General features: G+C 67.0%; 51 protein-coding genes, 3 tRNA genes, 1 pseudogene and 2 riboswitches (2 of these 57 running past the window's edge). Of the genes and pseudogenes, 38 read left to right on the forward strand and 17 right to left on the reverse strand.

Annotated features, from left to right (window positions below; genetic code table 11):
* Nucleotides 1-1,253 carry the 3' portion of an Asp-tRNA(Asn)/Glu-tRNA(Gln) amidotransferase subunit GatB gene (gene gatB, locus AC1DR1_RS12005; protein WP_229993767.1) on the forward strand. 253 nt of this gene lie to the left of the window's left edge, so only the last 1,253 of its 1,506 coding nucleotides appear in the window; its start codon lies off the left edge, out of view; the stop codon is at nucleotides 1,251-1,253.
* A 3-nt stretch (nucleotides 1,254-1,256) separates the two neighbouring features.
* On the opposite strand, the gene AC1DR1_RS12010 is transcribed toward gatB, so the two are convergent.
* A complete protein-coding gene (locus AC1DR1_RS12010; RefSeq protein ID WP_476992642.1) occupies nucleotides 1,257-2,165 on the reverse strand; it encodes a LysR family transcriptional regulator in 909 nt (302 codons plus the stop codon).
* 122 nt (nucleotides 2,166-2,287) lie between these two features.
* On the opposite strand from AC1DR1_RS12010, the gene tdh reads away from it, so the two are divergent.
* The 4 genes from tdh to AC1DR1_RS12030 all read left to right on the forward strand — a co-directional run bounded on the left by tdh (nucleotide 2,288) and on the right by AC1DR1_RS12030 (nucleotide 7,406).
* Nucleotides 2,288-3,334 carry an L-threonine 3-dehydrogenase gene (gene tdh, locus AC1DR1_RS12015; protein WP_370119437.1) on the forward strand — a complete coding sequence of 349 codons (1,047 nt, stop codon included), beginning with the start codon at nucleotides 2,288-2,290 and terminating at the stop codon, nucleotides 3,332-3,334.
* An 87-nt stretch (nucleotides 3,335-3,421) separates the two neighbouring features.
* Nucleotides 3,422-4,633 (forward strand): glycine C-acetyltransferase, encoded by a 1,212-nt coding sequence (locus AC1DR1_RS12020; protein ID WP_476992643.1) that lies wholly within the window; start codon nucleotides 3,422-3,424, stop codon nucleotides 4,631-4,633.
* Nucleotides 4,634-5,022: 389 nt separating this feature from the next.
* Nucleotides 5,023-6,165, forward strand: coding sequence for an NAD(P)/FAD-dependent oxidoreductase (locus tag AC1DR1_RS12025; protein ID WP_476992644.1), 1,143 nt, complete (start codon nucleotides 5,023-5,025; stop codon nucleotides 6,163-6,165).
* An 11-nt stretch (nucleotides 6,166-6,176) separates the two neighbouring features.
* Complete coding sequence (locus tag AC1DR1_RS12030; protein ID WP_476992645.1) at nucleotides 6,177-7,406, forward strand: amidohydrolase family protein; 1,230 nt, start codon at nucleotides 6,177-6,179, stop codon at nucleotides 7,404-7,406.
* A gap of 47 nt (nucleotides 7,407-7,453) precedes the next feature.
* On the opposite strand, the gene AC1DR1_RS12035 is transcribed toward AC1DR1_RS12030, so the two are convergent.
* A complete protein-coding gene (locus AC1DR1_RS12035; protein ID WP_476992646.1) occupies nucleotides 7,454-8,134 on the reverse strand; it encodes a histidine phosphatase family protein in 681 nt (226 codons plus the stop codon).
* A gap of 99 nt (nucleotides 8,135-8,233) precedes the next feature.
* Between AC1DR1_RS12035 and AC1DR1_RS12040 the strand changes: the two genes are divergently transcribed.
* Complete coding sequence (locus AC1DR1_RS12040; protein WP_229993760.1) at nucleotides 8,234-9,001, forward strand: CPBP family intramembrane glutamic endopeptidase; 768 nt, start codon at nucleotides 8,234-8,236, stop codon at nucleotides 8,999-9,001.
* Between the two features lie 97 nt (nucleotides 9,002-9,098).
* Here the strand turns inward: AC1DR1_RS12040 and AC1DR1_RS12045 are convergent, their stop codons facing one another.
* On the reverse strand, nucleotides 9,099-9,737 hold the full coding sequence (locus tag AC1DR1_RS12045; RefSeq protein WP_229993759.1) for a VOC family protein: 639 nt from the start codon (nucleotides 9,735-9,737) through the stop codon (nucleotides 9,099-9,101).
* 169 nt (nucleotides 9,738-9,906) lie between these two features.
* Nucleotides 9,907-10,022: riboswitch (SAM riboswitch) on the forward strand.
* A gap of 62 nt (nucleotides 10,023-10,084) precedes the next feature.
* Between AC1DR1_RS12045 and AC1DR1_RS12050 the strand changes: the two genes are divergently transcribed.
* The 3 genes from AC1DR1_RS12050 (at nucleotide 10,085) to AC1DR1_RS12060 (ending at nucleotide 14,329) form a co-directional block, all read left to right on the forward strand.
* Nucleotides 10,085-11,401, forward strand: a complete 1,317-nt coding sequence (locus AC1DR1_RS12050; RefSeq protein WP_476992647.1) for a bifunctional o-acetylhomoserine/o-acetylserine sulfhydrylase — start codon at nucleotides 10,085-10,087, stop codon at nucleotides 11,399-11,401.
* A gap of 115 nt (nucleotides 11,402-11,516) precedes the next feature.
* Nucleotides 11,517-11,632: riboswitch (SAM riboswitch) on the forward strand.
* An 11-nt stretch (nucleotides 11,633-11,643) separates the two neighbouring features.
* On the forward strand, nucleotides 11,644-12,783 hold the full coding sequence (metX, locus tag AC1DR1_RS12055; protein WP_476992648.1) for a homoserine O-acetyltransferase MetX: 1,140 nt from the start codon (nucleotides 11,644-11,646) through the stop codon (nucleotides 12,781-12,783).
* A gap of 166 nt (nucleotides 12,784-12,949) precedes the next feature.
* Entirely contained in the window at nucleotides 12,950-14,329 is a 1,380-nt protein-coding gene (locus tag AC1DR1_RS12060) for an MFS transporter (RefSeq protein ID WP_229993756.1), read from the forward strand.
* A 91-nt stretch (nucleotides 14,330-14,420) separates the two neighbouring features.
* On the opposite strand, the gene AC1DR1_RS12065 is transcribed toward AC1DR1_RS12060, so the two are convergent.
* Nucleotides 14,421-15,320 carry a LysR family transcriptional regulator gene (locus AC1DR1_RS12065; protein ID WP_229993787.1) on the reverse strand — a complete coding sequence of 300 codons (900 nt, stop codon included), beginning with the start codon at nucleotides 15,318-15,320 and terminating at the stop codon, nucleotides 14,421-14,423.
* Between the two features lie 204 nt (nucleotides 15,321-15,524).
* Between AC1DR1_RS12065 and mmsB the strand changes: the two genes are divergently transcribed.
* The 3 genes from mmsB (at nucleotide 15,525) to AC1DR1_RS12080 (ending at nucleotide 18,694) form a co-directional block, all read left to right on the forward strand.
* Nucleotides 15,525-16,427: a 3-hydroxyisobutyrate dehydrogenase gene (mmsB, locus tag AC1DR1_RS12070; protein ID WP_229993755.1), complete on the forward strand. Its 903-nt coding sequence runs from the start codon at nucleotides 15,525-15,527 to the stop codon at nucleotides 16,425-16,427.
* 77 nt (nucleotides 16,428-16,504) lie between these two features.
* Complete coding sequence (locus AC1DR1_RS12075; protein WP_229993754.1) at nucleotides 16,505-17,989, forward strand: CoA-acylating methylmalonate-semialdehyde dehydrogenase; 1,485 nt, start codon at nucleotides 16,505-16,507, stop codon at nucleotides 17,987-17,989.
* Nucleotides 17,990-18,127: 138 nt separating this feature from the next.
* Nucleotides 18,128-18,694: an isochorismatase family protein gene (locus AC1DR1_RS12080; RefSeq protein ID WP_476992649.1), complete on the forward strand. Its 567-nt coding sequence runs from the start codon at nucleotides 18,128-18,130 to the stop codon at nucleotides 18,692-18,694.
* Here AC1DR1_RS12080 and AC1DR1_RS12085 read toward each other — a convergent pair.
* Nucleotides 18,691-19,239 carry a hypothetical protein gene (locus AC1DR1_RS12085; RefSeq protein ID WP_229993786.1) on the reverse strand — a complete coding sequence of 183 codons (549 nt, stop codon included), beginning with the start codon at nucleotides 19,237-19,239 and terminating at the stop codon, nucleotides 18,691-18,693. The two genes, AC1DR1_RS12080 and AC1DR1_RS12085, sit on opposite strands and share 4 nt — an antisense overlap.
* Nucleotides 19,240-19,338: 99 nt before the next feature.
* Nucleotides 19,339-20,202, reverse strand: coding sequence for an SGNH/GDSL hydrolase family protein (locus AC1DR1_RS12090; protein ID WP_229993785.1), 864 nt, complete (start codon nucleotides 20,200-20,202; stop codon nucleotides 19,339-19,341).
* A 94-nt stretch (nucleotides 20,203-20,296) separates the two neighbouring features.
* Here AC1DR1_RS12090 and AC1DR1_RS12095 point away from each other — a divergent pair, with 94 nt between their 5' ends.
* On the forward strand, nucleotides 20,297-20,953 hold the full coding sequence (locus AC1DR1_RS12095) for an alpha/beta hydrolase (RefSeq protein WP_364747326.1): 657 nt from the start codon (nucleotides 20,297-20,299) through the stop codon (nucleotides 20,951-20,953).
* Nucleotides 20,954-21,004: 51 nt separating this feature from the next.
* Here AC1DR1_RS12095 and AC1DR1_RS12100 read toward each other — a convergent pair whose 3' ends face one another.
* Nucleotides 21,005-21,241: an RNA-binding S4 domain-containing protein gene (locus AC1DR1_RS12100; protein ID WP_229993751.1), complete on the reverse strand. Its 237-nt coding sequence runs from the start codon at nucleotides 21,239-21,241 to the stop codon at nucleotides 21,005-21,007.
* Between the two features lie 33 nt (nucleotides 21,242-21,274).
* Between AC1DR1_RS12100 and AC1DR1_RS12105 the strand changes: the two genes are divergently transcribed.
* The 3 genes from AC1DR1_RS12105 (at nucleotide 21,275) to AC1DR1_RS12115 (ending at nucleotide 24,768) form a co-directional block, all read left to right on the forward strand.
* On the forward strand, nucleotides 21,275-22,240 hold the full coding sequence (locus AC1DR1_RS12105) for a DMT family transporter (protein ID WP_229993750.1): 966 nt from the start codon (nucleotides 21,275-21,277) through the stop codon (nucleotides 22,238-22,240).
* A gap of 135 nt (nucleotides 22,241-22,375) precedes the next feature.
* A complete protein-coding gene (locus AC1DR1_RS12110) occupies nucleotides 22,376-23,761 on the forward strand; it encodes a glycine--tRNA ligase (protein WP_229993749.1) in 1,386 nt (461 codons plus the stop codon).
* A gap of 2 nt (nucleotides 23,762-23,763) precedes the next feature.
* Nucleotides 23,764-24,768 (forward strand): GNAT family N-acetyltransferase, encoded by a 1,005-nt coding sequence (locus tag AC1DR1_RS12115; protein WP_476992650.1) that lies wholly within the window; start codon nucleotides 23,764-23,766, stop codon nucleotides 24,766-24,768.
* 87 nt (nucleotides 24,769-24,855) lie between these two features.
* Here the strand turns inward: AC1DR1_RS12115 and AC1DR1_RS12120 are convergent, their stop codons facing one another.
* The 4 genes from AC1DR1_RS12120 to AC1DR1_RS12135 all read right to left on the reverse strand — a co-directional run bounded on the left by AC1DR1_RS12120 (nucleotide 24,856) and on the right by AC1DR1_RS12135 (nucleotide 27,620).
* Nucleotides 24,856-25,077: a hypothetical protein gene (locus AC1DR1_RS12120; protein ID WP_229993747.1), complete on the reverse strand. Its 222-nt coding sequence runs from the start codon at nucleotides 25,075-25,077 to the stop codon at nucleotides 24,856-24,858.
* Between the two features lie 20 nt (nucleotides 25,078-25,097).
* Nucleotides 25,098-25,967 (reverse strand): lysophospholipid acyltransferase family protein, encoded by an 870-nt coding sequence (locus tag AC1DR1_RS12125; RefSeq protein ID WP_476992666.1) that lies wholly within the window; start codon nucleotides 25,965-25,967, stop codon nucleotides 25,098-25,100.
* A gap of 76 nt (nucleotides 25,968-26,043) precedes the next feature.
* On the reverse strand, nucleotides 26,044-26,856 hold the full coding sequence (locus AC1DR1_RS12130; protein WP_229993746.1) for a DUF1295 domain-containing protein: 813 nt from the start codon (nucleotides 26,854-26,856) through the stop codon (nucleotides 26,044-26,046).
* Nucleotides 26,856-27,620, reverse strand: a complete 765-nt coding sequence (locus tag AC1DR1_RS12135; RefSeq protein ID WP_476992667.1) for an alpha/beta hydrolase — start codon at nucleotides 27,618-27,620, stop codon at nucleotides 26,856-26,858. Before AC1DR1_RS12135 ends, AC1DR1_RS12130 begins: the two co-directional genes overlap by 1 nt.
* Before the next feature lie 267 nt (nucleotides 27,621-27,887).
* On the opposite strand from AC1DR1_RS12135, the gene AC1DR1_RS12140 reads away from it, so the two are divergent.
* From AC1DR1_RS12140 to AC1DR1_RS12170, 7 genes are all read left to right on the forward strand, one after another.
* Entirely contained in the window at nucleotides 27,888-29,261 is a 1,374-nt protein-coding gene (locus AC1DR1_RS12140) for an FAD-binding oxidoreductase (protein WP_476992651.1), read from the forward strand.
* 140 nt (nucleotides 29,262-29,401) lie between these two features.
* Nucleotides 29,402-30,868 carry a YibE/F family protein gene (locus tag AC1DR1_RS12145; protein WP_364747335.1) on the forward strand — a complete coding sequence of 489 codons (1,467 nt, stop codon included), beginning with the start codon at nucleotides 29,402-29,404 and terminating at the stop codon, nucleotides 30,866-30,868.
* A gap of 101 nt (nucleotides 30,869-30,969) precedes the next feature.
* Nucleotides 30,970-32,148 carry a tRNA dihydrouridine synthase DusB gene (gene dusB / locus AC1DR1_RS12150; protein ID WP_018774562.1) on the forward strand — a complete coding sequence of 393 codons (1,179 nt, stop codon included), beginning with the start codon at nucleotides 30,970-30,972 and terminating at the stop codon, nucleotides 32,146-32,148.
* Nucleotides 32,141-33,430 (forward strand): deoxyguanosinetriphosphate triphosphohydrolase, encoded by a 1,290-nt coding sequence (locus AC1DR1_RS12155; RefSeq protein ID WP_364747337.1) that lies wholly within the window; start codon nucleotides 32,141-32,143, stop codon nucleotides 33,428-33,430. The genes dusB and AC1DR1_RS12155 overlap by 8 nt, the downstream gene beginning before the upstream one ends.
* A gap of 52 nt (nucleotides 33,431-33,482) precedes the next feature.
* On the forward strand, nucleotides 33,483-35,420 hold the full coding sequence (gene dnaG / locus AC1DR1_RS12160; RefSeq protein WP_364747339.1) for a DNA primase: 1,938 nt from the start codon (nucleotides 33,483-33,485) through the stop codon (nucleotides 35,418-35,420).
* Between the two features lie 53 nt (nucleotides 35,421-35,473).
* Nucleotides 35,474-35,546: transfer RNA gene (locus AC1DR1_RS12165), tRNA-Asn, on the forward strand.
* A gap of 135 nt (nucleotides 35,547-35,681) precedes the next feature.
* Nucleotides 35,682-35,754, forward strand: a tRNA-Asn gene (locus AC1DR1_RS12170).
* 100 nt (nucleotides 35,755-35,854) lie between these two features.
* On the opposite strand, the gene AC1DR1_RS12175 is transcribed toward AC1DR1_RS12170, so the two are convergent.
* Both AC1DR1_RS12175 and AC1DR1_RS12180 read right to left on the reverse strand, forming a co-directional pair.
* Nucleotides 35,855-36,262: a hypothetical protein gene (locus AC1DR1_RS12175; RefSeq protein ID WP_229995753.1), complete on the reverse strand. Its 408-nt coding sequence runs from the start codon at nucleotides 36,260-36,262 to the stop codon at nucleotides 35,855-35,857.
* Nucleotides 36,263-36,727: 465 nt separating this feature from the next.
* The gene (locus AC1DR1_RS12180) at nucleotides 36,728-37,951 is read right to left on the reverse strand and encodes a multidrug effflux MFS transporter (RefSeq protein ID WP_229995752.1); all 1,224 of its coding nucleotides are present in this window, start codon (nucleotides 37,949-37,951) and stop codon (nucleotides 36,728-36,730) included.
* A 184-nt stretch (nucleotides 37,952-38,135) separates the two neighbouring features.
* Between AC1DR1_RS12180 and AC1DR1_RS12185 the strand changes: the two genes are divergently transcribed.
* From AC1DR1_RS12185 to AC1DR1_RS12210, 6 genes are all read left to right on the forward strand, one after another.
* Nucleotides 38,136-39,014, forward strand: a complete 879-nt coding sequence (locus tag AC1DR1_RS12185) for a phage holin family protein (protein WP_229995751.1) — start codon at nucleotides 38,136-38,138, stop codon at nucleotides 39,012-39,014.
* A gap of 55 nt (nucleotides 39,015-39,069) precedes the next feature.
* The gene (locus tag AC1DR1_RS12190) at nucleotides 39,070-39,693 is read left to right on the forward strand and encodes a CDP-alcohol phosphatidyltransferase family protein (protein WP_476992652.1); all 624 of its coding nucleotides are present in this window, start codon (nucleotides 39,070-39,072) and stop codon (nucleotides 39,691-39,693) included.
* Nucleotides 39,693-40,595: a DMT family transporter gene (locus AC1DR1_RS12195; RefSeq protein ID WP_229995749.1), complete on the forward strand. Its 903-nt coding sequence runs from the start codon at nucleotides 39,693-39,695 to the stop codon at nucleotides 40,593-40,595. The genes AC1DR1_RS12190 and AC1DR1_RS12195 overlap by 1 nt, the downstream gene beginning before the upstream one ends.
* Nucleotides 40,596-40,701: 106 nt before the next feature.
* A complete protein-coding gene (locus AC1DR1_RS12200) occupies nucleotides 40,702-41,898 on the forward strand; it encodes a glycosyltransferase (RefSeq protein WP_229995748.1) in 1,197 nt (398 codons plus the stop codon).
* A 143-nt stretch (nucleotides 41,899-42,041) separates the two neighbouring features.
* Nucleotides 42,042-42,115: transfer RNA gene (locus tag AC1DR1_RS12205), tRNA-Ile, on the forward strand.
* Nucleotides 42,116-42,479: 364 nt separating this feature from the next.
* A complete protein-coding gene (locus tag AC1DR1_RS12210; RefSeq protein ID WP_476966497.1) occupies nucleotides 42,480-42,818 on the forward strand; it encodes a helix-turn-helix domain-containing protein in 339 nt (112 codons plus the stop codon).
* Nucleotides 42,819-42,919: 101 nt separating this feature from the next.
* Here the strand turns inward: AC1DR1_RS12210 and AC1DR1_RS12215 are convergent, their stop codons facing one another.
* Nucleotides 42,920-43,483 (reverse strand): recombinase family protein, encoded by a 564-nt coding sequence (locus tag AC1DR1_RS12215; protein ID WP_229995746.1) that lies wholly within the window; start codon nucleotides 43,481-43,483, stop codon nucleotides 42,920-42,922.
* Between the two features lie 501 nt (nucleotides 43,484-43,984).
* Between AC1DR1_RS12215 and AC1DR1_RS12220 the strand changes: the two genes are divergently transcribed.
* On the forward strand, nucleotides 43,985-45,352 hold the full coding sequence (locus tag AC1DR1_RS12220) for a sialate O-acetylesterase (RefSeq protein WP_364747343.1): 1,368 nt from the start codon (nucleotides 43,985-43,987) through the stop codon (nucleotides 45,350-45,352).
* 758 nt (nucleotides 45,353-46,110) lie between these two features.
* Nucleotides 46,111-46,212: pseudogene (locus tag AC1DR1_RS12225) on the forward strand (IS3 family transposase); the annotation flags it as partial.
* A 147-nt stretch (nucleotides 46,213-46,359) separates the two neighbouring features.
* Here the strand turns inward: AC1DR1_RS12225 and AC1DR1_RS12230 are convergent.
* A complete protein-coding gene (locus AC1DR1_RS12230; RefSeq protein WP_476992653.1) occupies nucleotides 46,360-46,692 on the reverse strand; it encodes a hypothetical protein in 333 nt (110 codons plus the stop codon).
* 522 nt (nucleotides 46,693-47,214) lie between these two features.
* Here AC1DR1_RS12230 and AC1DR1_RS12235 point away from each other — a divergent pair.
* Complete coding sequence (locus AC1DR1_RS12235) at nucleotides 47,215-48,405, forward strand: acyl-CoA dehydrogenase family protein (protein WP_364747356.1); 1,191 nt, start codon at nucleotides 47,215-47,217, stop codon at nucleotides 48,403-48,405.
* Nucleotides 48,406-48,461: 56 nt separating this feature from the next.
* Here AC1DR1_RS12235 and AC1DR1_RS12240 read toward each other — a convergent pair whose 3' ends face one another.
* On the reverse strand, nucleotides 48,462-49,073 hold the full coding sequence (locus AC1DR1_RS12240) for a M23 family metallopeptidase (protein WP_229993442.1): 612 nt from the start codon (nucleotides 49,071-49,073) through the stop codon (nucleotides 48,462-48,464).
* An 821-nt stretch (nucleotides 49,074-49,894) separates the two neighbouring features.
* Here AC1DR1_RS12240 and rpsB point away from each other — a divergent pair.
* The 6 genes from rpsB to AC1DR1_RS12270 all read left to right on the forward strand — a co-directional run bounded on the left by rpsB (nucleotide 49,895) and on the right by AC1DR1_RS12270 (nucleotide 54,926).
* The gene (gene rpsB / locus AC1DR1_RS12245; RefSeq protein WP_229993441.1) at nucleotides 49,895-50,794 is read left to right on the forward strand and encodes a 30S ribosomal protein S2; all 900 of its coding nucleotides are present in this window, start codon (nucleotides 49,895-49,897) and stop codon (nucleotides 50,792-50,794) included.
* Between the two features lie 133 nt (nucleotides 50,795-50,927).
* Entirely contained in the window at nucleotides 50,928-51,764 is an 837-nt protein-coding gene (gene tsf / locus AC1DR1_RS12250) for a translation elongation factor Ts (RefSeq protein WP_229993440.1), read from the forward strand.
* A gap of 176 nt (nucleotides 51,765-51,940) precedes the next feature.
* Complete coding sequence (gene pyrH, locus AC1DR1_RS12255; protein WP_018774549.1) at nucleotides 51,941-52,678, forward strand: UMP kinase; 738 nt, start codon at nucleotides 51,941-51,943, stop codon at nucleotides 52,676-52,678.
* 112 nt (nucleotides 52,679-52,790) lie between these two features.
* Nucleotides 52,791-53,348, forward strand: coding sequence for a ribosome recycling factor (gene frr, locus AC1DR1_RS12260; protein ID WP_018774548.1), 558 nt, complete (start codon nucleotides 52,791-52,793; stop codon nucleotides 53,346-53,348).
* Nucleotides 53,348-54,268, forward strand: a complete 921-nt coding sequence (locus AC1DR1_RS12265) for a phosphatidate cytidylyltransferase (RefSeq protein ID WP_476992654.1) — start codon at nucleotides 53,348-53,350, stop codon at nucleotides 54,266-54,268. The genes frr and AC1DR1_RS12265 overlap by 1 nt, the downstream gene beginning before the upstream one ends.
* 31 nt (nucleotides 54,269-54,299) lie before the next feature.
* The gene (locus AC1DR1_RS12270; RefSeq protein ID WP_364747364.1) at nucleotides 54,300-54,926 is read left to right on the forward strand and encodes a DivIVA domain-containing protein; all 627 of its coding nucleotides are present in this window, start codon (nucleotides 54,300-54,302) and stop codon (nucleotides 54,924-54,926) included.
* Between the two features lie 145 nt (nucleotides 54,927-55,071).
* On the opposite strand, the gene AC1DR1_RS12275 is transcribed toward AC1DR1_RS12270, so the two are convergent.
* Nucleotides 55,072-55,631, reverse strand: the 3' end of a protein-coding gene (locus AC1DR1_RS12275) for a sodium/solute symporter (RefSeq protein WP_364747366.1). The gene runs 904 nt beyond the window's last position; the window shows 560 of its 1,464 coding nt (coding positions 905-1,464); its start codon lies beyond the right edge, outside the window; it ends in the stop codon at nucleotides 55,072-55,074.

Consider the following 55,631-nt stretch of genomic DNA (forward strand, 5'->3'; position numbering starts at 1 on the left):
AGTGCCGCTTCGCCCGGAAGAACTACTTCTACCCGGACACCCCGAAGAATTTCCAGACCTCCCAGTACGACGAGCCCATCGCGTACGACGGCTACCTGGACATTGAGCTCTCCGACGGCACCATGTTCCGCGTCGAGATCGAACGCGCGCACATGGAGGAGGACGCCGGCAAGCTGACCCACATGGGCGGCGCCACCGGCCGCATCCAGGGCGCGGACTACTCCCTCGTGGACTACAACCGCTCCGGCGTGCCGCTGGTCGAGATCGTCACCAAGCCGATCGAGGGCGCCGGCAGCCGCGCACCCGAACTCGCCAAGGCCTACGTCGCCGCGGTCCGCGAAATCGTCAAGAACCTCGGGGTCTCGGACGCCAAGATGGAACGCGGCAACGTCCGCTGCGACGCCAACGTCTCGCTGCGCCCGCACGGCCGCGAACGCTTCGGCATCCGCTCGGAAACCAAGAACGTCAACTCGCTGCGCGCCGTCGAACACGCCGTCCGCTACGAGATCCAGCGGCACGCCGCCGTCCTGGACTCCGGCGAGCCGGTCACGCAGGAAACCCGCCACTGGCACGAGGACACGCGGACCACGACGTCGGGCCGGGCCAAGTCGGACGCCGATGACTACCGCTACTTTCCGGAGCCTGACCTGGTCCCGATCACCGCGTCCCGCGAATGGGTCGAGGAACTCCGGGCCACCTTGCCCGAGCCGCCGGCCGCCCGCCGCAAGCGCCTCCAGGCCGACTGGGGCTACTCGGACCTGGAGTTCCGCGACGTCGTCAACGCCGGCGTCATGGACGAGATCGAGGAAACCATCGCGGCCGGCGCCACCGCCACCGTGGCCCGCAAATGGTGGATGGGCGAGATCGTTGGACGCGCCAAGAACGCCGACGTCGATCCCGGCCAGCTCGGCGTCGCACCGGCGACCATCGTGGAACTGAACCAGATGGTCGAGGACGGCAAGATCAACAACAAGATGGCCACCGAGGTCCTCGACGGCGTGCTCGCCGGCGAAGGCACCCCGGCGGAAATCGTCGAAAAGCGCGGCCTCGCCGTGGTCTCCGACGACGCACCGCTGCTCGAAGCCATCGACGCGGCCCTCGCCGCGCAGCCCGGCGTCGCGGACAAGATCCGCGGCGGCAAGATCCAGGCGATCGGCGCGATCGTCGGCGCCGTCATGAAGGCCACCCGCGGCCAGGCAGACGCCGGCCGCGTCAAGGAGCTGATCCTGGAACGCCTCGGCGTCGAAGGCTAGCCCCTAGCCGCCCACTAAATCGGTCATGATGGTCTGCAGAGCTTCGCAGACCATCATGACCGATGTGCGTTTAAGGTTCTCCGGCCTGGCCAGGAGGTCGATCCGGCGCCGGGTGCTGATGCCCTCCAGCGGCCGCAGCACAATGTCCGGGTTCAGCACCGGCCGTGCGGTGTGCCGCGGCAGCAGGCCGATCACGCCGCCGGCCGCCACGAGCGCCGCCACAGTCGAGTAGTCGTTGATGCGGTGCACGATGTTCAGCTCACGGCTGGAGACCGCCGCGACGGCGGACAGCACGTCTGCGGGGGAGTATCCGGTGCGGCTCGTCACCCACGGTTCGCCCACGACGTCGTCGGCGGTCACCGCCGGCTGGCCGGCCAGCCGGTGCCCGGCCGGCAGGGCCACGTCCAGCGGCTCGTGCGCGAGCGGGATCACCGCGACGCGTTCCTCGGGCCAGCGCGGGCTGTGATCCATCCGGTGCGCCAGGACCAGGTCGTAGCGGGCCGTCAGTGCCGGGAAATCCTGCTGGGCGACGTCCTCGTCGGAGAGCAGGATCCGTGGTTGCCCGGGGCCGTCCAGGAGCCGGGCCAGCGGCGCGAACAATGCCTGCCCGGCACTGTGGAAACCGCTGAGCGTCACCGGCGCCACCGGCGAGCCGTGGTAGGCGCCGATCGCCATCTTCGCATCCGCCATCGCGCTGACCACCGCGGCTCCGGCATCCGCCAGGACCTGGCCGGCCTCCGTGAGCACCAGGTTCCGGCCCTCCTTGCGCGTCAGCGGCACCTCAACGGTCTTCTGCAGCGCGGCCAGTTGCTGGGACACGGCCGACGGCGTCACGAGGAGGGTTTCGGCGACGGCCTTGACGCTGCCCAAGGCTCCGAGTTCGCGCAGCATCTCCAGCTGGTGGATTTCCATGCCAGCCATTCTATGCAACAGCATTTCCTAATTCGTCGATTGAGAAAAATTCGGTTGTGCTAATGCTTTCTGATGGGTCTAATGGGGTGAGTTGTCCCACAAAAGCACAGTTAGGAAGGCCCATGAAGGCTCTCTACAAGGCCGGCGCCCACGCAGGGTTCGAGCTCGTCGACCGTCCCGAGCCGAAGACCGGCCCCGGCGACGTCAAGATCCGCGTCATGACCACAGGCATCTGCGGCACCGACCTGCACATCCAGGCCTGGGACGCCTGGGCGCAGGGCATCATCAACGCCCCCCTGATCGCCGGCCACGAGTTCTACGGCGAGGTGGTGGAGACCGGCGAGGACGTCCTGGACGTCAAGGTGGGGGACCGGGTCTCCGGTGAAGGCCACATCGTCTGTGGCATCTGCCGCAACTGCCGTGCCGGCCGCCGGCAGATGTGCATCAACACCGTCAGCGTCGGCGTCCAGCGCGACGGCGCCTTCGCCGAGTACGTGGTGATCCCCGAGACCAACGTCTGGGTTCACCAGGACCCCTCCGTCACCCCGGAACTCGGCGCCATCTTCGACCCCTTCGGCAACGCCGTCCACACCGCCCTGAGCTTCCCGCTGGTCGGTGAGGACGTCTTGATCACCGGGGCCGGGCCCATCGGCCTGATGGCGATCGCCGTCGCCCGGCACGCCGGGGCGCGGAAGATCGCGATCACCGACGTCTCCGCGCCGCGGCTGGAACTGGCCCGCAGGCTCGGCGTCGACCTCGCGATCGACGTCTCGAAGATGCGGGTCAAGGACGCCCAGCGCGAACTCGGCATGCGCGAAGGCTTCGACATCGGCATGGAAATGTCGGGACACCCCACCGCGCTGCCTGAGATGATCGACAACATGAACCACGGCGGCCGGATCGCAATGCTGGGACTGCCCAGCCAGTCCATCGACATCAACTGGGGCAAGGTGGTCACGCACATGCTGACCATGAAGGGCATCTACGGCCGCGAAATGTTCGAGACCTGGTACGCGATGAGCGCCATGCTCTCCTCCAACCCGGTCCTGCACGCGAACATTTCGGCCGTAGTCACGGACACGCTGCCGGCCACCGACTGGGAAAAGGGTTTCGAGGTGGCCCGCGCCGGCGTCGGCGGCAAGGTGGTCCTCGACTGGACCGTTTTCTAGGCCCGCCGCTTTTCAGAACCCCCTGCCAGACACCGCCTTCCACGCACAGCATTTGCCCCCGCATCCAACCAGCCGAGGAGCCAACCCATGTATTCCGCCATCAAGGACCAGCTGCAGCACGAACTCGATGAGATCCGCAGCGCCGGACTGTTCAAGACCGAGCGGCACATCGACTCGCCGCAGGCCAACCGCATCAAGGCCGGGCAGATCGGCGAGTCCGGCGCCGACGTGCTGAACTTCTGCGCCAACAACTACCTGGGCCTCGCCGACCACCCGGACATCATTGCCGCGGCGAAGACCGCGATGGACACCCGCGGCTTCGGCATGGCCAGCGTGCGTTTCATCTGTGGCACCCAGGACCTGCACCTGGCCCTGGAGCAGCGCGTCTCGGCGTTCCTGGGCACCGAGGACACCATCCTGTTCTCCAGCTGCTTCGACGCCAACGGCGGCGTGTTCGAATCCCTCTTCGGCCCGGAAGACGCCGTCATCTCCGACGCCCTGAACCACGCCTCCATCATCGACGGCATCCGGCTCTGCAAGGCCCAGCGCTTCCGCTACGCCAACCAGGACATGGCGGACCTCGAATCGAAGCTGATCGAGGCCACCACCCAGGAGAACCCGGCCCGCCGCAAGATCATCGTCACGGACGGCGTCTTCTCGATGGACGGCTTCCTGGCCCCGCTCGAGGCGATCTGCGACCTCGCCGAGAAGTACGACGCCCTGGTCATGGTGGACGACTCCCACGCCGTGGGCTTCATGGGCGCCACCGGGGCCGGAACGCCGGAACACGCCGGCGTCTCGGACCGCGTGGACATCTACACCGGCACGTTCGGCAAGGCCCTCGGCGGCGCGTCCGGCGGCTACGTCTCCGGCCGCAGTGAAGTCATCGCCATGCTCCGCCAGAAGGCCCGCCCGTACCTGTTCTCCAACTCGCTGGCCCCGGCGATCGTCGCGGCCACGCTCAAAGCCTTGGACCTCGTGGAAAACTCCGGCGAGCTGCGCGGCAAGCTCTTCGCGAACGCGGAGCTCTTCCGGAACCGCATGAGCGAGGAAGGCTTCGACTTGCTCCCCGGCGAGCACGCGATTGTCCCGGTAATGTTCGGCGACGCCGTCATGGCGGCCAGGGTGGCCGACGCCATGCTCCACAACGGCGTCTTCGTCACGGCGTTCAGCTACCCGGTGGTGCCCAAGGGCGCCGCGCGGATCCGCGTCCAGCTCTCCGCCGCGCACAGCACCGACGACGTCGAAGCCTGCGTCCAGGCATTCGTGCGCAGCCGCGCGGCGGTGGCCGCAGCCTAGGGCGGCTGATCCCTGAGGCCGGGCCCCAGTTCAGCACGGGGTCCGGTCTCACTCCAGGGGTCCGGCCTGCCCCGGCCTTGCTCGTTCATCCAGGCTTCCTCCACTGGCTTATCCGCGGGACATGCCCAGCTCCGGCAGCGAGGACTGGACATAATGCCACTTTGTCCAACGGCCACGACCAACGAAGGGTATGTCCCGGGCCGGCACGCGGCAACGGGGGACATGTCCAGGGATGCGGACCGGGGAAGGGCATGTCCCGGGCCGGCAYGCGGCAACGGGGGACATGTCCAGGGATGCGGACCGGGGAAGGGCATGTCCCGGGCCGGCATGCGGCCGCGCTGGCGCAGGTGTTGGAGCCGCCTGACGCCACAATCTGCAAGGATGGGACCATGTCAGCTCATTACGATGTCGTAATTGTCGGCGGCGGTATCGCCGGCCTGTCCCTTGCCTCCACCCTGGCCGGGCAATGCAGCGTGGCCCTGATCGAAGCCGAGCAGACCCTGGCCTACCACACCTCGGCCCGCTCGGCCCGGCAACTGATTCCCAGCTACGGCCCGCCCGTGGTCCAGGAACTGACCGTCCGGACCCTGGACCTCATCGCGGCCCAGGACGCCGAACGTCCGGAACCGGTGCTCACGCCGCGCAGCTTCATGCTGATCGGGGACGACGCCACCGTCCGGGCGGAGGCCAGCGGCCACATGCGCCCCATCACCCACGCCGAGGCGCTGGAGCTGTGCCCCGCCCTTGTCCCGGAATCCTTCAGCGCCGCCGGCCTGGACACGGGATCCTTCGCCTGCAACGCCCCCGTCCTGCTCGAGGACCACCGGCGCCGTGCCGAGGCCGGCGGCGTGGACATCATCACCGGCGCCAGGGTCCATTCGGCCCAGCGGCTCGGCACCGGCTGGGAACTGGGTGCCGGGCAGGAAGGCTTCCAGTCCGCCGTCGTGGTCAACGCCGCCGGCGCCTGGGCAGACGAACTCGCTGTCCTCAGCGGCGTCGAGAAGCTGGGCCTGCAGCCGTACCGGCGCACCGCGGCGATCGTCGACGTCGGGAATCCCCTCCCGGAGGCCTGCCCGATGGTGGCGGCGGCCGATGACAGCTTCTATTTCCGGCCCGACGACGGCCAGGTCCTGATCTCGCCCGCCGAACACGTGCCCAGCGGGCCCGAGGACGCCCGGCCCTATCCCGGCGACATCGAACGGCTCGTCGCCCGGCTCAACACGATCACGACACTCGGGATCCGGGGCGTCCGCACGGCCTGGACGGGGCTGCGGACGGAGGCTGCCGACGGCGTCCCCGTGGTGGGGTTCGACGCCGAGGCCACCGGATTCTTCTGGCTCGCCGGCCAGGGCGGGTACGGATTCCAGACCTCATCCGGTATCGCGGAACTGGCCGCCGGGCTGATCCTGGCCGGCCAGGGATACGCAGCCGCGGCCGCAGCTGCCCCGGCTGTGCCCTCCGCGCGGGACACTAGTCCGGCATCCCGGACAGCGGAGGCGCTGGCCGCAACCCGCTGGTCCATCCGGCGCTGAAGAATGGATCCATGAGCACCCTCATCACCAATATCGCCGAACTGATGACCCAGGACGCGGAACACCGCGTCCTCCGCGACGCGGCGGTGGTGATCGAGGGGGAGCGGATTTCCTGGCTCGGCCCCGCGGCGGACGCTCCGGCGGCCGACGAAGCCGTGGACGCCGGGGGCCGGGCGCTCCTGCCGGGCTGGGTCGATTCGCACACGCACCTGATCTTCGCAGGGGACCGCACGGCCGAGTTCGAGGCCCGGATGGCGGGGGAGAGCTACAGCGCCGGCGGGATCGCCGTGACCACCGGTGCCACCCGGAGCACGAGCGACTTCGACCTCACCCGGCTGGCGATGGGCCGCGTCGCGGAGGCCGTGTCACAGGGCACCACCTACCTGGAGACCAAAACAGGCTACGGCCTGGACCTCGAGAACGAGGCCCGCAGCGCCCGCATCGCCTCTACCGTGGCGGACGAGGTGACCTACCTTGGGGCGCACCTCGTGCCCGCCGGGATGGACGCAGAGGACTACACCGAGCTGGTCTGCGGGCCGATGCTCACCGCGGTCCGGCCCTACGTCCGCTGGGCCGACGTCTTCTGCGAGCAGGGCGCCTTCAACGAGGACCAGTCCCGCCGGGTGCTCCTGGCCTGCAAGGCGGCCGGGCTGGGGCTGCGGGTCCACGGCAACCAGCTCGGGGAGGGTCCCGGCGTCCGGCTGGCCGTGGAAGTCGGTGCCGCGAGCGTGGACCACGTGAACTACCTTTCTGCTGCGGACGTCGACGCGCTCGCCGCCAGCTGGTCCGGCTGGGACGGCGGCGGCAACGGCACGCCTGGAGCCGGGCAGCGCGGCACGGTGGCCACCTGCCTTCCGGCCTGCGATCTTTCCACCCGGCAGCCGCTGGCCCCCGGCCGGGAGCTGCTCGACGCGGGCGTGCAGCTGGCGCTGGCGTCCAACTGCAACCCCGGCACGTCCTACACGAGCTCCATGGCCTTCTGCGTCACCACCGCCGTGCTGCAGATGCGCCTCAGCGTCCATGAGGCGGTGCGCGCCGCGACCTACGGCGGCGCCCTGGCCCTGGGCCGGGAGTCCGGGAAGGACGTCGACGGCGAACGCGCGGTGGGCTCGATCGCCGTCGGACACCGCGCGGACCTGCACCTGCTCAACGCGCCTTCCGCCACGCACCTGGCCTACCGGCCCGGCATCCCCCTGACGCACGCGGTGTGGCGGGCCGGCGCAGCGCAGCCGGTCCGTTAGCCAGGCCGTCCGTTAGCCAGGCGGCTCTCTGATCCGGCTCGAGCCGGTTAGAACACCATGGGCGGAGCGTCGAGGACGGTCTCGTCCACGCGCCTCTTCTCCCACTGCGTGAACGGCTTGTCGAGCTCGTACTTGCCGCGCGAGGTGCGCAGCAGGGTGCGGACCTCGGCGTTTTCCGGGTTGTTCAAGGACTCGAAATATTCCACCGACCAGTGGAACCAGCGCATGCAGAACAGCCGCATGGTCAGCCCGTGCGTCACGAACAGCGCGTTCGGGGCATAGCTGGGCTTCGACCAGTGCCGGTGAAGGGTTTCCATGAAGGAGGAAATCCTGTCGTATACATCCGAACCGGACTCGCCCTCGCGGAAGCGGTAGAAGAAGTGCCCGTAGGCGTTGCGGAGCTCCTTCTGGTCCTCGATGTCGCCGGCGATCTGAAAGTTGGCCCAGTCCTGTTCGCGCAGGCGCGGTTCCTCGATCACCCGCTCCACGAGGGGACCGAGGTTGAGCGCCTCGAGGGTCTGGTAGGCGCGCAGGTACGGGGAGACGTAGACGCACACCGGACGGCCGCCCAGCTGGCGCCGGACCTCCTCCCCGGCCGCGGTGGCCTGCTCCAGGCCCAGGGGTGTCAACGGGATCCGGTAGTCCGGAACACGGTTGTAGATCGAGGTATCGGCATTGGCGGCAGACTGGCCGTGCCGGATCATGATGATTTTCCGGGGCGCACTCATAATCCCCAAGCATAGGGCTCCCAAAAGCCGGTGGCACCGGCGCGGCCGGCACCACGCGGGCACCAGCAAACAATCGGCAACTGCAGGCAAGATAGGAACATGTTGGTTCCCTCCCGCCGTCGGCTGCGGTTCGAAATGTTGATTGTCCTGGGCCTGTCGCTGGGGCAGTCCGCGGTCTACTCCCTGGTGCAGTTGCTGGACAAGATGACCACGGCGCCACTGGCCCAAGGGACGTCCACGCTGAACCGTTCGCAGAGCCCGCGCGAATACTTCGACCTCACCTACCAGATGCTGGACATCTTCTTCGCGCTGGTCCCGGTGGCCCTGGTGATCTACTTCCTCACCGAACACTGGCCGGCCGGAGAGCGCGGAACCTCGGCGTTCCGAAAGATCGGCTTCGACTTCGCCCGGCCCGGCAAGGACCTCCTGCAGGGGCTGGGGCTCGCCGCGCTCATCGGCATTCCGTCCCTGGGACTCTACGCTGCCGGCCGGGCGCTGGGGATCACGACGTCGATCATCCCCAGCGCGCTGGATCCGTACTGGTGGACGGTGCCGGTACTGGTCCTGTCCGCGATCCGGCACGGGATCGTGGAGGAAGTGATTGTGGTGGGCTACCTGCTGGACCGGCTCGGGAAACTGGGCTGGGGCATGCCGGCGGCCATCGCCGCCAGCGCCCTGCTCCGCGGCAGCTACCACCTGTACCAGGGGTTCGGGCCGTTCATCGGCAACGCGATAATGGGCGTCGTCTTCGCGCTGGTCTACACGCGGACCAAACGGGTGATGCCGCTCGTGATCGCCCACGCCATCCTGGACACCGTGGCGTTCGTGGGATTCAGCCTGTTCGGCAAGGCCGTGGGCCTGGGCTGAGTACCTGGCCGGCCTTTAAATGATCTCGGCCGCCATCTCCTAGGTGACATCGTTGGCACCTAAGAGATGGCGGCCGAAGCGTGGGGCAGGTGGAGCGTTAGATCGTGACCGCTCCGGAGGCGGTCTCGAAGGTGACAGAGAGGATGCCCGGAGTACCGTGCGGCGCGATCCAGTTCACGGCAACGTCTTCCAGCGGCTTTTCAACCGGCTCGCCCAGCCATTCCGTCACGCGCGCTGCCGAACCGGCAATGGTCAGTGCGGACATCTTGACTTCGCTCGCGTAGGCGTTGGACGGGTGCAGCTCCGGGTCGCCCTCCCATTTGAGCATGTAGGGCACCTGGGGGTCGGCGATGAGCCCCAGGATGCCGATCTGCTTCCAGACCAGTTCGCGGCCGTCCGGAAACTTCCGGTTGCCGTTGACGGCCGCGCGGCCCAGCCGCTCCTCGAACGGGGCGAGATCGTCAACCTCGACGCACCAGCCCATCCAGCCGCCGCCCGCTTCCGAGCGTGCCCGGACTGCCTGGCCGAACGGGGCCTTGTCCGATGCCGGGTGGTTCAGGACCTCCACGACTTCCAGGTACTTGTGTCCCGCGAGCGGGATAATCATGTTGCGTGTCCCGAAACGGGGGTGCACTCCACCCTTCACGGCTTCAACGCCGAGGGCAGACGCAATACGTTCAGTGGTGGCTGCCAAGCCATCGTGTTCACAGGCGTAAGAGACGTGATCCATGCGCATGCCATCATCTTGGCACTTTGTGATGGACCTCTCAGCTTAGGTTCCCCTAACCGTCATGGGATGTCCGACGGCGGCAGGCTCGGTGTCCCGGGAGGCGCCGCCACGGCAACCGTCTTCATCTTCGTCACAAAGCTTCCAGGGCTCCGCCGCCATTCCTACACTGAAGCCAGGTCATGAGTGCCAGCGCACAGCCCCGGCTTGCTGGCCGGCAACCCTCGTATCGCGGTGGGGTGCCCCGGGTGAGGACCTGGCCGTCCGGCGCCCGCCGGAGGGCAAGCGCGGCGCCTGTGCCGGTCCGGGCCCAAAGCCCTGGCCGGTGCTGTGCCCGGTCCCTTTGAGGAGCATCAATGTCCAACGCCTGGTCCTTCGAAACCCGCCAGATCCACGCCGGCCAGGAGCCGGACAGCGCCACCGGTGCGCGGTCCCTGCCCATCTACCAGACGACGTCGTTCGTGTTCCCCAGCGCCGAAAGCGCCGCCAACCGCTTCGCACTCGCCGAACTCGCCCCCATCTACACCCGGATCGGCAACCCCACCCAGGACGCCGTCGAGCAGCGCGTGGCCAGCCTGGAAGGCGGCCTCGCGGCCCTGCTGCTCAGCTCCGGCCAGGCCGCGGAGACCTTCGCGATCCTCAACGTCGCCGAGGCCGGGGACCATGTGGTGGCCAGCCCCAGCCTCTACGGCGGAACCTACAACCTGCTCGCCCACACGCTGAAGAAATTCGGCATCTCCGTGACCTTCGTGGAGGACCCGGACAACCTGGACCAGTGGCGGGACGCCGTCCGGCCCAACACCAAGCTGTTCTTCGGCGAAGTGGTCTCCAACCCCCGCCAGGACGTCCTGGACATCGAGGGCATCTCCGATGTGGCGCACGAGGCCGGGGTGCCGCTGATCGTCGACAACACGCTCTCCACCCCGTACCTGATCCGGCCCATCGAGTGGGGCGCGGACATCGTGGTCCACTCCGCCACCAAGTACCTCGGCGGCCATGGCGCCGCGATCGCCGGCGTGATCGTGGACTCCGGCAACTTCGACTTCGGCAAGGACCCGGAGCGGTTCCCCGGTTTCAACACCCCGGACCCTACCTACAACGGCCTGGTCTACGCCCGCGATCTCGGTGCGGAGGGGGCGCTGGGCGCGAACCTTTCCTACATCCTCAAGGCCCGCGTCCAGCTCCTGCGCGACCTCGGCTCCGCCGTGTCCCCGTTCAACGCCTTCCTCATCGCCCAGGGCATCGAAACGCTGAGCCTGCGCGTCGAACGCCACGTAGCCAACGCCACCAAGGTGGCGCACTGGCTGGAGGCAAGGGACGACGTCGAATCGGTCGCCTACGCCGGGCTGCCGTCCAGCCCCTGGTACGAGCGAGGCCGCAAGTACGGGCCCAAGGGGACCGGCGCCGTCGTGGCGTTCAACATCGCCGGGGGAGCCGAGGCCGGCAAGCGGTTCGTCGATGCGCTCGAACTGCACTCGCACGTCGCGAACATCGGCGATGTCCGTTCCCTGGTGATCCACCCGGCGTCGACCACCCACAGCCAGCTCTCGCCCGAGCAGCAGGCGATCGCCGGCGTCAATCAGGGGCTGGTGCGGCTTTCGGTGGGCCTGGAACACATCGACGACATCCTCGCGGACCTCGACGCCGGATTCCGCGCGGCCAAGGGCGCCTAGGCACGCAGGGCGGCCGACGGCCGGTGTCCCCTCGACGGGACGGCCGGCCGCCGGGCTGTCACATGGAAGTCACAATCTTCGTGATTTCCGCCCCCTGTTTCGTAGACTCGTACCAGGTCATGAGTGCCAGTGACAGCCCCGGCTTGCTGGCCGGCAACCCTCCTTTTGCGGCGGGGTGCCCCGGGTGAAGACCTGGCCTGCCGGTCAGCTGACGGCAGGCAAGCGCGAAGATAGGTCCTCACATGACGATTGCCGTCACCCGCACGGGTGCTCCCGAAACCAAGCCATCCCGCAACCCGGACGGGACCGTCCAGTACGTCCGGATCGGCGACCTGCAGCTCGAATCAGGGATTCCGCTGCCGGATGTGGTCCTCGCCTACGAGACGTGGGGGACCCTGAACGCGGACGCCTCCAACGCCGTCCTCATAGAACACGCCCTGACCGGCGACACGCACGTGACCCGCGGCGACAGCGAGGAACCCGGCTGGTGGGAACAGCTCGCCGGACCCGGGGCTCCCGTGGACACGGACAAGTACTTCGTCGTTTCAATCAACATCCTGGGCGGCTGCCACGGTTCCACGGGACCCTCCACCCCGGCCCCCGACGGGCGCCCCTGGGGATCGCGGTTCCCGCTCGTCACCCTGCGGGACACCGCCGCCGCCGAGGCGCGGCTGGCCGACGCCCTGGGCATCGGCACCTGGTATGCCGTGCTGGGCGGCTCACTCGGCGGCGCGCGCGCACTCGAATGGGCCGTCACGTTCCCCGGCCGGGTCCGGCGCTGCGCCGTGATTTCCGTCGGCGCCAGCAGCACGGCCGAACAGATTGCCTTCGCGCAGGCCCAGACCCTGGCCATCCGCCAGGACCCCCATTTCAACGGCGGAAATTACTACGGCGGCCCGGAACCCGAAGCAGGTCTCGCCCTCGCCCGCCGCATCGCGCACATCACCTACCGCTCGGCGGCCGAACTGGACGGCCGGTTTGGCCGGAACGCCCAGGAGTCCGAGGCGACCCTGGAAGCCGGGTCGCTGGCCGGACGCGGGCGCTTCCAGGTGGAAAGCTACCTGGACCACCAGGGCAGCAAACTGGTCCGGCGCTTTGACGCGAACAGCTACATCGCCATCACCGAAGCCCTCATGAGCCACGATGTCTGCCGGGGGCGCGGAAGCCTCGGGGAGGCCCTTGCTCCGGCCACCGCAGAGTTCCTGGTGGCGGCCGTGGACTCGGACCGCCTGTATTTCCCGGCCCAGTCCCGTCAACTGGCCGAGGCCTTGCCGGGCGGCCCGGAACTGCACATCATTGAAGCGCCGATCGGCCACGACGGCTTCCTGACCGAAATCGGCCAGCTCAGCGCCCAGCTGCGGGAGGCCTTCTTCGGCCACTAGACCACATCGGTTGTGCATTTTTGCAGACGCGCTCTGCACTAATGGCCGTTGATGCTCAGGGCGGGAGCGTCCATACTCATGGGGAATGACGCCATGTGCCCTACATCACGGGCGTCCTCAGCCCAATGGTCCACAGGGTGTCGACGGAGACACCGAAGGAGTCACGATGAGTACGGAAAACGCCGCGAGGCGCGCTGAAGAAACGGACGTCAAATCGTCCGGCCTGAAGAAGGTAGTCACGGCCTCCATGGCCGGCACGGTGGTTGAGTGGTATGAATTCTTCCTCTATGCCTCCGCCGCCACCCTTGTCTTCGGCAAGCTGTTCTTTCCCAATACCGGTTCGGAATTGGACGGCATCATTGCCGCGTTCGTCACCTATGCGGTCGGCTTTGTTGCCCGCCCCATCGGTGGCATCGTCTTCGGCCACTTCGGCGACAAGTTCGGCCGCAAGAAACTGCTCCAGCTGAGCATCATCCTTGTCGGCGTTGCCACCTTCGCGATGGGCTGCCTGCCGACTTTCCAGCAGATCGGCTACTGGGCCCCGGCCCTGCTGGTCTTCCTGCGCTTCGTCCAGGGCTTCGCCGTCGGCGGTGAGTGGGGCGGCGCAGTCCTCCTCGTTGCCGAGCACAGCCCGAGCAAGTCCCGCGGATTCTGGTCAAGCTGGCCGCAGTCGGCGGTTCCGATGGGCAACCTGCTGGCCACCGGTGTGCTGTTCACCCTGTCCGCCACGCTGTCCTCCGCCGAGTTCCTCAGCTGGGGCTGGCGTGTGGCCTTCTGGCTCTCTGCTGTGATCGTGATCGTCGGCTACTACATCCGCACTAAGGTCCAGGACGCCCCGATCTTCCTGGAGGCCCGCAAAGAGGTCACCGTTGAGAACAAGGGCTACGGCGTCGCCGAAGTCTTCCGCCGCTACCCGCGCGGCGTCTTCACCGCCATGGGTCTGCGCTTCGCGGAGAACATCCTCTACTATCTTGTGGTCACCTTCTCCATTACCTACCTGAAGGTGATTGTCCAGACGGACACCTCGCGGATCCTGCTGCTGCTGCTCGTTGCGCACCTGGTCCACTTCGCCGTGATCCCGATGGTCGGCAAGCTCTCGGACAACGTCGGCCGCAAACCGGTCTACATGGCCGGCGCTGTCCTCGGCGGCACGTGGGGCTTCTTCGCCTTCCCGATGATGGACACCAAGAACGACCTCGTCATCTTGGCCGCGATCACCATCGGTCTGCTGTTCCACGCGCTCATGTACGCCGGCCAGCCGGCACTCATGGCCGAAATGTTCCCGACCCGGATGCGCTACTCCGGTGTCTCGCTGGGCTACCAAGTCACCTCGATTGTGGCCGGTTCGCTGGCTCCGATCATCGCCGTCGCCTTGCTGAGCCAGTACAAGTCCTCCACGCCGGTGGCGATTTACCTCCTCGGCGCCTGTGTGGTCACGATGGTGGCCGTGTTCTTCCTCAAGGAAACCCGCGGCATCTCCCTGCGCGACGTCGACGCCGCCGATGCCCGTGGCACGGCCGATCTCCTCGCCGCCTCCAAGAAGTAACAACGGACTAACACGGCAACAGCCCGGGTCCCGCACTGCGGGGCCCGGGCTGTTGCGGTGTGTGCCGGCAGGCTCAGCCCKCCAGGGCGGCTCAGCCTGCCAGGACCGCCTGGCGGTCGGCAATCTCGGTCCGGATCGCCTCCAGCACGGCACGGACGGGGGCGGAACGCAGCGACTCGGGCCTGGCCACTGCCCAGATGGGCAGCTGGCGCTGGAAGTCGTCCGGCAGGACGGGCAGGAAATCGGGGCTTCCGGCCACCAGGAAGTTGGGGAGCAGGCCTATCCCGGCGCCCCGCCGGACGGCTTCGAGCTGGGCGAAGACGCTTGTGGCCTGGAAGCTGGACCGCGGCACCGGCAGCTGCGTGGAGCGGTGCCCCAGCTCGGCCACCTGGAGCGCCGATTCCACGTAGGAGACAAAGCCGTGCTGCCGGACGTCGTCGAGCGTTGCCGGAAGCCCGTGCTCCTGGGCATATCCGGGACTGGCGTACAGCCTGAGGAAATAGTTGCTCAGGAAGATGGCCTGGGCGTTTGCGGTGTCCATGTTGCCCACCACCACTTCCAGGTCCACGCCGGAGCGGTTTTGGCTCACCTTGCGTGTGGCGCTGAGCAGCTCAACGTTGAGCAGCGGATTCGCCCGCTGCAGCCGCACGAGGGCCGGGGCCAGGAATTCGGCGCCGAAGCCGTCCGGGGTGCTGATCCGGACAAGGCCGGAGACCACGTCGCCGGAGCGGGCAATGCTGCTGGACAGGGCACCGAGAGTGCCCTCGATGGCCTCCGCGGCCGCGACGGCCTGGCTGCCGAGCTCGGTCAGCTCCCAGCCGTGCGGGCTGCGTTCCAGCGTCCGGCCGCCGAGCTGCTTGTCCAGGGCCAGGACGCGGCGGGAGATGGTGGTGTGCGTGGTGCCGAGCGTCTCCGCCACCGCGTTGAACCGGCCCAGCCGCGCCACGGTCAGCAGGATCAGCAGGTCATCGGGGCTCGGAAGCCGGCGCAGGTCCACTTTTGTCCCCTCTTCAGCGAGTGTCGTCAACGGATACCGGGAGGCAGCGCCGCCAGTGTGCATTTGTGCACATGGCATCTGTGATTTTTTCCCTTGATTGCACTCTATCAGGGGTGTGATGGTGGACACAGGGATGCCGGGGGTTTCGGCTTTCAGCCCGGAGCGCCCGGCAGCACATCAAGCAAAGGAGCTAAAGCCATGGCAGTCATCGCCTGGATCGGACTCGGAAACATGGGCGGGTCCATGTCCGTCAACCTCTCGAACGCCGGACATGAGGTCCGCGGCTTCGATCTCAACACCGCAGCCGTTGCTGCCGCCGAGGCCGGGGGAGTCAAGGCCGCAGGCAGCATCGCCGAGGCCGTCGACGGCGCCGACGTCGTCTTCACCATGCTCCCCAAGGGCGAGCACGCCCGCGCCGTGTATCTGGGCGAGGACGGCGTCCTGGCCCACGCGGACACCCGGACCCTGCTGGTGGATTCCTCCACGATCGATATTGCCTCCGCGCAGGCCCTGCACGACGCCGCCGCTGCCGCCGGCTTCCGCTTTGTCGACGCGCCCGTCTCGGGCGGCATGAGCGGCGCAAAGGCCGCCACCTTGACGTTCATGATCGGCGGCGAGGCCGGCGCCGTTGCCGAGGCCACCGAATACATCCGCCCCATGGCGGCGAACATCATCCCCACCGGCGGCGCCACCACCGGCCAGGCCGCGAAGATCTGCAACAACCTCATGCTCTTCATCAACCTCGCCTCCACCGCCGAGGGCGCAGTCCTCGCCGACCGCCTCGGCCTGGACAAGCAGGTCTTCTGGGACATCGCGTCGGTCTCCTCCGGCGACAGCTGGGCGCTGCGCACCTGGTACCCCGTGGCCGGTGTCGTGCCCACCGCGGCATCCAACAACGACTTCGCCCCGACCTTCACCACGGAGCTGGCCAACAAAGACATTGGCCTGGCCATCAGCGCCGCGCGCGACACCGGCACCCCGCTGGAAATCGGCGAGCACGTCCAGCAGCTCTTCCAGCGGCTCATCGACTCCGGCCAATCCGGCCAGGACTGCTCGATGATCGTCAAGCTCGTCGACGGCACGCTCGACCCCGCCAACTAGGCGCCCTGCCCAACAGCACGCAATCCTTCAGGGCCCACAACTTCACGGCCCTGCCCTTCACGAAAGAGACCCACCCCATGGAACGCATTCCGCACTACATCAACGGCGCCCTGATTTCCGACGCCGAGCGCTTCGGTCCCGTCTTCAACCCCGCCACCGGCGAGCAGGAGAAAGAGGTCGCCCTGGCCTCCGCCGCCCGCGTCGAGGAGGCCGTCGCGGCCGCCCGCGCCGCCCTGCCCGGCTGGCGCGCCACGAGCCTCGCCAAGCGCACCGGCATTTTCTTCAAGGTCCGTGAACTGCTCATGCAGCGCCGGCCCGAACTGGCGGCCCTGCTGACCAGCGAGCACGGCAAGGTCCTCTCGGATGCGGAAGGTGAAATCACCCGCGGCCTGGAGAACATCGAATTCGCCACCGGGCTGGCCCACATGCTTAAGGGCGAGCGCTCCGAGCAGGTCTCCGGCGGCGTCGATGTCCACTCGGTCCGCCAGCCGGTCGGCGTCGTCGCCTGCATCACGCCGTTCAACTTCCCCGCCATGGTGCCGTTGTGGATGATCGGCAGCGCCCTGGCCTGCGGCAACACCGTGTTGCTCAAGCCCAGCGAAAAGGACCCGTCCTCCGCCATCTTCATCGCCCAGATCTTCGCCGAGGCCGGACTGCCGGCGGGTGTGCTCAACGTGGTCCACGGCGACAAGGAGGCCGTGGACGTCCTGCTGGAACACCCGGACGTCAAGGCGATCAGCTTTGTCGGCTCGACGCCGATCGCGCAGTCCATCTACCAGCGCGCCGCCGATCACGGCAAGCGCGTCCAGGCCCTGGGAGGCGCGAAGAACCACATGGTGGTCCTGCCCGATGCGGACCTCAACATGGCCGCGGACGCCGCTGTCTCGGCCGCCTACGGTTCCGCCGGGGAGCGCTGCATGGCAGTCAGTGTCCTGGTCGCCGTCGGCAGCATCGCCGATGAACTGGTGGACGCGATCAGCACCCGCATGGCCACGCTAACCATCGGCCCGGGCACGGACCCGGCCTCCCAGATGGGCCCACTCATCACAGCCGAGCACCGTGACAAGGTGGCCTCCTACGTTGCCGGCGCGGCCAACGAAGGCGCCACCGTGGTGGTGGACGGCCGCGAGCACGAATTCGACTCCAACGGCTTCTTCATCGGCGTGAGCCTGATCGACCACGTCAAGCCCGGCATGAAGGTCTACGACGACGAGATCTTCGGCCCCGTCCTCTCAGTGGTCCGTGTCGAGACGTACGCCGACGCCGTGAAGCTGGTCAACGACAACGAGTTCGGCAACGGCGTGGCGATCTTCACCCGCGACGGCGGCGCCGCCCGGCAGTTCGAATTCGACGTCGAGGCCGGCATGGTGGGCGTCAACGTGCCCATCCCGGTGCCGGTGGGCACGTTCTCCTTCGGCGGCTGGAAGAATTCCCTCTTCGGCGACACCCACATGTACGGCCCGGAGAGCATCCGCTTCTACACCCGCGGCAAGGTTGTCACCACCCGCTGGCCGGACCCGTCCACCTCGGTGATCGACCTCGGCTTCCCCCAGGTCGACTGACACTTCACCGCTCCAAGCAACGCGGGGTCACTTCGCGCCCATCCGGCACCGGATCATGGGCCGCAAGTGGCCCCTCGTTGCTTTCCGGCTCCGGGATTAGAGTAGGCAGGCAGGGACCGCCACGATCCGGGAGGCACCATGACCACGCTCATCAACCGCCCCAACACGGCACTGCTCGTCGTCGACATGYAGGTCGGCGTCGTCGCGGAGGCTTACCGCCGTAACGACGTCGTCGCGACCATCGCCGCCCTCGTGGACAAGGCGCGCGGCGCCGGGGTTGACGTCGTCTGGGTGCAGCACAACGGCGAGGAACTCCCGCGCGGCAGCGACGGCTGGCAGTATGTGCCGGAGCTCGCGCGGCGCGATTCAGAGCCGCTCGTGGCGAAGGAGTACAGCGACGCGTTCGAGGCGACCGACCTGGAGGCCGTGCTGGCCGCCCGCGGCATCGGCCGCTTCTTCCTGGCCGGTGCGCAGACCGACGAGTGCATTCGCTCCACCCTCCACGGCGCGATCACCCGCGGCTACGATGTCACGCTGGTCGCCGACGCCCACACCACCGAGGACCTGACCGAATTTGGCGCACCGCCGCCGGAGCTGGTGGTGGCCCACACCAATTTGTACTGGCAGTACCACAAGGCTCCCGGGCGGACGGCCGGAACGGTCAACGCCGCCGACGTCGACTTCGCTAGCCCTGCAGGAGCCTAGCCCTTCATGATTTCAGCGCGCTGGGCCATGTAGTCCTCCATGGACAGCTTGCCGTCGCTGTACTGCTGGTCGAGTTCGGCCAGCTTGCGGGCACGGTAGCCCTGCGCTGGCGACGGCGCCTGGGGCACCTCGGGAGTCTGCGGCTGTCCGGCTGCCGGCGCCGGTTCGTGCCGCTGCGGAGGGTTGTTCAGGTACTCAGGGCTGTCCTCGTAGGGAACGGGGGACTGGTAGCCGGCCGGACCCGGGTACTGCTGACCGGGGTACGGCTGGTTCGGGAACGGCTGGTTGGGGAACCGGGGACTGGGGTACGGCTCGTTGCCCGGTCCCGGCTGCCTCGGGGCGCCCAGCTGGCCGAAGCCGCCAAAGTAGTCCTGCTGTGTGTAGCCGTCCCGCGGCTGGTTGCCCTGGTTGCCGGGGTTGTTCTGGTTTCCGGGGAACCCGCCGAATTGCCCCGGCGTGCCCTGGTTCCGGCCGCGGGCGGACCTGCGGTAGAGGCGCATGGCCACGGGAATCAGGAACGACAACACGATGATCCAGAAGAACATGCTGCTCACGGTATGGGGCCTTTCAGCTGCTGGGCCTTCTCATCTGCGGGCTCATCTATAGGGCCGGAGAAGTGTTCTTCCAGCTTATGCCCCGCAGGCTCAGGACCGCACCGCATCCTCTGCGCCGGGCGGACCTTCGCCGGAGCCGAGCGGAACGCCGGGACCGAACACCGGGCCGGCCAGGGGCCGCTTGGCCGTCACGCCGTCGCCCGAGGAGCGGTGCCGCAGCCGCCGCACCACCCAGGGGACAAAATACTCCTTGGCCCACACAAGGTCGCCGCTGCGCGCCTCGCGCCAACCGCGCTGCGGCAGCGGTTTGGGGGCGAGGGGCCGGAGGGTGTGCTCGACGTTCAGCGAGTCCAGCACCATGGCCGCGATGGTGTGGTGGCCCAGCGGTGAGAAGTGCAGCCGGTCAGCATTCCACATCTGCGGGTCATTGAGCTGGCGCAGGGACCACATGTCCGCGATCACGGCGTCGTGGCGCGCGGCGATGGTACGCAGGTTCTCGTTGTAGATGGCCACCTTGCTGCGGATCCGGCCCAGCACCGTGGAGCCCGTGTCAGGGCCGTTGAACAGCACCACGGTGGCGCCGCCCAGGCTCAGGATCTGCACCACCGAGTCCAGCTTTTCGGCCAGCACGTCCGGATCCCCGCCCGGGCGGATGAGGTCGTTGCCGCCGGCGGAGAGCGTGATGAGATCCGGCTTGAGGGACAGACAGTGCGCCATCTGCTGGTCCACGATCTGCTGCAGGAGCCGGCCGCGGACGGCCAGGTTGGCGTACGCGAAGTCGTTGTGCCCGCGGCTGAGTTCCTCGGCGACCCGGTCTGCCCAGCCCCGGTGGCCGCCCGGGCTGGCCGGTTCAGGGTCGCCGATGCCTTCCGTGAAAGAGTCGCCCATGGCCACATAGCGGGTCCACGGGTGGGTTACGACGGTGTCGGCTGAGGGGTCCGGTGAATTTTCCATGGCTTCGGTTTCGCTCACCCCCATATCCTGCACTGTTCACGTTAAGCTACGCCACCGTAGGTTGTTACCGCTGGGTAACTGTAAGAATGGTTCCATGACTCACGCTGATGCCCTCCCGGCCCCTGTCGTTCTTTGGTCCAAGCCGGAGCAGGAGCGGGCCGGCAAACCGTTGCTGGTCCTGCTGCATGGCTACGGCGCCAACGAACAGGATCTGCTCAGCCTGGCGGAGATGCTCCCGCAGGATTTCGCAGTGGCCTCGTTGCGCGCCCCGCTTCCCATGGGCCCGGGCTTCACCTGGTTCCCGCTGACAGCGTCCATTGACTATTCGCTCGACGCCGTCAAGGTCGCCGCCGCGTATGTCCAGGACTGGCTCGACGGCGTCAAAGCCAACCACCCGTCGGTGACGCTGCTGGGGTTCTCGATGGGCATGGCCATGGCCACCACGTTGCTGCGGCAGCGGCCGGCTGACTTCGCCGCCGTCGTCGGCCTGTCAGGGTTTGTCGTCGACGCCGGCGAGGACCCCAGCTTCCGCGACGGCGAACTGGACGGCACCGTGCCGCTGTTCTGGGGCCGGGACCAGCAGGACCCGGTGATCACCGCAGACAAGATTGACTACACCATCGGCTGGGTCCGCAAGCACGTGAAGCTCACCAAGGTCCTTTACACGGGCATGTGGCACGGCATCAACCAGCAGGAAATCGGCCACGTCTCGGAGTTCCTCACGCACGTGGTGCTCAACTCCAAGAAGTAGGTGCGCCCGTAGACGTCAGGCGCGCCACATGAATGAGGTGCGCTCGGGTGGCTAGGAGGCGGCGGGCGCGCTGATCCGCACGGTCCGGCCGCTCACGGTGACGGTGTCGCCGTCGTGAAGCTGGCGGCCGCGGCGCTCGTCGATTTCGCCATTGACCTTGACCAGCCCGTTCTTGATCAGTTCTGCGGCCTCCACACCGTCTTCCACCAGATTCGCAAGCTTCAGCAGCTGGCCCAGCCGGATCATGCTGTCGCGGATGGTGATGTCTTCGAATTCCGGATTGCTCATACAAGCAATGATGCCTGACCTAAGGTGGCACCAATGACCCACACCCCCCGGCTCCCGCTGATCGTGGGCCTTCCCATGGCCGTCGCGACCGGACTGTTCATCCCGGTCCAGGGCCGGATCAACGGCGCCCTCGGGGTGGCGCTTGGGGACGGAATCGGCGCCGCGGTCGTCAGCTTCAGCACCGGGCTGGTGGTGATGACGGCCATTTCGCTGGCACTGCCCAAAGGACGGGCCGGGCTGGCGCGGATCCTGCCGGCCGTGCGCGAGCGGCAGTTTCCGCCCTTTTACGTGATGGCCGGCTGCATCGGGGCCGTCTTCGTCTTCGCCCAGTCCTTCACCGTGGGACTGCTCGGCGTCGCCCTCTTCACGGTGGCCGCCGTGACGGGACAGACCCTCAGCGGCCTGCTGGTGGACCGGATGGGGATCGGACCGGCGGGGAAGAGACCCATTACCGGCATCCGGGTGCTCGGCAGCGTGCTCACCGTCGCCGCCGTCGCCTGGGCGGTCTCGCCCAGGTTCAGCGCCGGGGAATCCGTGCTGCAGTTGTTTGTGCCCGTGCTGCTGCCGCTCCTGGCCGGGTTCCTGATGAGTTTCCAGCAGGCCATGAACGGCACAGCCACCGTGCACTACGGCACCCCCATCGCCGCGACGCTGGTGAACTTTATCGCCGGAGCCGCCCTGTTGTGGGCGGCGTGGCTGATCAAACTCGCGGTGGCCGGCGCCGGCAACCCCCTGCCGGCGCAGTGGTGGTATTACCTTGGCGGCCCGCTCGGCTGCATCTTCATCGGCATCGGCGCCCTCCTGGTCCGCAGCCTGGGCGTGCTGGTCACCGGCCTCGGGATGATCGCCGGTCAGCTGCTGGGATCCCTCGGACTGGACCTGATACTGCCGGTGCCCGGAACTGTGATCGCGCTCCCGACAGTCCTGGGCACCGTGCTGACGCTCGGCGCCATCATCCTGGCCACGCTGCCCTGGCCCCGCGGGGCGCTGAAGCGGTAGCGGGCCGGTAGGCTTGGAGTTTGCATCGCACTGTTCGTTTCCCCCGTCTCGTTTCCCCCGTCCGGCAACCAGCCGGTGACCCGGGGCTGACACCGCGGACCGCACCCAGCGGCCCTGTACAAAATTGGAGTTCCCATGGCAGCAAAATCCGTCCTTGACCAGATCATTTCCCTCGCCAAGCGCCGGGGATTCGTTTTCCAGGCCGGTGAAATCTATGGTGGCTCCCGTTCTGCCTGGGACTACGGGCCGCTCGGCGCCGAGCTCAAGGAAAACATCAAGCGCCAGTGGTGGCAGTCCGTGGTCCGCGGCCGCGAAGACGTTGTAGGCCTGGATTCCTCCGTCATCCTGCCCCGCCAGGTCTGGGAAGCTTCCGGCCATGTCGATGTCTTCTCCGACCCGCTGGTGGAGTGCCTGTCCTGCCACAAGCGCTACCGCGCGGACCACCTCGAAGAAGAGTACGAGGAGAAGAAGGGCCGTCCGGCCGAGAACGGCCTCAAGGACATCGCCTGCGCCAACTGCGGCACCCGCGGCCAGTGGACGGAGCCCCACGAATTCTCCGGCCTGCTCAAGACCTACCTCGGCCCCGTTGCCAGCGAGGAAGGCCTGCACTACCTGCGGCCCGAAACCGCCCAAGGCATCTTCGTGAACTTCGGCAACGTCCTGACCACATCGCGGAAGAAGCCGCCGTTCGGCATCGGCCAGATCGGCAAGTCGTTCCGCAACGAGATCACGCCGGGCAACTTCATCTTCCGCACCCGCGAGTTCGAGCAGATGGAGATGGAATTCTTCGTCGAGCCCGGCACCGACGAGCAGTGGCACGAGTACTGGATGAAGGAACGCATGTCCTGGTACACGGGCCTGGGCATCCGCGACGAGAACCTGCGCTTCTTCGAGCACCCGCTGGACAAGCTCAGCCACTACTCCAAGGGCACCACCGACATCGAATACCGGTTCGGCTTCCAGGGCTCGGAGTGGGGCGAGCTCGAGGGCATCGCCAACCGCACCGACTTTGACCTCTCCACCCACGCCAAGGCCTCCGGCGCGGACCTGAGCTACTTCAACCAGGCCACCAACGAGCGCTACACCCCGTACGTGATCGAGCCCGCCGCCGGCCTCACCCGCTCGTTCATGGCCTTCATGATCGATGCCTACACCGAGGACGAGGCCCCCAACGCCAAGGGCGGCGTGGACATCCGCACCGTGCTCAAGCTCGATCCCCGCCTGGCCCCGGTGAAGGCCGCCGTGCTGCCGCTGAGCCGCAACGAGGACCTGTCCCCGAAGGCCAAGGACCTCGCGGCCCAGCTGCGCAAGAGCTGGAACATCGAGTTTGACGACGCCGGCGCCATCGGCCGCCGCTACCGCCGCCAGGACGAGATCGGCACCCCGTTCTGCATCACCGTGGACTTCGAGACCCTGGACGACCAGGCCGTCACCATCCGCGAACGCGACACCATGAGCCAGGAACGCGTTTCCCTGGACAAGGTGGAGGGTTACCTGGCCGCACGGCTGATCGGCGCCTGATCATGGCCATCGCATACCGGGAATGGCGGGAGGGCGACGACCTCGCGCTGCTGGAAATCTGGGGCGGTCCTGAGACGGTCCAGGCCGGACAGTTCCGCGGCACGCTGGCGCCCTCGGGCAATTCCCCGTGGCGCCGCTGCATCGTGGCCGAGGACGTCGTGGACGGCGTCGCCATTCCCGTGGCGGCTGCCGTGGTCCACGAGGCCTCGCTGCACCCGGAACGGCTCTGGGCGTATGTCGAGGTCGCCCGGGACCACCGCCGCGCCGGCCTCGGGTCCACGCTGCTGACCATGCTGCGGCACGAGGCCGCCCAGGCGCCGTCGGGCGTGTCCAAACTGCGCTGCAAAGTGGAGCCGGGCACCCCCGGGGCGGCGTTTGCCGAGGCCGCGGGCCTGGCCCCGATCCAGCGCTCCCGCCTCGTCGTCGTTGACCCGGCGCCGCTCAAGCTGCCCGTGTTCGGCGACGGTTCGGAGTCCGCGGCCACCGATCAGGTCGAAGACCTGGCCACGGGCTCGGTGGAGCTCAGCGACGTCGTGGGACGCTACTACACGGCCGTGCACGGCTGGGACAGCCCGGGGGAGCTGAGCGTTGCCGCAGTGCAGCGTTTGTTCCTGGATGATCTCAGCGGCGCCCACGGAGCGATCGTGCTGCGGGCGCCCAAGGCCAGTGCCTTCGGGCACGGCATCGCGGCGAGCCGGAAGGGCCGGCTGGAGGGGTTCGCCATCAGCTACGCCCAGGGAATTCCCGGGGCCGACGCCGACGGTGCCGGTGCGGACGCGTCGGCCGGGCCAACTGAAGTCTTCCTCGGACACGAACCCAAGCTCGACGCGGATCAAGCCCGGGCCGCCGTCCGGGACCTTCTGGCCCTGATCGCCTACCAGCACCCGGTGATGCTGGAACTGGACGACGCGATGACCGCCCTGCGCGCCGTCGTCGAACCGCTGCTCGAGAGCGGAAAAGCCCATGTCCAGGGCTCGGAAACCCTGGTCGTCTCCGACGCGGCGTAAGCCTTAACCAAACTGACCCGCAGCCACAGCTGCGGGTCAGTTTGGTTAAGAACAGTTACCGTCAAACACCTTTTCTGTCAGACACCGTTATTTGGGGATCACCGGCGGCACGAACTCGAATGTCATGCCCAGCAGCCAGACCAGCAGCAGGACCACCGGCAGGTGGAACACGAACTGCAGGAAAGTGAAGCCCACCAGGTCCCGGGCGCGCAGCCTCAGCACCGCGAGCAGGTCGACTCCGAGGCCCCCGGCAGCGCGGATCGAGCCGCCCTGGGGCGCTGCATTTTGTACCCCATGGAGCTTAGTCAAGGCGATGGTGGAAACCGGTCTTATCGGCGCCTGGCACCTGCGCGCCGCGGACCGTCGGCCTCGTCGAGCCGGCGCCGTTCCTCCTCCGTCGGGGCGCCGCCACCGAGCCCGGCCGGCATCCACCAGGCACCGGGCGCGGGTTGCAGGGGGAAGTCGGYCATGCCGACGTCGATCCCGTCCTGGAGCGTCTTGGCCAGGCGTGCCGTGGCCGGCCGGGCGTCGTCGGCCGGGCCCGGGAGCGAGCCCGGAAGGATCTGCTCGCCCACGTGGATGCGGACCGGGGCGCGCCAGGCGCGCCGCGGCGAGAAGGCATGATGGCGGGTCAGCAGCCGGTGGGCGCCCCAGATGGAGACCGGGATGATCGGCACGCCGGCTTCGGCGGCCATTCGCAYGGCACCGGTCTTGCATTCGCGCACCGTGAAGCTGCGGCTCACGCCCGCCTCGGGCAGGATGGCGATGTACTCGCCCTCCCTCAGCCGGGCGACCGCGGCGTCGTAGGCGCGGGCTCCCGATCCGTACCCGACCACAACATGCCCGGCTGCACTGACCGCGGGCCCGGCAAACCAGTGGTCGGCGGCTCCCTGCGTGACGAGGAAGCGCAGCTGGGCCCGGTTGTGCCACCACAGCAGCATCTCGGCGAAGGCAAAGTCGAGGTAGCCGAAGTGCGTGATCGCGACGACGGCACCCTGGCCGGGCACCACCGGCCGCGACGGGCACCGGTGGGCGGCACCGCGGGCGCCGTCTCGGGTGGAAGCTTTGAGCGGCCCGGGCTGGAGCAGGTGCTCCCGGCCCGTGACGAGGACGCGGATCCGGAACAGCCAGCGCAGCGCCAGCCCGGTGCGGACGATGAATCGGTAGAAACGGTCGTTGGGTTCCGGCCGCCAGCTCAGGCGCCGCCACCTCAGGGTCCGCCAGTTCAGGCGCCGCCAGTTCAGGGCAGGCCGGCCCTGTCCCGGGCCGCGCATGTCAGTGCCCCACGGTCCGCCGCCGGGGCGGCAAGGGCAGGAAACCGGAGGTGGATTCGATGTATTCCTTGTAGCCGGGCCGTGCGGCCATCGCCTTTTCCGTCAGCGGCTTCCCGGTCTTGCCGGCAAGAGTCCAGATCATCAGGGCGGGGGAGAGGACGGTCAGCACGCCGGGCCAGGAATCGGCGGCCACGAGGAAGAGCCCGGCCCAGACGGCGGCGTCGCCGAAGTAGTTGGGGTGGCGGGTATAGCGCCACAGCCCAGTGTTGAGGACGGTGCCACGCCTGGCGGGATCGGCCTTGAACTGCGTCAGCTGCCAATCGCCGGCCGTCTCGAACACGAAGCCAAGGATCCAGAGCAGGACACCGGCGAACGCGAGCCAACCCAGGGTTCCGGTGGCGAACATGCCGACCTGGATGGTGAGCGAGACGAAGAACATCACCACACCCTGGGGCAGGTAGACCCGCCGCAGGGCGTAGACGTTGCGTGATCCGGGTGCTGCGGAGAGCATGTCCACATACCGTGGGTCCTCGTGGCCGCCGCGTGCACGGAGCCCGATGTGGACGGCGAGGCGGATGCCCCAGACCGCGACCAGGACAAGGAGCAGCAGCCGGCGGCCGGCGTCGCCGTATCCGGCGGAGAGCACCCAGGAGATGCCGGCCACCACCACGAAGCCCAGGCCCCAGACGGTGTCGATAACGGAGTGCCGGTTCTGCCGCACGGCAACCGCGAAGGTCAGGCCCAGCAGCAACACGAGTCCCGCGATGACCCACGGCAGGCTGGCCAGGAAGGCATCAAGCGGGAACGTCGGCATCACAGCACCACCGGCAGGCGTGTTCCGGCCGCCGGCGGGGCGCTGCGCAGCGCGCTGCGTAAGGCGTCCGTGGCGCCGGAGACATCAGCCCCCGTGGCCTCGCCGAAGGCATCCAGGACGAAACCGTTCGCCAGCACGTTCCACAGTGCCAACCGGCGGATCATGAAATGGCCGGCACCCTTGAGGGAGACGTAGTCAAAGGACGCGGCGACGCCCTCGGCGCGACGGGCATAGTCCAGCGAGTTCGCCGGGCTGGTCCAGCGGTCGTCGGTGCCGTGGACGATCAGGACCCGGCGGCCGGCGACGGGTTGGACCGGGGTTTTGTGATTGAGCCATGGGGCGAGCGCGACGACGGCCTCGACTTGCGGGTCGTCGGCCACGCACAGCGCCGTGAGACCGCCCATGGAGTGGCCCAGCAGGTACACCGGCACGCCAGGATGCTCCTGGCTGATCCGGGCGAGCGCCCAGCGGGCATCATGAACGGGGGACATGTCTTCCCCGTTCCAGCCGCGATACCGGTTGCGCAGGGTCCACACAGCCAGCCCGTGCGGGCCGCCCTGCCTGTTCAGTGCCCGGGCGAAGGGCCGCATCCGGGCCGGGCTCAGGTGCCGGCCGCGGACCGCGTCGTAGCTGTCGGCCCGCCCGCCGTGCAGGACCAAGGCAACTGCGCGGGTTTCCCCGGCGGCTTCGGCGATTCTCAGCACGGCCTTGGCGGTGGGCCCGGATCGGCCCGCCCCCGGCTCGGGGTCCTCTAGTTTACGCATGGCCACGCGTGTGTCCTTTCGTCCTTCGTCCGTCAATAACCAACCCTAGGTTGCAGCCTCCGCCCGTCAAGGCAGGTGGTGCCTAGTGTGGATTCGGAGCCGGTGCCCGCGGTGATGGGTGCGGCCGGCAGGCGCATTTGACGGCGCCCTTGACGGGGAAATGCGGGAGGAGTAGGCATGTGCAGGTAAACCTCCGGGCGCCACGCCGGCTGGGAGCGCAGAGAACCGTCCGGGTCGAATCTCACGACGAAATCGGCGGTAAACGAAATGAACGGAACAGCCCTCGATAGCCTGCGCGAGCAAGTCCGAGGCCAGATCATCACGCCTGGTGACGCGGACTACGACGCGGCGCGTGCGGTGTACAACGGCATGATCGACAAGCGGCCGGCCGCGGTGGTCCGCGTATCCCAGGTGGCGGATGTCATAGCCTGCGTCAACTTCGCCCGGGACAATTCCCTGGACCTTGCCATCCGCGGCGGAGGCCACAGCGCTCCCGGATTTGGCACCTGGGACGACGCCCTGGTCATCGATTTTTCGAACACATCCGGCGTCCGGGTCGATCCGGCAAACAAGACGGCGAGGTCCGAGGCCGGCGCAACCTGGGCCGACTTCAACCACGCCACGCACGCCTTCGGGCTGGCGACTACGGGCGGCATCATCGGCTCGACGGGCGTCGCAGGGCTCACACTGGGCGGCGGCATTGGCTACCTCGCGCGGAAGTATGGGCTCAGTTGCGACAACCTGATCGCTGCCGACGTCGTTACAGCGGACGGTAAGTTCCTAACTGCCAGTGAAAGCGAGAATGAGGACCTGTTCTGGGCGCTGCGCGGCGGCGGCGGGAACTTCGGCGTAGTCACGTCRCTGGAATACCGGCTGCACCCGGTGGATATGGTTCACGCCGGCATCATCATCTATCCGATGGAGCATGCAGAAACTGTGGCGAAGTTCTACCGGGATCATTTGGATTCAGCGCCGGAGGAGTTTGGAGCGTTCCTGGCATTCGCTCTCGGGCCACCTGTGCCGTTCCTGCCCGAGGAATGGCACGGGAAACCGGTAGCCGTGGTTGTCGGCATGTGGACGGGCGATCAGGCCGAAGGGCCCAGCCGCTGGAAGCCCTTCCTGGACGTCGCCCCCGTGGCGGGTTCCATGGTGGGGCCGATGCCCTACCCGGCTCTGAACCAGGCCTTCGACCCCCTGATGCCCAAGGGTCTGCAGGCCTACTGGAAAGCCGATTTCCTCGCGGAGCTCAGTGACGGAGCCATCGCCGCGCACCTCGACTTTGGGAGCAGAGTACCCAGCGTGCAAACCGCCGTGCACTTGTATCCCATTGACGGAGCAGTGCAGCGAGTAGGTGCGGACGATACGGCATTCGCCAACCGGAACGTCAAGTTCGCGCCGGTGATTGCGGGCATCTGGCAGGACCCGGCGGAGAACGAGGCAAACATCGCCTGGGTCAAGGAATATGCGGCGGCACTGCGCCCCTACTCGGCGCCGGGCGGCTACATCAACTTCATGGACCGCGATGACTTGCCCCGGGTCGCGGAGAATTACGGGCCCAACTTCAGCAGACTCCGGGAGGTCAAAGCCAAGTACGATCCCCAGAACCTCTTCCACATCAACCAGAACATCCCGCCGGCGTAACCGCGATGTCCTGCCGGCACTCCGGCACGCCGGGGCACGCCGCACACCGGGGCACGCCGCATCTGCGCGGCGTGTCCCGTCATCCGTCCGGACAGCCCCCGCCCACGCCGTAGAGTTTTCGGCATGAGGTTGAACTGCTGATGGGCGCTGGACACTCGCACTCTCACACTGACGATGTCGAGCCCACACCCCAGACGCTCGCGGCGCGGAAGAAGGCCAACTGGATCCTGGCTGCCATCCTGATCCCGCTGACGCTGCTGACCCTGGCGGCCATGGCCTTCATGTGGCCGTCGGGAAGCAAAGAGGGCATCACCCTGGCCAGCCCCTACGCCGCGGCCCCGGGCGTGACGTTCGACACCGGCAAGATCCAGCGGGTCGTCGTCGGCAGCTGTTCGGATGCCCAGGCCGGCGGTGACGCCGCGGCGCAGGGCACACCCGGTTCCGGCACCACCCCGCAGCCCCCGAACGAGGGCTCGCAATGCACGTTCGCCTACACCGAGCCGGACAAGGGCGGCAACCCGGTGAAGGTGGTCATCAACCCGGACATCGCGAAATCCCACGGTGTGAAGCCCGGGGACAACATCCGCTACCTGAACCTCTCCAAGGTGCAGGGCGCCGACGGCCAGGGCGCGCCCGCCTATGTCTTCGTCGACTTTGTCCGGACACTGCCCATCATCTTCCTGGCCGTGCTGTACGCCGTCGTCGTGATCGCGGTGGCGCGCTGGCGCGGCCTGCGGGCCCTGATCGGACTTGTCGGCGCCTACGTCGTGCTTGTCTCGTTCATGCTGCCCGGGCTGGTCGAGGGAAAGCCGCCGCTGCTCCTGGCGCTCGTGGGTTCCACGGTGATCATGATCGGGGTGCTCTACTTCGCCCACGGCTTCTCCGCCCGCACGTCGACGGCGCTGCTCGGGACAATGTTCGGCCTCGCCATCACAGCGCTGCTGGCGGCCTGGGCCACCGACGCCGCAAACCTCGCCGGTGTGGGCAGCCACGACGCCGCTACGCTCACCAACATGTCGGACAACATCTCAATCTCCGGGATCATCCTGTGCGGACTGATCATTTCCGGTCTGGGCGTGCTCAATGACGTCACCATCACGCAGTCGTCGGCCGTCTGGGAACTGTGGGAACTCGCCCCGGAAACCAGTGCGCGGCAGCTCTTCACGTCCGCGATGCGGATCGGCCGGGACCACATCGCCTCCACGGTCTACACCATTGCATTTGCCTACGCCGGCGCGGCCCTGCCGATCCTGATCCTGGTCATGCTCTATGAGCGCCCGCTCGGGGACGCCCTCACCAGCGCCGAACTCTCCGAGGAAGTCATCAGAACCCTCGTCGGCTCCGTTGGGCTCGTCCTGGCCGTGCCGGTCACCACGCTCATCGCCGTGCTGGTGGTCAAGGCCACGGGGATTAAGGGCGGCGCGGTTAAGGGCGGGGAGTCCGCAGGGATCGAGCCCGACTGGGTCGGGTCCGACGGCGGCGGGTCAGGCTGGAGCGAATCCGACGGGATCGCGCCGGACGGGTTCGCGGCCGACGAGTTCGAGCCTGACGGCGCCGGTGCCGGTCCTGCCACGCGCCGCGGGCGGCGTGCCGCACTGCGGGGCTGACGCGGGCCCTGGCGGCACGCGAAAGTTTCCACATAGCCGGTCATTTCCACATAACCGGAGCGGGACCGGGCCGATTTGCCCGTCTTTGAGACAATGGACGGGTGACTGTTGTAGCAACGCCTCCCGCCCCCAAGCTGGAACTCCCGCCCCTGAAGCTGGGCCCGATCACCGTGGACACCCCCGTGATCCTGGCTCCCATGGCGGGCATCACCAACTCCGCCTTCCGCAGGCTGTGCCGTGAATACGGCGGCGGCCTGTATGTGGCGGAGATGGTCACCTCGCGTGCGCTCGTGGAGCGCACGCCGGAATCGCTGCGCATCATCTCGCACGACGACGACGAGAAAGTCCGCTCCGTCCAGCTGTACGGTGTGGACCCCGTGACCGTCGGCCAAGCCGTCCGGATGCTCGTCGAGGAGGACCGGGCAGACCACATCGACCTCAACTTCGGCTGCCCTGTGCCCAAGGTGACCCGCCGCGGCGGCGGCTCGGCCCTGCCGTGGAAGATCGACCTCTTCACCTCGATCGTCCAGACCGCGGTGAAGGAAGCCTCCAAGGGCAACGTCCCGCTGACCATCAAAATGCGCAAGGGCATTGACGAGGACCACCTGACGTACCTCGATGCCGGCCGGATTGCCCGTGATTCCGGCGTCGCCGCCGTCGCACTTCACGGCCGCACGGCCGCACAGTTCTATTCCGGCCAGGCCGACTGGTCCGCCATTGCCCGGCTGCGCGAAGCCCTGCCGGACATTCCCGTCCTTGGCAACGGAGACATCTGGTCCGCGGAAGACGCGGTCCGGATGGTCCGCGAAACAGGTGTGGACGGCGTCGTCGTCGGCCGCGGCTGCCAGGGCAGGCCTTGGCTGTTCGGCGATCTCATGGCCGCGTTCGAAGGCAGCGACCAGCGGCACCGGCCGGATCTGCGCCAGGTGGCCGAAAGCGTGTACCGGCACGCCGAGCTCATGGTCGAGACGTTCGGGGACGAGGGCAAGGCCCTGCGCGAAATCCGCAAGCACATTGCCTGGTACTTCAAGGGCTACGTGGTCGGCAGCGAACTGCGGACCAAGCTGGCACTCGTCACCAGCCTCGAGGTGCTGCGCGGGACCCTGGACCAGCTGGACCTCGACTCGCCGTATCCGGGGGGCGACGCCGAGGGCCCGCGCGGCCGCGCCGGCTCTCCGAAAAAGCCTGCGCTGCCGAAGGACTGGCTGCTGAACCGGACGCTGGATGACGCGCAGACCCGCGACATCTCCTTCGCTGAACTGGACGTCTCCGGTGGCTGAGACCCGGACCACCGCCCCCGTCCTGGACGGCTACACCTCCCGCGACTGCGCCCGGTGGGTCGAAGAGCCGCCCAAGAGCACCTACCGGTCGGACTTCGAGCGCGACCGTGCGAGGGTCCTGCATTCCTCGGCTCTGCGCCGGCTCGGCGCGAAGACCCAGGTGGTGGCGCCGGATACTGACGACTTCGTCCGGACCAGGCTCACCCATAGCCTTGAGGTTGCCCAGGTGGGCCGCGAACTGGGCCGTGCGCTCGGCTGCGACCCCGACGTCGTGGACACGGCCTGCCTCAGCCACGACCTCGGCCACCCGCCCTTCGGCCACAACGGCGAAGCCGCCCTCAACGAGGTGGCCCATGGGATCGGCGGCTTCGAAGGCAACGCCCAGACGCTGCGGCTGCTGACCCGGCTGGAGCCAAAGGTCCTTGCCGCCGATGGCCGGCCGGCTGGCCTGAACCTGACCCGGGCGAGCCTCGATGCCGCCGCCAAGTACCCCTGGTCCGCCGTGAACGCGCCGGTCATCCACGGGGAGCGGACCAGCAAGTTCGGCGCCTACGAGGACGACCTCCCCATTTTCGACTGGATCCGCGACGGCGCCCCGGAACGCCGGTCCTGCCTCGAAGCGCAGGTCATGGACCTGGCGGACGATATCTCCTACTCGGTGCACGACGTCGAGGACGCGATCGTGGCAGGCCATTTCCAGCTGCGCTGGATGGATAACCCGGACCACCGCGCCCGCGTCGTCGGCTACGCCAAGCAGTGGTACCTGCCGCACAACGATCCCGCCGCGATCGACGCCGCATTGGCCCGGCTGGAGGCCACGGACGTCTGGGTGCGCGAGGCCGATGGCAGCCGCAAGGCCATGGCGGCGCTCAAGGACATGACCAGCCAGCTCATCGGCCGCTTCTGCCAGAGTGCGCTGGAGGCCACCCGCACGGTCTACGGCCCGGAAAACCTGACCCGCTACAACGCGGAGCTGATTGTCCCGGATGAGACCGTCATGGAAATCGCGGTGATGAAGGGCCTGGCCACCACCTTCGTCATGACCACCGAACACCGGCAGCCCATCTATGAGCGCCAGCGCGAGGTCCTGCATGCCCTGGTCACCGCGCTCAGCGCCACGGGTGACCGCCACCTGGAGCCGATGTTCGCCGCCGACTGGCTCGACGCCGCGGACGACGCCGCGCGGCTGCGCGTGGTCATCGACCAGGTCGCCTCGCTGACGGACGGCTCAGCGCTGGCCATGTACGAGCGCCTCGTGGGCAGCCTGCCGTCGCTGTGGTGAGCGCCGCCGTGGCCGGACAGTCGGCGTCGTACCCGGGGACTAGGATGGCACTGTGGCCGGCCTGATCAAACGCGAAGACATCGATGAAGTACGCCAGCGCACCGACATCAAGGAAGTCGTCGATGGCTACGTGACGCTCAAGGGAGCCGGGCTGGGGTCCTACAAGGGCCTGTGCCCCTTCCACGACGAGCGCTCACCCTCCTTCACGGTCCGTCCCCAGGTTGGCCGGTACCACTGCTTTGGCTGCGGCGAGGACGGCGACGTCATCTCCTTCGTCCAAAAGCTGGACCACACCACTTTCCACGAGGCCGTCGAAAAGCTGGCCCACCGGATCGGCTTCGAACTCCACTACGAGGACGGCGGCTCCGGTCCCAACCGGGAGGACATCGGCCGGCGCCAGCGTCTGCTGGACGCGCACAAGTTGGCCGACGAATTCTTCCGTGCCCAGCTGATCACCCCGGGCGCGGCCGAGGGCCGCAACTTCCTCTACGGACGGGGCTTTGACCGTGCGGCGGCGGAACAGTTCGGTGTGGGCTACGCGCCGCAGGGCTGGGACTCGCTGCTCAAGCACCTCCGCGGCCGCGGCTACACGGATGCCGAGCTCAAGCTCACCGGGATGTTTTCCGAAGGCGGCCGGGGGATCTACGACCGTTTCCGCGGCCGGCTGATCTGGCCCATCCGGGACATCGCCGGCGACACCATCGGCTTCGGTGCCCGCAAGCTCTATGAAGACGACCAGGGCCCGAAGTACCTGAACACCCCCGAAACCGCGCTCTACAAGAAGTCCCAGGTCCTCTACGGCATCGACCTCGCCAAGCGCAGCATCGCCAAGGACCGCCAGCTCGTGGTGGTGGAAGGCTACACCGACGTCATGGCCTGCCACCTGGCCGGCATTCCGACGGCGGTGGCCACGTGCGGCACCGCCTTCGGCACCGAGCACATCAAGATCGCCCGCCGGCTGCTCTCCGACGACGGCAGCGGGGGAGAAGTCATCTTCACCTTCGACGGCGACGCCGCAGGCCAGAAGGCGGCACTGCGCGCCTTCGAGGAGGACCAGCGGTTTGTCGCGCAAACGTTCGTGGCGGTGGAACCCAGCGGCGCAGACCCCTGCGAACTCCGCCAGTCCAAGGGCGACTCCGCCGTCCGGGACTTGATCGGGAGCCGCCGACCGCTGTTCGAGTTCGCCATCCGTGCCACCCTGAAGCGGCACAATCTGGACACCGTCGAGGGCCGGATCGCTGCCCTGCGCGAATCCGCGCCTGTGGTGGCGCAGATCCGCGACGCCGGCATCCGGCCGGCCTACGCCCGGGAGCTCGCCGGCTGGCTGGGGATGCCGGTCGAGGAGGTCAGCAGGGCCGTCGGAGCCGCGACCAAGCGTGCCGCACAGGCTGCCTCGGCCCCGCCGGGCGGCGGCCATGGCGGCGGGCAGGGACATCCCGGGTCCGGCCGCGGCTTTGCCGGGACTGGGCCGGGCGTTGCCCCCTTGCCGCCGTCGGCGGTGCTCCCGTCCTTCAACCGTCCTGATCCCCGGGACCCCGTGGCAGCGATGGAACGCCAGGCACTCGAGGTCGCGCTGCAGGAACCCGGCATGCTCGAGGGCGAGACGTGGCAGCGCTTCTCGGAAGCGCGGTTCTCCACGCCCGCCTATCTGGCCATCCACGAGGCCATCCGGGCCACCGGACTCGGGTTTGCCGGGGACCCGGTGCGCTGGGTGGAGCAGCTGCTGCAGGAGGTCCCTGAGCCGTTGCGCCCGCTCGTGTCCGAACTCGCGGTGGTGCCCTTGCCGGCCAACACGCCCGAAGGTGTCCTGCGCTACTGCAAGGACATCCTTGCCCGCTTGTTCGAACTCCAGATCACCCGGGTCAAGGCCGAGAAGATGGGCCAGTTGCAGCGTCTGGACGCCTCGGCCGATCCCGAGGATTTCCAGCGCCTGAACCGCGAACTCATGCAACTGGAGATGCAGCGGCGGTCCCTGCGCTCGGACGCCTGAGCCGCCGATTTCGTTTCCCGGGCTGGTGTTTGCTAGGCTTATACCCGCTCCATTCCTCCTTAGCTCAATTGGCAGAGCATTCGACTGTTAATCGAAGGGTTGCTGGTTCAAGTCCAGCAGGAGGAGCGCGCAGTCCCCGTTCCGGGTTCCGGAACGGGGACTTTTTTATACCCGGAGGGGGTATTTAGCGGCTGGCCGGCACTGGTCCCTTCGCCGATTTCCCTACCGGCAAAACGTTTGCTAATGTCGTACCTGCTTCATTCCTCCTTAGCTCAATTGGCAGAGCATTCGACTGTTAATCGAAGGGTTGCTGGTTCAAGTCCAGCAGGAGGAGCGGACAGGTCCCGCGGCCGGTGAAAACCAGCCGCGGGACCTTTTTTGTTGCCCCGTGGTTATGGTTCCGTTCCGTGGTCCGGGCGCTTCAGGTGCCGGACTCAGACGAAGTACATTTCCACCTGGAGGAAGCGCTGGGCCTCGGCCACCGCGGCCTGGAACGCCTCCAGCTCCGTGGGGGACTTCCGCGGCTCGCGCGGGTGCCACTCATGCGGCGCCGAGTGCACCTGGGTGAATCCGCCGCCCGGGGGCGCATAGAAGATGCCGAACCGTTGCACCGGCCACTCCGGGGAAGATTCCGGTGCCACGAGGAGGGCGGAGTCGTATGCCGGGTTGTACCACTGGGCAATCGGACGGCGGCGGTCTTCGGTGAACAGGCCGGAGGCGTACAGGGCCGCCGACTGGGGACTGGTCTGACTGCACAGACGATCCCACCACAGGGGCAGGATTCCGGCGTCGCACCGCTGCCAAGTGGCCGGAAGGGGCGGGGGGTCCTGCCTGTCGGGCATGAAATAACTTTATCGCCCGCCGCGGACGCCGAACAGGGTGCGAGCGGGCCAGGGCCAGGGAGTGAGGGGTCGAGGAGTCCGCGGTGCCCGGGGGACATGCTCACTGCTGCTCTTGGCGCGTGGACATAGTGCCAATATGCCCAGCCCCGGGCGCCAAGAATGGGCACGTCCCGCCGGGGCCGCCGCGAAAAATGGGCATGCCCCGCCCGGGACGCCGCGAAGAATGGGCATGCCCCGCCCTGGTCCGATCAGTGAGGTGCCCGGAGGGACATGCTCAGTCCTGGTGAGGTGCCCATGGGGACATGCTCAGTGCTGGTCCTGGCGCGTGGACATAGTGCCAATATGCCCATTCCCGGGCGTCAAGAATGGGCATGTCCCGCCGGGGATGCCGCGAAGAATGGGCATGTCCCGCCGGGGTGCCGCGAAGAACGGGCACGTCCCGCCGGAGAGCGCGGCGGCCCGGCCCTACTGGATCGGGGGCACTGTGCTGGGCCGAACAACCAGCCACAGCGCAGCGGCCGCCAGCAGGATGCAGGCTGCCTGGACGGCACCCATGGGGGTTGCGGAGTCGACGCCGAGCCAGCCGACCACCGGGGAGACCAGGCCCGCCATCATGAAGGTCGCCGCGCCAAGAAGTGAAGCCGCGGTTCCGGCCTGGGCGCCGTGTTTGGCCAGGGCCAGCACCTGCACGGTGGGGAAGGTGAAACCGGCGCCGAGGATGTAGAACCACAGCGGCACCAGGATGCCCCACAGCCCGAATCCCAGCTGGTCGAAGACGACAATCAGGACGGCCATGATGAACATCCAGGCCGTGGAACAGGCCAGGATCCATTGCGGCGGAACGCGCCTGATGAGCCGTGCACTGGTCTGCACGCCTGCCACGATGCCGAGTGAGTTGATGCCGAAGAGCAGGCCGTACTGCTGGGGAGTGAAACCGTAGACATTCTGGAACAGGAACGGCGAGGCGGAGAGATAGGCGAAGAGGCCCGCGAAGTTCATGCCGCCCACCAGCAGCAGGCCCACGAAGATACGGTCGGAGAACAGCACTTTGTAGCGCTGGCGCGCGGTCATCCCGGATTTGCCGCGCAGCTCCGGGGGCAGGGTCTCCCGGATCACGAACAGGGCCGCGATGATGACACAGGTCCCGTAGGCGGCCAGGAACAGGAAGATGCCGGGCCAGGGCATCAGCAACAGCAGCTGGGAGCCGATGACCGGGGCGAGGATCGGGGCCAGCCCGTTGACCAGTGCCATCCTCGAGAACATCCGCACCATCGCGTAGCCGCTGAACAGGTCACGGACCATGGCCATGGCCACCACACCGCCGCCGGCGGCCCCGATGCCCATGAGGACACGGAAGAAACCCAGCGTGGCGATATCCGTGGACTGGGCCGCGCCCAGGGAGGCAGTGATGTGGACCGCCGTCGCCAGGATCAGGGGCAGCCTCCGGCCGAACTTGTCGCTCAGCGGGCCCACCACCAGCTGTCCCAGCGCGAAACCTATGGTCGTCCCCGTGAGCGTCAGCTGCACCGCGGCCTCGGAAACGCCAAGGCTGTCTTCCAGGGCCGGGAACGCGGGCAGGTAGAGATCCACTGTGAACGGCCCAAGTGCCGTCAGGGCGCCGAGCGTCAGGATATAGAGGAATTTGCGACGCCGGCTCAGGGAATCACCGGGATTGGGGGGTGTGCTCACAGAGGTCCATCCTAGGGCCCGCAAGGGCGGCAGGCCGGTGGTTGCGCGGGCGCGCCACACCTTGCCCGAAAGGGCCTCCCAAGAGCCGAAATGATAGTTTTGACACCGGGGTCTGTGCGAAGCTGTCCAGACCCGGCAAGCCCGCGCGAGCGGATCGACGGATGGCACCAGTTAGGCGGGACCGATGAGCGGACGTCACAGCGGCGGGACAGGCAGCGGGTTGCGCATTTCGGCGCTGCCGAAAACCTTGAAGATGATCTTCAGGCTGGCCCCCCGCCAGCTCAATGACGAGATAGCTCTGGCCAAGGCCGAAATCAAGCGCAAGGGGATCCAGCTCGGTGTTGCCGGCGCCTTCTTCGGCGTTGCCCTGGTCTTCGTTGCGCTCCTGGTGATCGGTCTGATGGTCGCCGCGATCATGGGTCTGGCCACGATCATGCCGGCGTGGCTCGCAGCCTTGTTGGTTTCCGCCGTCTGCCTGATCATCGCCACGATCGGGGCGCTCATCGGGCTGAACAAGTTCAAGGCGGTCATGCCGCTGGTCCCCGAGGAAACGATCCGGGGACTCAAGTACGATCTCGGCATCGCCAAGGAAGGCTCCGCCTTCGACGCAGCGATCCTGGATCCGAACTCCGAACAGTACAAAGCCGCCAAGGCCGCCAAGGAAGCCGCCGCCGCTAAGGAAAAGGCGGAAAAGGAAGCCAGGGCGGCCGCAAAGCCCGACTTCGGGCCCGCCCCCACAGAGGCCGAACTCCGACGCCGTCTGGACCAGCGGCGCACGCATCTCACCAGCGTGCGGGACGACCTCGGCCGGGAACTCGATGTCAGGACCCAGGCGCAGACGCTGCTGGCCGCCACCCAGGCCAGGTTGCAGGTCGGCAAAGGGCAGCTCAGCGACAAGATCGCAGGCTTCCGCTCCGCAGCCCGCTCCTCGGCGGGGACGCCCACATCCGCTGACGGGCAAAACCTGACCGGCCAGATCAAGGACCGCTGGAAGCCCCTTGCCGTGCTGGCCGCGGCGGCCGCTGCCCTGGCCATTCTGCTGCGCAAGCTGATCAAGGGCTAGGCAGACCCCTGTACCGAAACGCCAAACTGCTGCCGTCCACGGAAGGGGGGAATCGATGAAGTTCATCGGCGCTGGCGCCCGCCCCGGGCAGCCCCTTGTGCACCGCGACGCAATCTTCACGGTTCCAAATGTCCTGACCGTGGTGCGCTTCCTTGGTGTTCCCCTCTTCATCTGGCTCGTCCTCTCGGAACACGAGTACGGCTACGGCGCCCTCGTGCTCGCCATCATGGCCAGCACTGACTGGGTGGACGGCTACATCGCCCGCCGCTTCAACCAGATGTCCAACCTCGGGCGGGTCATGGACCCCATTGCCGACAGGCTCTCGCTGATCGCCGTGGCCGTGACCCTCGTGATCGCCGGTGTCGTCCAGTGGTGGTATCTGGTCGCACTGCTGGTCCCGGACGCGGTCCTGCTGGCCCTGTCGCTGTTCTATTTCCACGGGCACCCGGATCTGCCGGTGAGCCGCATCGGAAAGATCCGGACGGGTCTGCTTCTGGTGGGCACACCGCTGCTGGTGCTGTCCAAACTTCCGGTGCCTGCCGCGAACGTCTACGCCGTGGTCGCGTGGATCTTCCTGGGACTGGGACTCGTGGGGCACTGGATCGCGGCCTACAACTACATCTGGGCCATCATCGGCAAGGGCAGGCAGCTTCGGGCGCACGACGGCGGCTCCCACTGATGGTCTGGCTTGCGGTCTTGCTTGCGGTCCTCGGCGCCTTTTGCCTGGCGTTTGGGGCACAGCGCCAGGGCAGTGCGGTCAAGGCCGATACCGGCGGACTGGCGCTGAGCACCCACGGCCTGCTGCGGCTCGTGCGCAACCCGCGCTGGGTATTCGGGTTCCTGCTGCTGTGCGTCGGGATGGGGATGAACGCGATCGCCCTCGTCATGGCGCCCTTGACGGTGGTGCAGCCGATCGGCGCGATCGCCCTGGTCATCACTACCGTGGTCAACACCAAGGACCAGGGCCTGAGCATGAACCGGGCCACCATCGTGGCCATCTCGCTCTGCGTGACCGGCTCAGCGCTGTTCGTGCTGCTGGCCGTCACCGCCACGCAGGAGAATCACAACGTCAGCAGCGAGGACGAGCTGACCATCGTGCTGCTCCTGGCCGTGGCGGTCGCGGCGTTTGGCACGCTCGCCGTCCTGTTCAGGCACCGCATGAGCGCCTTCGTCTACATCCTGGGCGCCGGGGTCCTGTTCGGCTTCGTGGCGGTCCTGACCCGCATCATCGGCAGGCACCTGCTCGATCCCAACGGACAGTTCCTGCTGAACGTGCCGTGGTACAGCGTTGTGGCGATTATTGCTGCCGGCGCTCTGGGATCGTGGTTTGTCCAAAGCGCGTACTCGAGCGGACCGCCGGATCTCGTGATCGCAGGATTGACCGTGATCGACCCCATTGTGGGCATCGCGATCGGCATCGTCATTCTTGGAGAACTGCGTCCAGATGTCCAAGCCGTGACGGCTATTGCCATGGGGACGGCCGCATTGCTTGCTATCGTGGGAGTCATAGCCCTCTCCAGGCACCACCCGGAAGTCACCAAGCGCAAGAAGGACGCGCGGAAGGCAGCGGGCAGGTCCTAGGGCGTCAGTCCAGATTCCGGCTGCGGGCCCCGGCGCGCCTGTGCCGACCGCCAACCGGCCGCCATTGATCCAGCTGTCCGCACAGCGACCACCAGGAGCCCTTCACGTGACCAAGTCCGACAACCAGCCCCCGCTGACCATCCTGATTGCCGCTGACACGTACCCGCCCCACGTCAACGGCGCCGCCCAGTTCGGCTACCGCCTCGCCAAGGGCATGACGGCCCGCGGACACAAAGTGCATGTCCTGGCCTGCCGCCCGGGCAAGGGCGCCAGCTACAGCGAGTTCAGCGATGAGGCCACCGTGCACCGCCTCCGCTCCCATTCCGTGCCCACGCACGAGTACTTCCGGGTCACCTTCCCGTGGGAGATCAAGAAGGAAATCGGACTGTTGTTCGACCGCATCCAGCCGGACGTGGTGCACATCCAGAGCCACTACATGATCGGCGAGCACGTCCTGTACGAGGCCGTGAACCGCGGCATCCGGGTGGTGGCGACGAACCACTTCATGCCGGAAAACCTGAACCCCTTCCTGCCGTTCCCGCAATGGTTCAAAGACATCATTGGCCGGATCTCCTGGCGGGACATGGGCAAGGTCATGGGCCAAGCCGACGTTGTGACCACACCCACGCCGCTCGCCGCAACAGCCATGCACCAGCATGCCTTCCTCCGTAAGGTCCTGCCCCTCTCCAACGGCATCGACGCTGCCGCCTACGAACTGGGTCCCGACGAAACCGTGGAACGCCACGCCAGCCCGACCGTACTCTTCGCCGGCCGGCTGGCGGAGGAGAAGCACGTGGACGTGCTGATTGACGCCGTCGCCAAGACGCCAAAGGACCTGGACATCCACCTGGAAATCGTCGGCGGCGGAGAAGTCCGCCCGGCCCTCGAAGCCCAGGTCGCACGGCTCGGGCTGACGGACAGGGTCAGGTTCCTGGGCATGGCCAGTGACGCCGACCTTCGCAGGGCCTACATCACGGCCGACGTGTTCTGCATGCCCGGCACGGCGGAACTTCAGTCCCTGGTGACCCTGGAGGCGATGTCGGCGTCGACTCCGGTGCTGCTGGCCAACGCCATGGCGCTGCCGCACCTGGTGCGCGACGGGGAGAACGGCTACCTCTTCACGCCCAATGACAGCGATGACCTCGCCGCCAAGCTGGCGCGTGTCTTCTCGCTGCCCGCTCACGAGCTCGCGGCGATGGGCAAGACCAGCCGTGAAATGGTGGAGAACCACGGCATCGCGCGCACGCTGCAGACGTTTGAGGACATCTATCGGGGCGCCAGCTACGACGACCTCGTCGTCTAGGCAGGCTCCGGGTCGGCCGGCCGGCTGGATGCGGGCCGTGCCGACCGGTGGCCGCGTGCACGTGTGATGCGTCTAGTATTGCTAGAGTATTTTTGCCCGGACTCAATCCGGCCCCCGCGGGCCAGGTCCGGCTCCGGGCACAGGGGGCTATAGCTCAGCTGGTTAGAGCGCGGGACTCATAATCCTAAGGTCCTCGGTTCAAGTCCGAGTAGCCCTACTGAAATAGAGAGGCCAGGTTCCTTGCAAACAAAGGGAACCGGGCCTCTCTTGCTGTCTCCGGCGGGTGAATGGTTGACAGAATGGGCCGTCGATGCGTTCCCTGCTTTTCTTGGCTGTTCCCCAGCTATTGGATAGTTTTTGGATAGTCGGCAGGGTCGGACGAGGCCCTGTTTTCCGCGTGATGTAGCTGGATTCAGTCCGATAGTGGCGCCCGGAGCGGCGGAAGCAGCCAAAACGGTGCAGGGATTGAAGCGCTGTGGACTTCGGCCGCTACTTCTGGGAAGTTCGGATGACGAAAGATGAAGCACGCCAGCCATGCCATTCCCTTTACGGGATGGGCGCGAGCCTTTGGAGATCGATCGATGAAGCGCGAGGAGATGCAGGCGAAGGTCCAGCGGCTTGTGGACGCCATGCCGGAGCCGTCGCAGGAACCAGCCAGAGGAGTAGCTGCAATCCTGAACTCTTCGCAGGTGCCGCAAGCCCTGCCACCTGAGCCGCCCGCGACACCTGCAAAGGCGGGACCGGAGGTTCCGGCCATGCTTAGCCGTGAAGAGGTTGCCAGGCGCCTCGGCGTCAGCACTCGCTGGCTGATTCGCAACGCCGCAAGCGGCGCCGACTACTACAAGCTTCCGGGCGGCACGATCCGCTACAGCGAGACAGACATTGCCAACTGGCTTCGCCAGCGGCGAGTGACGGACTAGCCGAGAATCGGGCTCACACGCCACTGATTAACCTCAGCGACGACAAAAGCCCCAGCCGTTGATGGCTGAGGCTTTTCTGTGTCCGACGCCGTTAGAACGGCTTACAGCGCGTTCATGCGGCGGTACAGCGTTGCGCGACTCATGCCGAGATCACGCGCCGCGTCGGTTGCTGGCTTGCCCGCGTCTATCAGGTGCTTGGCATTCTTGATCTGGCTCTCGCTATATGTGTTCTTACGCCCGCCAATGCGGCCGGCGTCGCGCGCTTTGCGCATTCCATCCGCTGACCGTTCCCGAATGAGGGACCGTTCCATCTCCGCCAGTCCGCTCATCATCGTCAGAACCATGCGACCCGCTGAACTGCGGGTATCAATGTCGAGTCCAAGAATCTTGACGTGCACGCCGCGCCTCGTTAGCCCGTCGATCAGGGCAAGCAGGTTTACGGTGGAGCGGCCCAGTCGGTCAAGGGTGGTGATGACCAGCGTGTCGCCCTCATGTAGCGCCTTGAGCGCCGCCGTAAGGCCGGGGCGCTCGGCCTTGGCTCCGCTGATGCCATGATCCATATACAGATCGTCAGCGCGGACGCCAGCCGCCTTGAGGTCAATCTCCTGGCGCTCGGTGTTCTGGTCCTTGGTGCTGACTCGTGCGTATCCAATGAGCTTGTTCATGGTGTCCCCTATGCCCAAGAGACACCATCGGTATCTCACTAGGTGCTTTCCTAACAACATGGTGACACATGTTAGTGAGACACACAAGCGAGATACACAAGCGAGACACTAGGCGCCTTGCCGGCAACGGCCTTCGTCCTGCCCATAGTGGGCGTTCACACGGGCATGCCCGGACACTTCCGCCCGCCCGGCTGGTGGAACCGTCCCGCAGCGCGGCCCGATGGACAGCCGGCCGCCCGAAGGAACATGTGCCCGGACGGGCGAATCAGGACTGCCGGCGCCCGGGGTTGCCGGTGAATCCATCGCCTCGGGGCGGGTGGGTCAAGAAAACTGCAGGGTCCTTGGATAAGACTGTTCATGATGGCCGGTCCGGGGCTGTGTTGGTGCACCTGACGGGGCTGGCTGCCGGTGAGGGAGGCGTCTAGGGCGGGTGGGTCTGCGGCTTTGCAGGTCCGGGTGCTGGGCCTCCCGCTAACGGAATGGGGATCCGTGAAAAGACGCATGTCAAAGGTTCGGGGCCTGCTGGTCGGTCTGGCGGTTTCTGCGATGATGCTGGCAGGCGTGCCGGTGCAGGCGGCGGAGGCGGTCACCGTACTGCATGTGTTCCTGGCGGCGGGGCAGTCGAACATGTCCGGGCGGGGTCTGCCAGGCGGCACCACCGATGATCCGGTGGATCCGCGGATCTTCCAGTACGGCGCCAAGGACCGCAGGTTCCGGACGGCCACGGTGCCCCTAGACATGCACGACACTGCGAGCGGGATTTCGCCTGCCACGACGTTTGCCCGTGAGTATTTGAAAACCCAGCCCGCCAACGTTGGGGTTCTCATCATCCCGGCGGCGCACGGCGGCACCGGGTTCACGAGCGACTCGTCCTCACTCACATGGTCTGTCGGCGCGGCTACATCGTCCGCGCGTGACCTCCCGGAGTTGGCGGTGAGGCAGACGCATGAGGGCATCGCGGCGGCGAGGGCGACCGGCCGCACGGTGGATCTCAAAGGCGTTCTCTGGCACCAGGGCGAGAATAACTCGTCGATGACGACCTCCGCGTACAGCGCGAAGTTGGATAAACTCATTGCGTTCTTCCGGTCCCGGTTGGCCGCGTCGAAGCTCCCCTTTGTGGTGGGGCAGATGACGCCGGAGGGCATCGAAGCCACGCCGGGCAGGGTCAACATCGACAGGAGCCACCGGGAAACGCCGGCGCGCGTCTCCTCCACGGGTTTTGCACCCTCCAAGTCCGGAGCCGTGAATGAGGGCGACCTGATCCACTTCAACCGGGCCGGCGTCCAATACCTGGGGAAAACGTACCTTTCCGGCTACTGGCACGCAGCCAAGATCACTTACGGTCCGGTTCCGACAATCCGCGGGATCCGGAAGGTCGGGTCCACGCTGTCCGCGGTGCCAGGGACCTGGGGACCGGCGCCGGTGAACTTGGCCTACCGGTGGTACCGATCGGGCAACGAGATCAGAGATACCTACGGAACCAGCTACAAGCTGCGCTCCGGCGATGCGGGCCGGTCCATCACCGTGAAGGTCACCGGTTCCAAGACCGGCTACACGACGGCCTCCAGGACGTCCGCAGGGACCTCAGCGATCGCCAAGGGCACGCTCACCGCACCCACGCCCACGATCACTGGCACCGCGGCGGCCGGGTCCACCCTCACGGCTGTCCCCGGGGCGTGGGGCCCGCCGCCGGTGACACTGACCTACAAGTGGTACCGCTCGAACATTCTGATCAGCGATGCCAGCTCCGCCACGTACAAGGTCCGCTCCGGTGACCGGGGACGGACCATCACGGTAAAGGTCACCGGTTCCAAGAGCGGCTACAACACCGCCTCCGAAACCTCCACCGGCACCAAAGTCGCCGGGTAGCACCCGGTGGAACGGGGCGGAGCCATTCACCTCCCGCGGCCTGCTCCAGCCGGCCTGTCACGGGCCGTGCCGGTCCTGATGGCTGACCCCGCTGCAACACACCATCTGTTCAACGAACGGGGAAACTTCCTTGAAAGTCTCACTGCTCACCGCTGCAGCACTGATCAGTATATTCGGGACGAGCGACGACTTGACGCCTCAATCCGTGCGTTTGACTTGCGCTTTCGAGCCAACTGTGTTTGGCAGGTTCCTCCGTGTCCCCCCAGTAGCGGATGGAAGCCTCAGTGAAGGCGCCCGCGCTCTCCTCGGGGATCGAGCGCGGGGGCTTTTCTGAATCCTGTGATGGTTGCGTCTCGGCGCAGGCCGCTCAGACCGGCTCCATCTTCAAGGGACGATGGAGCCGGTCTCTGGGGTGCTAATCGTCACTCCTAGGGAGAAATGACGCCGTGGCGTGCCCCTAACCGGACTGCTGTGCCACAGTATAAAAGTAGGCGCCTGACCTGCATGTTTCCGTGGCCGGCTCCTGGCAGATAATCGCACCAGCCATTACACAGGCGCGGCGGGTTACGGACAGTCACGCCCGCACCACCCCTTCCGCAGCGCTCTATTCCTCGACTGGCCCGGGCCGGCCAAATGCCCGGGGGTGGCGGCCCTACCATCGGATTCCATCAAAGTGCATGCGGGAAATCCTAGAACCAGGCCACCGCTGTCCGGCCGCTAACGCGACGACCGAGCCGGTTGCATGGCGCTAAGACGCTGAGGACTGGGTCCACTACTACAATCACCATCGACCGCACAGCGGCATCAAAGGCCACTCACCCATCCAGCGCGTTCACAACGTCCGTGGGAATTACACCTAGTGCGCTTCTCTGCCGGTAGTAGTGGTGCTCCGGCTATGGCGCTCAGGTAGGAGTCCTTTTGGAAGTAGGGGAGTGCATGCCGGGCTGCCGCCTCCCGCACTTGCCGCAGTGAGTAGGCAGCGGCGTCCTCAGTAGCGACGCTCCACACTAGGCGCGCACGCCCCACTTGGCATCCGCCCGCAAGTCAGCGGCCCGATTGCCGGCGGCGCGGCGCGAATTCCTGGCTTCGACGGCGGCGCGTGTTTCGTAGTTGCTGACGGTGCGTTCCGCGGGCAGCTTGGGCACTGGCAGCTCCAGCGGAAATCCGGCCGGGGGTCCGGTCCTGATGCGTTCTCCGACAAATCCCAACCGGGGCAGCGTCGTCAGGTGAACGCCCGCCGCATGATTCGGCAGGCGCAGTTCGTTGCGAAGCTGTTGCCACGTGCGGTGCACAGTGGTGGTGCCGTCCAGATTGGCGGCCAGCCACTCGGCTACGCGCAAATCCCCGGCAGTAAGTCCGGGGTGGCGCTCATGGCAGCCAGCCAGCGGCGCTTGAAGAGGTTCAGTCTGCATATCCGCGTAGGCTCAAACGTGAAAGTTGTGCAGCGGATAGCTGGCCATGCCACAGCCCTTCTCACGCTGGATACCTACGCGGGGTTGTTCGATGAAGACCTTCACGAGTGCGCCGCACGGCTTGATGTCAAGCTCAATTTCTAACGTGGTGGATAGTCGGAGGATAGTCATCCCCTGAAGTTCCCTCTAGTGGCGCGGAATTATCCAAGGTCTCATAATCCTAAGGTCCTCGGTTCAAGTCCGAGTAGCCCGACATTTTTGCGAATCCTCCTCACCCGGGGTCCGCACCACGGGAGCCGTGGCTGACGTTCGACGTCGGCCGCGGCTCTTCTTTGTCGGGCCGTCGCTTGCAGGAGGCACCAGACTGAGATATGTTACTCGTGAGTAACATATCTCAGGCGCGAAACCCGCGTCCTTTTGGTCGCCGCTGATCACGAGTGAAGGAACACCATGCCCAAGGCTGCAATCGACATTCATAACCTGCCCTACGCTGACGGCGACTTCTTCGCGTTCGAGCAGTTGCTCAGCGCCAAGGAGCAGGACCGGCTGGCCGAGGTCCGCGAGTTCCTCACCCGTGAAGTCAGGCCGATCGCCGTCGATTGCTGGAATCGCGCTGAGTTCCCCATGGAGCTGATCCCGAAGCTTGCCGAAATTGACCTGGTCAGCCCAGTCAGGAGGCAGGGCTACTCGAACCTCTTCGCCGGAATCCTGCACGCCGAAGCCACCCGCGCGGACACGTCGATCGCGACGTTCATGGGCGTCCATGACGGGCTCTTCACCGGCTCCATCGAAGCCCTTGCCTCCAAGGAGCAGCAGGACGCGTGGCTTCCCGATATCTACTCGCTCAAGAAGATCGGAGCCTTCGGCCTCACGGAGCCCCTTGGCGGCTCCGACGTCGCCGGCGGCACGCGCACCACAGCACGGCGCGACGGCGGGAACTGGATCCTCAACGGAGCCAAGCGCTGGATCGGCAACGCCACTTTCTCCGACTGGGTGGTCATTTACGCCCGCGACGTCGATGACAACCAGGTCAAGGGTTTCCTCGTCGACACCAAGACCGAGGGGTACAGCGCCGTGAAGATCGAGAACAAGATCTCGCTGCGCACGGTCCAGAACGCCGACATCACGCTCGATAACGTGGTGGTGCCGGACTTCTTCAAGCTCGCCAACGCCAACAGCTTCCGCGACACCAACAAGGTCCTGAAGGTCACCCGCCTCGCGGTGGCCTGGCAGGCGGTGGGCCAGCAGCTCGCGGCCTTTGACGTCGCCCGGCGCTACGCCGTGGAGCGCAGCCAGTTCGGCCGCCCGATTGCCTCCTTCCAGTTGGTCCAGCACCAGCTCGTGCAGATCCTCGGTAACGCGGTCAGCTCGATGGGCATGATGGTGAGGCTTTCCCAGTTGGAGGACGCGGGGGAGGCGAAGGACGAGCAGTCCGCCCTGGCCAAGGCGTTCACGACCGCGCGCATGCGCGAGAGTGTGGCCCTGGGCCGGAGCATCCTTGGCGGCAACGGAATCGTGACGGACTTCGAGATGGCCAAGGTCTTCGCGGACGCCGAAGCCATCTATTCCTACGAGGGCACGCACGAGATCAACACCCTGGTCACCGGCCGGGCGATCACGGGAATTTCCGCGATCGTCTAATGCGCGCCCAATAGCCGCCGCGACAGCCTGGGGTCCGTGCATGGGCGGGCCGATCGTCAGGGGCCGGCATCCAGGGGCTGGAGCAGGACAGAAGGTCTCAGGTCCATCACGAACGCCAGCGGGTTGACGTAGTCTTCGCCCCGGCGGACGCCCCAATGGAGGCAGGGCGGCCCCGGGCCGCAGTGGCCGGCCTGTACCTGCCCCAGGACGTCGCCCTCTGCCACGGCGGACCCCGCCGTCAACGAACTCGCCACCGGCTCGAAACTGCTGCGCAGCCCGTTGCCGTGATCGATTGTGATGACCGGCCGGTCCACCACCGTCCCGACAAAGCTCACCGTTCCGGCGGCCGGCGAGATGAGCGGGGCACGATCATGTGCCGCCGCAATATCGACACCGCGGTGACCGCTGAGCCACGGCCTGGCCGGGGGGTCGAAGGCGCGCAGAACCGCAGGGCGCGGGCTGAGCGGCCAGCTCCAGTCAAGTGCCGGGACTGGTCCTGCCCTGGGGGTGCCCCGGCCGGTGGAAGCCGGAACCGGAGTGGAATCCGAAGCCGAAGCCGAAGCCGAAGCCGGAGTGGAAACCGAAACCTGGGAGGCCGCGGCGACGGAATCTGCGGGGATGGGGGACAGCGCCAGGAGCAATGCTGCAAGGCCGGGGGAGAACTTCATGTCCCCAGCCTGCCGGGGCAGCGTACTGGGCGGAATCTCCCACGACGGCTATGTGGAAAAGCTTCCGGCGCGGTCGCTAGGCGCCGGCGCCCCGGCCTCCGACGACGTGACGAGGCATGCCGCCGCGACGGGCGCACCCGCCACGACCGGCGCCCCGGCCTCCGACGACGTGACGAGGCATGCCGCCGCGACGGGCGCACCCGCCACGACTGGCACGCCGCCACAACGGGCGCAACCGCCCCGGTACGGATGCCGCCACGACCGGCACGCCGCCGCGACGGGCGCACCCGCCACGACCGGCACGCCGCCACAACGGGCGCAACCGCCCCGGTACGGATGCCGCCGCGACGCGCGCTGGCCGCGACGGTCACCGGCCACGACGCATGCCGCCCGGCTTCGCTTCAAGGCGCCGCGGAAGGTGCTCAACCACCCCCGCCACAGGCCCGGAACGCCGCCCCGCTGCACCGCGAAAACCGTCCTTCGGGGCGGGGGCGCTGTAGTACACTTGGTGGAGCAGTTTGCTGTGCCCTCACGCTTGTTAGTCGCGATAATTCGTGGTTGCCGAAGCCGGCACGCCTCATTCAGGGGTGCGGGGGAGCAGCAGCTGACTACGCGTATCCAGCCCTCCTCAAAAGAAGCCTGAAACTTCCGATGCGGAGGACTGCGCTTCCTGCGGTCCGTTCCTTTGGGCACGGATGGGAAGCGCAGTGGATGCCAGGAGCAACGCCCGCCCCGGGCGAATGCTAAACAACCGTCAACTATTGGCAGGGTAAGAGAGCCATGGGCTCTCTCATGAATGACCTGCCGGAAGGAGCGTCGGCATGCCCGTCGTAACTATGCGCCAGCTGCTTGACAGCGGCGTCCACTTTGGACACCAGACCCGCCGTTGGAACCCGAAGATGAAGCGCTTCATCTTCACGGAGCGCAACGGTATCTACATCATTGACCTGCAGCAGTCGCTGTCCTACATCGACCGTGCCTACGAGTTCGTGAAGGCCACCGTTGCACACGGCGGCACCGTTCTCTTCGTCGGCACCAAGAAGCAGGCGCAGGAATCCATCGCCGAGCAGGCCACCCGCGTTGGCCAGCCGTACGTCAACCAGCGTTGGCTCGGCGGTATGCTGACCAACTTCCAGACGGTCTCCAAGCGCATCCAGCGCATGAAGGAACTCGAAGAGATCGACTTCGACGACGTCGCCGGTTCGGCTTACACCAAGAAGGAACTGCTGCTCCTTCGCCGCGAACTCACCAAGCTGGAAACCAACCTCGGTGGTATCCGCAACCTGACGAAGGCGCCGTCCGCGCTGTGGATCGTTGACACCAAGAAGGAACACCTTGCTGTCGATGAAGCCAAGAAGCTGAACATCCCGGTTGTGGCCATCCTGGACACCAACTGCGATCCCGACGAAGTTGACTTCCCGATCCCGGGTAACGACGACGCCATCCGCTCCGTCAACCTGCTGACCCGCGTTGTCGCCGACGCCGTTGCTGAGGGCCTCATCGCCCGCAACCAGCGCGCCACCGGCACCACGGAAGCTCCGGAAGAGCCGCTGGCCGAGTGGGAGCGCGAGCTCCTCGAAGGCAACAAGGCTGAAGCTGCTGCAGCGCCCGCCGCTGAGGCTGCCCCGGCTGCTGAGGAAGCACCCGCCGCTGAAGCTGCTCCGGCTGCTGAGGAAGCACCGGCTGCTGAAGAAGCACCGGCCGCCGACGAAGCCAAGTAGTCAGACAAGTAAATCTGGATCTCCCCACATGCGCTCAGCTGCATAGGGGGTACCGACAGGATGGCCGCTCACTCGGTGAGCAGCCGTCCTGTCGGTCCGTACACCACATAAATTTCTAGACAGAGGGGTTCACATGGCGAACTACACTGCCGCTGATATCAAGGCTCTGCGCGAGCGCACCGGCGCCGGCATGATGGATGTCAAAAAGGCTCTTGACGAAGCCAACGGTGACGCCGAGAAGGCCATCGAAATCATCCGCATCAAGGGCCTGAAGGGCGCCACCAAGCGCGAAGGCCGCTCCACCGCTGAAGGCCTGGTTGCTGCCAAGGTCGCCAACGGCGTCGGCGTGATGATCGAAGTCAACTGCGAGACCGACTTTGTGGCCAAGGCCGACAAGTTCATCCAGCTGGCTGACAAGGTCCTGGCCGTGGCCGTCGAGTCCGGCGCTGCCGACCTCGAGACCCTGCTGGCCACCGACGTCGACGGCAAGCCGCTGTCCGAGGTTGTCATCGAAGAGGGCGCCGTTCTGGGCGAGAAGGTTGTTGTCCGCCGCATCTCCCGCATCGAGGGCGCAACGGTCGACGCTTACCTGCACAAGACCTCCAAGGATCTCCCGGCCCAGGTCGGCGTTCTGTTTGCTGTTGACGGCGAAGGCGAAGCAGCTGCTACCGCAGCCCACGACGTCGCCGTTCACATCGCCGCGATGTCCCCGAACTACCTCGCCCGCGAGGATGTTCCGGCCGAGCTCGTCGAGTCCGAGCGCCGCATCGCCGAGGAAACCGCCAAGGCCGAGGGCAAGCCCGAAGCCGCGATGACCAAAATCGTCGAAGGCCGCGTCACCGGCTTCTACAAGGGCGAGGTTCTCCTCGACCAGGCATTCGCCAAGGATGCCAAGAAGTCTGTCGCCCAGGTCCTCGAAGAGGCCGGCGTCAAGGGAACCGCTTTCACGCGCTTCCGCGTCGGTTCCTAGTCAGAGACTAGCCAGACACCAGTCAGGCAATAGCCAGGCACGCTAAGGGGGTGGTCACCACGGTGGCCACCCCTTTTGCATGCACGCGCGAGGCACCGGTTCCGGCCACGGCCGGAATGCCGCCTTGGGCGCCCAGCACGATAACCTAACTCAGAGTTCACCAACGGGAAGGCACCATGGAAACCGTCACCACTTCAGCCCAGCCAAAGAAGAACAGGCGCCGCGTCCTCTTGAAGCTCTCCGGCGAGGTCTTCGGCGGCGGGAAACTTGGCGTTGACCCGGATACCGTCCGCGGCGTGGCCAAACAGATCGCCGCCGCAGTCCCCGACGTCGAGGTCGCAATCGTCGTCGGCGGAGGCAACTTCTTCCGCGGCGCCGAACTGTCCCAGAGCGGCATGGACCGCTCCCGCGCCGACTACATGGGCATGCTCGGAACCGTCATGAACTGCCTGGCCCTCCAGGACTTCCTGGAGCAGGCCGGGGTGGAAACACGCGTGCAGAGCGCCATTACCATGGGCCAGGTCGCCGAGGCGTACATTCCCCGCCGCGCCATCCGCCACATGGAAAAGGGCCGGGTTGTCATCTTCGGCGCCGGCGCCGGCCTGCCATACTTCTCCACGGACACCGTCGCTGCCCAGCGCGCCATGGAGGTCCACGCCGACGTCGTCCTGATGGCCAAGAGCGGCGTCGACGGCGTCTACACCGCGGACCCGAAGAAGGACCCGACGGCGGAGAAGCTGCACCGCCTCAGCTACGACGACGCGCTCCGCCGCGACATCCGCGTGATGGACCAGACCGCGATGACCATGTGCAAGGACAACAACCTCACGATGGTGGTCTTCGGCATGGAAGGCGAGGGCAACGTCACCCGCGCCATCCGGGGTGAAGACCTGGGCACCGTCGTCACCCCGTAGCAACGGCTAGGATGTTTTCAGGACCTTTCCGCTGCCAGGCGGAAGACACAGGCGCACAAGAAGACGTGCCGCGCCCCGGCCCCCGGGACGCACCAATTTCTGAGGAGAGACCGTGATCGAAGAAACCTTGCTCGAAGCCGGGGACAAGATGGACAAGGCAGTTGAGGTAGCCAAGGAAGACTTCGCCTCGATCCGGACCGGCCGCGCGACACCTGGCCTGTACAACAAGGTCATCGTGGAGTACTACGGCACGCCGACGCCGCTGCAGCAGCTGGCCTCCTTCGCGGTCCCGGATGCCCGCACCATCCTCGTCACCCCGTACGACAAGACGGCCCTGCGCGACATCGAACGCGCCCTCAGCGACTCCGAGGTGGGCGCCAACCCCTCCAACGACGGCAACGTCATCCGGATCACCATTCCCGAGCTGACGTCCGAACGGCGCAAGGAATACGTCAAGATCGTCAAGTCCAAGGGCGAGGACGCGAAGGTGTCCATCCGCAACATCCGCCGCAAGGCCAAGGAAACGCTGGACAAGCTCGTCAAGGACGGCGACGCCGGCGAAGACGAGGGCGCACGCGGCGAGAAAGAACTCGACGCCATGACCAAGGCGCACGTGGACGGGATTGACGAGCTGCTCAAGCGCAAGGAAGCTGAGCTGCTCGAGGTCTGATGGGTCAGGCACAGGAGGCCTCCGGGCCGCGCGCCCGGAGGCGGGGGAAGCAACGCGAAAACCCGACGCCCAAAGCGGGCCGGAACCTGCCCGCCGCCATCGGCTCGGGCGTTGGTATGCTCGTGTGCGTCCTCGGCGGCCTGCTGTTCCTCCCGCTCGGCTTCGTCCTGGTGACGGCTACTTTCGCGATCTTCGGCGTCTGGGAGATCTTCCGTGCGCTGGAGGCCGCGGGCACCCGCCTGCCGATCGTCCCGGTGATGGTCGGCACGGTCGCCATGCCGATCGCCGCCTACTTCGGCGGCCTCGAAAGCCTGCTCTTTGCCATGCTCGTCAGCAGCGTGGCGGTGCTGTTGTGGCGGACCCTGGAAGGCGCCGCGGGTTCGGCGCGGAGCATCTTCGCGGGGGTCTTCACCCTGTCCTGGGTGCCGTTCCTGATCAGCTTCGCAACGCTGCTGTTGCACACCGCCGACGGCGAGACGCCGGTGGGCCTGTGGCCTGACGGGGTGATTCCGCCGGGAGCGTGGCAAATCGCGACCCTGCTGCTCCTGGTGGTGGCCAACGACACCTTCGGCTACCTCGTGGGCGCATCCCTGGGCAAGCATCCGATGGCCCCCAAGATCAGCCCCAAGAAGACCTGGGAAGGCTTCGCCGGCTCCATCGCCGGGGCCGTCATCGTGGGCGTGCTCGCCATGGTCTTCGTGCTGGGTGAGCCGTGGTGGTTCGGCGTCGTGCTCGCTGTGGGCATGGTGGCAGCCGCCACCGCAGGCGACCTCGCCGAATCGATGGTCAAACGCGAGCTCGGCATCAAGGACATGAGCAGCATCCTCCCCGGTCACGGAGGCGTCATGGACCGCCTGGACTCGATTGTCTTCGCGTCGCCGGTGGCGTTCATCCTGTTCTCGGCCCTCGCTGGCGCCTAAAAGCACCGAACCAGCACTTCCGGCGCCTAGAATGGTGCCGAGCAAACCAGCCGAACGGCATCAAAGGAACAAAGTAACAGTGGACATTCAACGGCAGATTCCTGCGTCATTTGACCGTGTGCAGCGGAACCAGTATGGCTACAACGCCAGGCAGGTCGACGATTTCCTGCAGCGCGCACGGGTGTCATTTGAAGCTCCGTCCTCCGCCTCCCGCGCCATCAAGAGCTCGGACGTCCGCGCAGTGTCCTTCGACCCCGTGAAGGGTGGCTACGTGGCTGCCGGCGTGGACGCCGCGCTGGACCGGCTCGAAGACGCCCTGGCCCGGCGGGAACGCGATGAGCTGGTTGCCGAACGCGGCGAGGAAGCCTGGCTGCGAGAAATCGGCCGGCTCGCGGGCGTCCTGCGCGGACGCCTGCACCGCCCGGACGGCCAGCGCTTCCGGCGCCCGTCCAAACCCAAGTCCCGCAGCTACAACACCACCGACGTCGACGATTTGTGCCACGAGCTGATCGGCTACCTCGAGGAGGACCAGCCGCTGAGCGTGGACAACGTCCGGCGTGCCGTGTTCCGCCCCGCCGTGGGCCGGGAGGGTTACGAGGAAAGCCAGGTCGACGCGTTCCTGGAGCGCGCCGTGGAGCTCATGGCGGCCATCGACTAACCACGCCCCACGCCGGCGCCCCAGCCCGGTGCCCACCTGCCAGGGCCGCCCCACGCCGGCGCCCCAACCCGGTGCCCACCTGCCGGGGCCGCCCCACGCCGGATTGCCGGCGCCTGATCGCCGACGCCGGGTCAGCGTTGTCCAGTCACCGCTCCGTCGCGAGCGGCCGTTCCGGGGTGTGCAGCCGGGTCATGACCCGCGTCATGGTCCGCGGCACCCGGCCCCGCGTGGCCCGGGAGACCAGCACCGTGACGGCGAACGCCGCCGGGACCGTCCAGGCGGCGGGCTGCGCCAGCCACGACGGCGACTGGGCAGCACCCAGCACAGAACCGGCCACCATCGCGCTGCCGCAGAGCACACCGCCGGTCGCCATGCCGGCGATTGCCCCGGCGTCCGTCAGACCCCGCCACCAGATGCCCAGCAGCAGCACCGGGCAGATAGTGGACGCCGTAAAGGCAAACACGAGCCCCACGCTGCCGGCCAGGGCCAGCGATTCGGTCATCGACGCGATCCCCAGCGGGACAATGGCCGAGATCAATGCCGCCAGCCGGAAGCCCCGGACACTGCCGCCGAACACGTCCTGGCTGATCACGCCTGCCAGGGAGACCACCAGGCCGGACGTCGTCGACAGGAACGCCGCGAACGCACCGGCCACCACGAGCGCCGTCAGCAGGTCGCCGGCCATCCCGCCGATCATCCGGCCCG

Source organism: Arthrobacter sp. P4_F10 (assembly GCF_056401435.1).

Excerpts from the sequence above, each read along its gene's own strand:
- rpsB (WP_229993441.1), top strand. The coding sequence starts at position 49,895 with ATGCCCGTCGTAACTATGCGCCAGCTGCTTGACAGCGGCGTCCACTTT.
- AC1DR1_RS12060 (WP_229993756.1), top strand. The coding sequence starts at position 12,950 with ATGAGTACGGAAAACGCCGCGAGGCGCGCTGAAGAAACGGACGTCAAA.
- AC1DR1_RS12185 (WP_229995751.1), top strand. The coding sequence starts at position 38,136 with ATGAGCGGACGTCACAGCGGCGGGACAGGCAGCGGGTTGCGCATTTCG.
- AC1DR1_RS12115 (WP_476992650.1), top strand. The coding sequence starts at position 23,764 with ATGGCCATCGCATACCGGGAATGGCGGGAGGGCGACGACCTCGCGCTG.
- AC1DR1_RS12090 (WP_229993785.1), bottom strand. The coding sequence starts at position 20,202 with ATGGAAAATTCACCGGACCCCTCAGCCGACACCGTCGTAACCCACCCG.
- AC1DR1_RS12085 (WP_229993786.1), bottom strand. The coding sequence starts at position 19,239 with ATGTTCTTCTGGATCATCGTGTTGTCGTTCCTGATTCCCGTGGCCATG.
- AC1DR1_RS12240 (WP_229993442.1), bottom strand. The coding sequence starts at position 49,073 with ATGAAGTTCTCCCCCGGCCTTGCAGCATTGCTCCTGGCGCTGTCCCCC.
- AC1DR1_RS12195 (WP_229995749.1), top strand. The coding sequence starts at position 39,693 with ATGGTCTGGCTTGCGGTCTTGCTTGCGGTCCTCGGCGCCTTTTGCCTG.
- AC1DR1_RS12210 (WP_476966497.1), top strand. The coding sequence starts at position 42,480 with ATGAAGCGCGAGGAGATGCAGGCGAAGGTCCAGCGGCTTGTGGACGCC.
- AC1DR1_RS12095 (WP_364747326.1), top strand. The coding sequence starts at position 20,297 with ATGACTCACGCTGATGCCCTCCCGGCCCCTGTCGTTCTTTGGTCCAAG.
- AC1DR1_RS12050 (WP_476992647.1), top strand. The coding sequence starts at position 10,085 with ATGTCCAACGCCTGGTCCTTCGAAACCCGCCAGATCCACGCCGGCCAG.
- AC1DR1_RS12130 (WP_229993746.1), bottom strand. The coding sequence starts at position 26,856 with ATGCCGACGTTCCCGCTTGATGCCTTCCTGGCCAGCCTGCCGTGGGTC.
- AC1DR1_RS12040 (WP_229993760.1), top strand. The coding sequence starts at position 8,234 with ATGTTGGTTCCCTCCCGCCGTCGGCTGCGGTTCGAAATGTTGATTGTC.
- AC1DR1_RS12100 (WP_229993751.1), bottom strand. The coding sequence starts at position 21,241 with ATGAGCAATCCGGAATTCGAAGACATCACCATCCGCGACAGCATGATC.
- AC1DR1_RS12010 (WP_476992642.1), bottom strand. The coding sequence starts at position 2,165 with ATGGAAATCCACCAGCTGGAGATGCTGCGCGAACTCGGAGCCTTGGGC.
- mmsB (WP_229993755.1), top strand. The coding sequence starts at position 15,525 with ATGGCAGTCATCGCCTGGATCGGACTCGGAAACATGGGCGGGTCCATG.
- AC1DR1_RS12020 (WP_476992643.1), top strand. The coding sequence starts at position 3,422 with ATGTATTCCGCCATCAAGGACCAGCTGCAGCACGAACTCGATGAGATC.
- AC1DR1_RS12175 (WP_229995753.1), bottom strand. The coding sequence starts at position 36,262 with ATGCCCGACAGGCAGGACCCCCCGCCCCTTCCGGCCACTTGGCAGCGG.
- AC1DR1_RS12110 (WP_229993749.1), top strand. The coding sequence starts at position 22,376 with ATGGCAGCAAAATCCGTCCTTGACCAGATCATTTCCCTCGCCAAGCGC.
- tdh (WP_370119437.1), top strand. The coding sequence starts at position 2,288 with ATGAAGGCTCTCTACAAGGCCGGCGCCCACGCAGGGTTCGAGCTCGTC.
- AC1DR1_RS12105 (WP_229993750.1), top strand. The coding sequence starts at position 21,275 with ATGACCCACACCCCCCGGCTCCCGCTGATCGTGGGCCTTCCCATGGCC.
- AC1DR1_RS12045 (WP_229993759.1), bottom strand. The coding sequence starts at position 9,737 with ATGCGCATGGATCACGTCTCTTACGCCTGTGAACACGATGGCTTGGCA.
- tsf (WP_229993440.1), top strand. The coding sequence starts at position 50,928 with ATGGCGAACTACACTGCCGCTGATATCAAGGCTCTGCGCGAGCGCACC.
- AC1DR1_RS12270 (WP_364747364.1), top strand. The coding sequence starts at position 54,300 with ATGGTGCCGAGCAAACCAGCCGAACGGCATCAAAGGAACAAAGTAACA.
- AC1DR1_RS12025 (WP_476992644.1), top strand. The coding sequence starts at position 5,023 with ATGTCAGCTCATTACGATGTCGTAATTGTCGGCGGCGGTATCGCCGGC.
- pyrH (WP_018774549.1), top strand. The coding sequence starts at position 51,941 with ATGGAAACCGTCACCACTTCAGCCCAGCCAAAGAAGAACAGGCGCCGC.
- AC1DR1_RS12075 (WP_229993754.1), top strand. The coding sequence starts at position 16,505 with ATGGAACGCATTCCGCACTACATCAACGGCGCCCTGATTTCCGACGCC.
- AC1DR1_RS12035 (WP_476992646.1), bottom strand. The coding sequence starts at position 8,134 with ATGAGTGCGCCCCGGAAAATCATCATGATCCGGCACGGCCAGTCTGCC.
- AC1DR1_RS12135 (WP_476992667.1), bottom strand. The coding sequence starts at position 27,620 with ATGCGTAAACTAGAGGACCCCGAGCCGGGGGCGGGCCGATCCGGGCCC.
- AC1DR1_RS12235 (WP_364747356.1), top strand. The coding sequence starts at position 47,215 with ATGCCCAAGGCTGCAATCGACATTCATAACCTGCCCTACGCTGACGGC.
- AC1DR1_RS12215 (WP_229995746.1), bottom strand. The coding sequence starts at position 43,483 with ATGAACAAGCTCATTGGATACGCACGAGTCAGCACCAAGGACCAGAAC.
- metX (WP_476992648.1), top strand. The coding sequence starts at position 11,644 with ATGACGATTGCCGTCACCCGCACGGGTGCTCCCGAAACCAAGCCATCC.
- AC1DR1_RS12030 (WP_476992645.1), top strand. The coding sequence starts at position 6,177 with ATGAGCACCCTCATCACCAATATCGCCGAACTGATGACCCAGGACGCG.
- AC1DR1_RS12265 (WP_476992654.1), top strand. The coding sequence starts at position 53,348 with ATGGGTCAGGCACAGGAGGCCTCCGGGCCGCGCGCCCGGAGGCGGGGG.
- AC1DR1_RS12145 (WP_364747335.1), top strand. The coding sequence starts at position 29,402 with ATGGGCGCTGGACACTCGCACTCTCACACTGACGATGTCGAGCCCACA.
- AC1DR1_RS12190 (WP_476992652.1), top strand. The coding sequence starts at position 39,070 with ATGAAGTTCATCGGCGCTGGCGCCCGCCCCGGGCAGCCCCTTGTGCAC.
- AC1DR1_RS12220 (WP_364747343.1), top strand. The coding sequence starts at position 43,985 with ATGTCAAAGGTTCGGGGCCTGCTGGTCGGTCTGGCGGTTTCTGCGATG.